The sequence below is a fragment of the Bifidobacterium sp. SO4 genome (assembly GCF_018555355.1).
GTDB classification, from domain to species: Bacteria; Actinomycetota; Actinomycetes; order Actinomycetales; family Bifidobacteriaceae; genus Bifidobacterium; species Bifidobacterium miconisargentati.
Map to the genome: position 1 here is coordinate 1 of NZ_JAFEJP010000017.1, position 57671 is coordinate 57671.

The following is a 57671-nucleotide window of genomic DNA, read 5'->3' on the forward strand; positions in this document are numbered from 1 at the left end:
GATTTGCGGCGGTCATGGCCCAGGTGAGACGCCCGGTCCCATTCCGAACCCGGAAGCTAAGGCCTGGCACGGCGATGGTACTGCACCCGACAGGGTGTGGGAGAGTAGCACACCGCCGCATTCACACTTACAGGAGCCCCGATACCCACACGGTACCGGGGCTCCTTCTGTCTCACCCGGTCCAGTCGGAAACACTCCCGGGGTCCTTCTTGTATATACAAGCAACAACACGACGACATCCGCCGGGACCACCCCCCGGTCCGCGGCCAGCTCGTCCCGCAATCACGGACGGACCCCGTTCGCGTTCCGCCGGCTCGACCGTCGTCTCGCACATCGCCTGCAAACGGCACCGCCGTTTGCTCCACGGCGATGTCCCGACAAGGGAAACCAAGAATAAGGGCCACGACAAACCCGGCCCAATAAACACTCTCTTTTCTTTCACTCTTCCCTATCACCCACAGCTACGTATCTTGAAGATCCAAGGCGACGGGCGACGGGTCACTCTACACTGGGCACTGCTATGCACTACTTCACCCCCAAACGTTGCGCCACGTCGAACAAAATCATGTATCACGACAAGGCACAGGCCCAGCGCGCCGCCGATCAGAGCCTGATCGAGCGCGGGGCGGAGCTGTGGGTGTATCGGTGTGAATACTGCAACTGCTGGCATCTGACCCATCGCGATCCCAGGATGAGCTATCGGCATGTGCCGCTCAACCAGGAACTTAAACCGCACAGTCGCAAAAAGGGCTACAAGCCGCGTCGTCGATAAGGAAAGTCCTGTTAACCAGGATTGACATGAATTCGATGGGCTATCCCTCAATCGGCTTCGCCGACAGCTCGTCCCGCAATCAAGGACGGATCCTGTCCGCAGCGTATTGGCTCGACTGCCGTCTCGCACATCGCCTACAAACGGCTCGGCTCTGTTAAACCAAGATCGACATGAATTCCACCGGACTACCCCTCAGTCGGCTCTGCCGACAGCTCCCCTGACAAGGGGAGCCAAGAATAAGGGGCATGCCAATCTTGGTTTAACAGAGCCAACGGCTCCGCCGTTTGTTCCACGGCGATTCCCGACAAGGGGAGCCGAGAATGAGAGCCAAGAATAAGACATCTCTCGGGAAAACCGAGGCCGCTACATCACCTTGGTGCTTTCGAGGTTGCGAATCACCCAGTCGTTGAAGCGAATCACGGGCTTGCGCAGCATCAAACCAAGCAGCAGAGACGGCACCAGGAACAGGGCCAGCTTGCCCATGGACACCCAGTATTCCATGCCGAAGGAGCCGGCCATCGCCGAATGCATCGCGTCCACCGCATACGGGAACAGCAGCCACTTGGATACCGCCTGGAAGAACGGCGGCAGCGTCTCCACCGGGAAGGTGCCGCCCGAGCCGGCCACCTGCATCACCAGCAGCACCACGGCAATGGCCTTACCGATGTCGCCGAACGACACGGTCAGCGTGTACACGATGTTCGAGAACACCAAGGCCGCCAGCCATCCGACCATCAAGAACTGCACCGGATGCTCGCACTGCACGCCGAGATAGAACATGTCTCCAAGGCACACCAGGGTGCCCTGCAGGAGCGCCAGGAAACCGAAGATCATGTATCGGCCGAAATACTCGTGATGCAGAGGAAGCCCGAACTGTCGGGCGTTGCCGGGGGATTCCGGGCGCGGCTTCTTGAGCACGTCCAGCGCCGCTCCTGGACCGGCCACACGTCCGGCGATTACGGCCTCGCGTAATCCCACCTCGGTGCCCAGCGGCAATTCGTTACCAAGCCCCAAAATCTTGGCCTTCTCATGGTCGGAAATGGAGACCTTGAGCATGGCCACCAGAATGATCGCACCCACCCAGATGGCCAGAATCGTGTAGAACGGTGCCATGGCCGAACCGTAGTTCGCAATTGGATACAGGGGAATGCGGCCGACCGCCACCGGCGCGGACAGCATCGAGGCGATGGTGTCCGGATCGGCCGAGATGACGCTGGACAGGTCCGTGCCGCCGCTTTTGGCCAACGACGAGAACTTGTCCGCCAAATCGTCGAGTTTCTTGGCGGAGCGATTCAGCGCGCCCGAAGCTTTGCCCAATGATGTGCGGATGCCGGTGATGCTGCCGGACAGACCGCCCGAAAGTCCCGAAACGCTGTCCACCGTGGACGTCAGACCGTCGATGACGGCGTTCGCCTGGCTCGCCACGTCGTCCATCGAGGAGGCGAGCTTGTCCAGCTGCGGCTTGAGCGTGCGCTCGTATGTATCGGAGGCCGCACTGATGGACTTGCGCGCCTCATCGATTTCGTTCTTGAGCTTCTGCCGGGTGGCGTTCGCGTCCGCAGTGTCGTCCGTGATTTTCTGCGCCGCTTCACCGAGCGCGTCGGCCGCGGATTGCAGCTTCTGCTGGGTCTGTGTGGCCTGTGCCGCGGCCTTGGCCAGGGCGTTCTTCACCGCCTGCAGGTGGCTCTGCTCCGCCAACGATTGCAAAGCCGCCGCGTAGTCGCCGAACTTGTCAGCCTGGGCCTGCACTTTCGACTGCATGCCGGTGAGCGTGTCCGCCACCTGTGAGGATTGCGAGTCGATGTCCTTGAAGGCCGCGTCGATCTGTTTGTCAATCGAGGTATACGCAGCGTCGGCCTGTTTCAGTGCCGCGCCCACGCCGGCCGTGGCGCCGGACAGCGCGTTGCTGAGGCTCGTGACGCCTGATTTCGCCTGTTTCATGGCCTTCTTCGCGTCCGCGGCGGCCGAACCGGTGGAGCCGAGCAGCTTGTCGGTCGAATCGATGATGCCGTCCGCGGCGCCCAACAGGCCGGAATAGGCGTCGATCTGCGATGCGGCCCCGGTGAGCTTCGAGGACATGGCCGTCAGATGATTGGTGGCATTGCTGACGTACTGTGCCATTTCGGGGCTCTGCGCGTACTTGGCTACATTCGAGGCGAGGTTCAGGGCCACGCTGGACAACGTTTTCACGAAGGTCTGGTCGATGGTGGTGGCCACGGTGCTGGCACCCTCGTCCGTGATATGCGGGGCGATCGGGTTGATTTTTTCGTTGAGATAGTATTCGAGCTTCGCGTGCTTGATCTTCGGGGTGAATAGCGTCATCATGTCCGCGCTGAAGCTCTTGGGGATCACCAGCGCGGCGTAGTATTCGCCGGAATACACGCCGTCGATGGCCTTGTCGCGGTCCACGAACTGCCAGTCGAGGTCATGGTTGGCCCTGAGGGTGTTCGTCACGGTCTCGCCCACGTTGATGGGCAGCGGGATGAGATCGGACTTGTACCCCTTGTCCATGTTCGCCACGGCCACCTTGAGGGCCTTCGTATTGCCGTACGGGTCCCAGCTGGCCGCGATGTTGTACCATGCGTACAGGGACGGCACGATGACCAGGCCCACCGCCACCACGACCGCGATCACGTTGCGCGTGGCCTGGCGCAGATCACGGACGAACAGCTTCCAGATGAGCTTCATCGCGCGCCTCCCTTGCCCGTGCCGCTTTCGCCGTCACTGCCGTCGTCATCATCGCCATTCGGCGGAATGGCCATAAACCGCCGTGTGGTCTCGCCGATGTCCGGATCGGCATCGTCTCCCGCATCATTCCCGAACCGGGCCGCATGCTCCGGCATATGCCCGGTGCCGGCCGCGTGCTTGCCGTCGGCGCCGCGGAACCGACGCCAGACATAGCCGTTGAGCATCACGTCGCGGAATTCGTCGGCGCTCATCGCGCTCACGCCCAGCTGCATCGCGTAGCTTTCGCGCATGTATTCGGTGACGATGAGATAGGCGTCGATGATGATGATCGACAGGATCCACGCGCTGAGCATCGCGATCTTCGCCTTCATGACGAACAGCAGGATCAGGAACACGAACGGCAGCACCGTCAGCAGGACCAGGCCGGAGACGATCATCATCGGATACCGTGCGAAGAACCGGTGCGCGCGGCGGGTGATGATGTCCCGCAGCTCCTTGCTGTCGGACACCGTGCGGAACACCGCGTTCAGGCTCACCTGCTCGTTGACCATGCTGTTGTGCTCGGTGATCATGAGGTCCGTGTCTCCCAGACGACGGTCGAACAGGGCGTTGAGGTTCATGGCGTACCGACGCACCATGAGCCCCACGAACAGCGCCACCGGCAGGTAGTAGCCCAGATGCAGCATATCCAGCCAGTAATGGTTCGCGTAGGTGCCGGCGATCGGCCCGCGCATGGCGTTGATGCCGTAGGTGAACGGCAGCCAGGGATGCAGGTCGCGGAAGAACTCCGGCATCATTTCGATGGGGTACAGGCCCGAGGCGCCAGGAATCTGCACGATGACCAGGATCACGGCCACGGCCTTGCCGATGTGCCGGAACGCCACGGCCAGCGCGTAGATGATGTTGATGTAGACGAACGAGCAGAACACGCCGGCCAGCACGAACAGCAGCGGATGCTCGAATTGGATGCCGAGCACCAGGTCTCCGATCGTGGCGATGATCGCCTGCAGGAACCCGACCGTGACCAGTAGCAGCCAACGGCCCAGGTACGCCTGGGTGGCGGTGACGTGCCGCAGGTTCTCGCGGTCCACCTCAAGTTTGTAGATGGCGATGAGCACGAAACCGCCCACCCACAGCGCAAGGTTCGTGTAGAACGGGGTGACGGCCGAACCGTAGTTGTCGGTCGGGTAGACCACCTTGGTGACCAGATTGACCGGCGTGCCCATGAACTTGCCGAATTCCTCGTCGTCCAGGTGCAGGGTGTCCATGATCTTGCGGTAGGCGGCGGAACTGTCGAGTGCGCCGATGTCGGTGCGGACGGTGCGCACGTCCTCGGCGAGCTGCGCCATCGACTGCTGTGTGCCGGAAATGGTGGTCCGGGTCTGGCCGATCGTATCGGAAAGCTGGTCGAACAGGCCGTCGGCCTGCTCGATGGTGCCGTTCAGGGAGACCAAGGTGCCGTCAAGGGTGCCGTTGAGCGCGGCGAAGCTGTTGAGGGAGGCGTTAAGGTTCGGCATGACGGTGCCGGTGAGCGACTGTCGGGCCTGGCTCAGCGCCGCAAGCCCGCCGGTGGCCGCGGTGCCCATCGCGCCGGAGAGATGGCCGGTGGCGTCCTTGCCGGAGTCGATGAACTGGGTGGCGTTCTTGTGGAAGTCGTCGATCTGCGCCTGCTGGCGGCCAATGACCCCGTCCAACGTGTCCAGCTGGTTCCAGATGCGCTGTCCCAGCGGGTCGGAGGTGTTTTCGTCGATGCCGGCCTGCCGCAGTGCGTCGCGTACGTTGTCGATGGCGGTCTGTGTGCGGTCCAGCGGCGCGTTCAGGGCGTTGGTGATGGAGTCCACGGAATCTTGCGCGCTGTTGAACGATCCGATGATCGTGCCCGCGGCGGTGTTCACGTCCACCGCAAGTCCGGAGAGTTTGGCCGAACTGGAGTCCAGCGCGCCCGTGAGCGTGGTGGAGAAGGCCTGTGAGCCGTTCTGCGCTTCGGTGAGCAGCGTGCCGGACTGTTGGGAGGCCTTGCGGGCGCTCGCGATTGCCCGTTTCAGGGTGCTGGTGGTGTTTTTGGCGTTGGCGATGGTGCCGTCCGCCTGGTCGAGCGTATCGGTGAGGTCGGTGAGCACGGTCTGGACGCTGCCAATGGTGTCCAGCACCGTGTCAAGATCGGCGATGGCGTCCTGCTGGGTGGATCCGGCGGCCTTGTTCAGTTCACCGCCCGCCTTGGATACGGCTTTGGCGACGGTATCGCCCACGGTGGTCACGAATGTGGAGTTGATCTGCTCGTCAATGGTGGAGGCGCCGGTGTCCGTGATCTTCGGGGCGATGGCGTTCTTCTTCTCGTTGACGTAATAGCGGATCTCGGGGCGTTCCGTGGTGCCGGTGACCGAATTCACCAGCGATTCGCTGAAGTCCTTCGGCAATACGATGGCCGCGTAGTACTCGCCGGTCTCCACGCCGTGCACGGCCTGGTCCTCGTTGTCCACGAACCGCCAGCCGAGCTGATGGTTCTTCTTCAGCTGGGCGACCACCTGCTTGCCGGCGTTGAGCCTGCCAACCAGATCGTTGGAGGTGCCCCGGTCCGCATTGGCCACCGCGACCTGGATGTTGCCGGTGGCCGAATACGGGTCCCAGTTGGCCAGGATGTTGAACCAGGCGTACAGCGAGGGGATCACGGCCACGCCGAGCGTGACCACCACCGCCACGGGATTGCGCAGGATGCGCAGGAAATCACGCCGGAAAATACGCCAGATCGTCCGCATGCAACCCCTCGTTTCGCCGCCGGTTCTTTGTGCCGGCCTTGCCGTGCCCACCGGTAAGCCACATGCAGTCTATCCCCACCGCCTCCGCGACGATCGGCGTACGGAGGCGGGATACCGGGAAAATGGTCAGGGCGTGTCCGAATTATGGCCTCGATGGGCGGACGATGTGGATGCGCCGGTTACTTGTCGAGCGTGAAGCCCTGGGTGGCCGCTTTGTCCAGCAGCGTCTTGTTGGAGACGTCCTGACGGCTGATTTTGGCGATCTGGTCGCTGAAGGCGTCCACTGGACGGTCGGCCTGACGCAGGTCGTAGTACTGGTGCACCTCGACGTCGAAGGCGGGCAGCGCGTCCAGCGTGCCGTCCGCGTCGGCCGGGTACGTGTTCTCGAAGAACTGCATCTCGCGCGGCATGCGGGGCTTCAGCGCGGGCTCCTGATCGGGCTTGCCGATGGCCAGGCCCAGCACCGGGTACGTGTATTCCGGCAGGTTGAGCAGGTCGATGAGTCCGTTGATGTTGTTGAGCGGGGAGCCCAGGATCACGCAGCCGAGGCCCAGCGAGAACGCGGCCGTCTCCATGGCGTGCAGGGCCAGCACGGCGTCGTTCTGTGCTTGGGTGAAGCGGTAGCTGGTCTTGAGGCCGAACTCGTCGGAGGACGGGTCGATGCCCTTGGACTGGGCGATGCGGGCGTTGCGGTGCTCGTCGATGATGAACATGTACAGCAGCGGCGCATCGGCGATGTACGCCTGGGTGCCGTACTCGGCGATCTTGGCCTTGAGAGCGGGGTCGGTGATGCGGATGGCGGACCAGTCGTTGAGGAACTGGCTGGAGGCGGCGCGCTGGGCCACGGTTTCCAGCGTGGCGATGGTGTCGGCGTCGATGGCCTCATCCTTGAACTTGCGGATGGAGCGGCGGTTGAGCAGGGTTTCGATAGTCGCATTGGTAACCATGCGGCCAATTCTTCCACGCGCGCTGGCCAGTCGGCAGGCCGGTTATCTGGCAGTGAAACCGGTGCGTGATGCGGCGTGATGATGGCGGTGAACGGACCGGGGTGCGCTGTGGACGGGCTTCGGACTCGGCCTAACGGCGGGCCTTGCGATGGCGACGGGCCACGATGGCCTTGGAGCCGCGGTCGGAAAGCTGGGAGACCATCGCGCCGAACGCGGCCGAGGCGGCGGCGAACGCCAGACTCATCAGCAGGCCCTGCGGGGCGTCCGCGGCCAGTCCCTTGCGCAGGTTGCGGCGGGACGTGCCCTTGTCCCACAAGGTCTGGAACGCCTTGCCGGCCACCAGGCCGACCAGCGAGGGGACGGCGGCCTTGAACGCCTTGTCCAGCAGGGAATCGGGGTCGGCCTCGCGGGCGGCGCGCAGGGCGTTCACCTTCTCGTCGATGCGGTGCAGGCTTTCGACGGCCTGATCGGCGCCGGACGAGAACTCACCTCCGTCATATCCGGATTCATACCCGGAGCGGCCGGACGGGAATGCCGCGCCGTTCTCGGTGAGGGAGTCGGGTCGCGCGATGGATCCCGCGGACAGGTCGGGGGCGGAACCATGGAAACCGGAGTGACGTGCGGTGTGCTTTGCGCTGCTCATGGCTCCCCAGTCTAGAGCAAAAGCGGGGCATCTGGCGAGGCATGCGGCGGACGCGCCCGAACAGGACTAGAGTGGAGGCATGAACGAACAGCATGTGGACGGCACCGTGGCCGTCAACCCCTCCCGCGGTGGTACCGGCTTCCTGGTGCTGCTGCGTCATGGACAGACCGTATGGAGCGAATCCGGACAGCATACCGGCCGCACGAACATCCCCCTGACCGCCGTGGGCGAACAGCAGGCACGCGACGCCGGTGTGCGCCTGCGCGAGGCGTTTCCCGGCGGATTCGAGGAAGGATGCGTGTTCTCCAGCCCGCTTCGCCGTGCACAGCAGACCGCGCGACTGGCCGGTTTCGCCGAACCGCAGACGCTTGACGGCATCGCCGAATGGGATTACGGCCGCGCCGAAGGCCGCACGCGCAAGCAGGTGAGCGAGGCCAGCGGCTTCGATTGGGATGTGTGGCGTGACGGGCCGCGCTCGCTGACGCCCGCGCTTGAAGGCGACTGGGTGGAGACCCTGCCCGACGGCGAGCAGGTGCCGGTGCATGCCGGTCCCGGTGAGACGCTTGAGGAGGCCGCCGCCCGCGCCCGCGGGGCCATCGACCATGTGATGCCATTGCTGAACGGCGGCCACAACGTACTGATGGTGGCGCACGCGCATATCCTGCGCATCCTCACCTCCCAGTGGCTGGATGTGGATCCGCATTTCGCGCGCATGCTGCGGCTCGACACCGCGCACTATTCGGTGCTGAGCGTGTACAAGGGGGACAACGTCATCGAACGCTGGAACGCCTGACGGCTTGACTGAATTGAGCTTGGCTCCGTTCAACCGGGATTGATGATGTGATTACACTCTCTCGGCTCCCCTTGTCAGGGGAGCTGTCGGCGAAGCCGACTGAGGGGTAGTTCGATTGATTTGACGGAACCGGATTTTGGGCCCGTTCGTCTGTGCGCGGACGGGCTTTTTCGTCGTTGCCGGGGTGACGATTACCGCGATTATGCAAACGATGGTTATGCGGGTGCCGAACGTGGGGAGTATGGGGTGGTTTTCTATATGTCGCAAGTACTGTTAGCGCTCTCAGTTTGCTAACGCTTGCATTATGGGCGCTATGCAGAATAATCGGAATTATCCGGTTAATTGACGGTTTGTGGATATCTGTCCGCATAAGTGACGCGCCGAAAAATGCCATCGTTTGCAAAATCTCGCAAACCGTTGCACAATAGGTCATGTCGATAGTCGTAAGGGAGCCGCTAACGGCACCCGGGCCGGACGGAATACCGGCATCGACGATGAAGAGAAAGGTTCGATGATGAATCGTACAGTGAAGTCTGCGGTCGCGATGGCGGCCATTGCCGCAATGTCGCTCGGCACCCTTGCCGCCTGCGGAAACTCCAGCTCCTCCGGCGACGACTCCAAGGGCAAGGTCTACTACCTGAACTTCAAGCCGGAGGCGGCCGACCAGTGGACCGCGCTGGCCAAGGAATACACCAAGGAGACCGGCGTGGAGGTCAAGGTCCAGACCGCCGCCTCCGGCACCTATGAGCCGACCCTGAAGTCCGAGATCGCCAAGACCGAGGCCCCGACCCTGTTCCAGGTCAACGGCCCGGTGGGCTACCAGAACTGGAAGCGCTACACCGCGGACATGTCCAACACGGACGTGTACAAGGAGCTCAACAACCAGGACGTGGCCCTGAAGGACGGCGACAAGGTCGTCGGCGTGCCGTACGTGATGGAGACCTACGGCATCATCTACAACAAGGACATCCTCAACAAGTACTTCGCCCTCGACGGCGCCAAGGCCAAGTCCATGGACGAGATCGACAACTTCGACACCCTGAAGGCCGTGGCCGACGACATGCAGGCCCGCAAGGACGAGCTCGGCATCAAGGGCGCGTTCACCTCCGCCGGCTTCGACTCCTCCTCCGACTGGCGCTTCAAGACCCACCTGGCCAACCTGCCGCTCTACTACGAGTTCAAGGACGATAACGTCACCGAGCAGCCGGCCAAGATCAAGGGCACCTACCTGCCGAACTACAAGAAGATCTTCGACCTGTACATCACCGACTCCACCACCGAGCCCACCCAGCTGAGCGCCAAGACCGGCGACGACGCCAACTCCGAGTTCGCGCTCGGCGAGGCCGCCTTCTACCAGAACGGCACCTGGGCCTGGACCGACCTGCAGAAGGCCGGCATGTCCGCCGATTCCGTGGGTATGATGCCGATCTACATCGGCGTCAAGGGCGAGGAGAAGCAGGGTCTCGCCACCGGTTCCGAGAACTACTGGTGCATCAACGACAAGGCCTCCGACGCCGACAAGAAGGCCACCGAGGAGTTCCTGAAGTGGGTCATCACCTCCGACGCCGGCAAGAAGGCCCTCTCCCAGGACATGGGCTTCACCACCCCGTTCAAGACCTTCGATGACGTCACTTCCGACAACCCGCTGACCCAGGCCGCCGTCGAGGACCAGAAGTCCGGCAAGACCGCCGTCTCCTGGAACTTCACCATGATGCCGTCCGAAGAGTGGAAGAACCAGCTCGGCCAGGCCCTGCTGGAGTACGCCCAGGGCACCGGCAAGTGGGACGCCGTCAAGACCGCCTTCGTGGACGGTTGGGCTTCCGAGTACGAAGCCTCCCACTGAGTCTGACGGGTCCGGCCGTCCTCCTTCCGGACGGGCCCCGATGATTCGACCGGGTTCCATACCCGGATAATTTAAAAGCCGCGGCGCCCCGCGCAGCCTCTTTCCTCCAGGGGCGCCGCACCTCCTTGTGTTTCTTCTTCTGTTCCCTCCTTTGACCAAACCAGTTGAGGCCGCCGTCCGGTAGTGTTCGGGCGGCGGCCTCAACTGGTTTTGCGCTGTTGCGCGGGAACTCAGTGCGCGCGGGAGGTGGAGGATCGCACCACGAGGTGGGCGGGGAAGGTCACGAACGGCTCATCCACCGGCTTCTCCTCGATGAGATCGAGCGTCATGCGCGCGGCGATATGCGCCATCTCCACCGGATCCTGACGAATCGTGGTCAGGCCGATGTCATTGGTGTAGAAGCTGTCGTCATAGCCGATGAGCGACACGTCGCCGGGTACGGAGAAGCCGTTGCGCTCCAGCTGGAACATGAGCGGCAGGGCGATGCCGTCCTCCTGGCAGGCGATGGCGGTGGGCATCTCGTCCAGGCTCATGAGCTGGTTGACCACGTCGCTGATCTGGTAGTGGCCGTCGCCATCCACCTTGCACACCACCACCTGAGGTTCGATGCCCTCCTTGCGGCAGGTCTCCATGAACACGTTGAATCGGCCGCGCACCGAGAAGCTCAGCGAGACGTCACGGTCGGTGCTGATGTAGGCGATGCTGCGGTGCCCGAGGTTCATCAGATGGCGGGCGGCGAGCGTGGAGCCCTGGCGGTCGTTGATGTTGACCGCGGCCGCAAAGCCGTGCTGCTCGGATTCCGCCGTGTTGATGCCGATGATCGGCACATCCACCGAGGTCAGCTGCGCGGTCTCCCTGCTGTCGATGTCGAAGGAGACCACGATCACCGCGTCCGCGTTGCGGCGCACCGGCAGCATCTCGAAGAACTCGCGACGCTCCTCGATGCTGGAGATCTGGAAGACGGAGATGTCGTACCCCTCGGCGTGCAACACTTCGTTGAGACCCTCGATCACCGAGGCGGTGAACCACAGGCGGATATGGCCGCTCATCAGCACCGCGATGCGCAGCGAACGGCCGGATTTCAGGGCCGCCGCCGAGCGGGACAGCGAGAAGTTGAGTTCGTCGGCGATGGCCAGCACGCGCTCGCGGGTCTTGGCGGAGACCAGATCCGGTCTGGTGAACGAACGGGAGACGGTGGAGATGGAGACGCCCGCCTTCTGGGCGACATCCTGAATGCTCGTGGTCATGAAAGCCCCCTGTGGCTGATTGAAGAAGCGCAGAATTTGCCTGATTGTCCCAGTGTACATGTCACGCGAGGGTTTGGCGAAGATGACAACGATTGTATTACAAACGTTTGCAGATGTTATGTTGTCCATTGAAAATGGCTATATTGCGCCGTTTTTATTATTGAAAGCTGACTGATTCCACTCGCAACGCTGTGGTTGGGAAACGCGATAAATGACAACGTTTGACATCTGTTGCAGCAGCACGTACCATGAACGTAGGTTCAGCGGAAAGGACTATGTGACGATCCTGACGGCTGGCTGGCATTGAGTTGAATTCCGCGTCGACGCACGACGTAGTGCCGCGGACTCAAGGAGGAGGAAAGTAGTCATGATCAACATGGCTGGTAAGGCGATACGCAGATGGTGGGCGCTGTTCGCGCTGCCGACGTTCGCCGCGTTCATCATCGGATTCCTGGTGCCGTTCATCATGGGCGTCTACCTGAGCTTCTGCGAGTTCACGACCGTGACCGACGGCGAATGGGTGGGTCTCAAGAACTACGGCAAGGCCCTGAAGGACAAGGAGTTCCTGCATGCGCTCGGGTTCTCCACGGCGTTCACCATCGTGACCACCATCGTGATCAACGTGGTGGCGTTCTTCATCGCCTACATGCTGACCAAGGCCATCAAGGGCTCCACGCTGTTCCGTTCGGTGTTCTTCATGCCGAACCTCATCGGCGGCATCATCCTGGGCTACATCTGGCTGCTGCTCCTCAACGGCGTGCTCGCCCACTGGGGCCGCGCCCTGACCTACAAAGCCACGTACGGCTTCTGGGGTTTGGTCATCTTGGTGTGCTGGCAGCAGATCGGCTACATGATGATCATCTACATCGCCGGCCTGCAGGCTCTGCCCACCGACGTGCTCGAGGCGGCCGCGGTCGACGGCGCCAACGGCACCCAGACGATGTTCCGCATCATCATCCCGCTCATGATGCCGTCCATCACCGTCTGCTCCTTCCTGACCGTGACCAACGGATTCAAGCTCTACGACCAGAACCTCGCATTGACCAACGGCGCGCCGAGCAACATGTCCGAAGGCCTGGCGCTGAACATCACCCGTACCTTCTACGGACGCATGGGCTGGGAGGGTGTCGGCCAGGCCAAGGCCGTGCTGTTCTTCATCCTGGTGGCCGTGATCGCCCTGATTCAGAACAAGCTCACCACGAGCAAGGAGGTGGCAGCCTGATGAACGAGAACAAGCCCGTCAAGCACGGCGCCCTGTGGACCGTACTCTTCTCCGTCGTTTCCCTGCTGTGGGTCTTCCCGATCGTCCTGGTGCTCATCAACTCCTTCAAGCAGAAGGCGTACATCTCCAAGAACGCCTTCTCGCTGCCGGCAGGCAAGGCGTTCGTGGGCCTGGAGAACTACGCGCGCGGCGTTGAGACCACGCAGTTCTTCGCGTCCTTCGGCTGGACGCTGCTCATCACCGTGGGCTCCGTGGTGCTGATCCTGGTGTGCACCTCGATGTGCGCCTGGTGGATCGTGCGCGTGAACAACTGGGCCGCCAAGCTGCTGTACACGCTGTTCCTGTTCAACATGATCGTGCCGTTCCAGATGGTGATGTTCACCCTCTCCAAGATCGCCGACATGCTGAAGCTCAACACCCCGTGGGGCCTGTGCATCGTGTACCTCGGCTTCGGCGCCGGCCTGGCCGTGTTCATCTTCACCGGCGTGATCAAGGGCATCCCGGCCGAACTGGAGGAGGCCGCCATGATCGACGGCGCCTCCGTGCCGCGCATCTTCTTCCAGATCGTGGTGCCGATCATGAAGCCGTCCATCGTGTCCGTGGCCATTCTCGAGGCCATGTGGATCTGGAACGACTACCTGTTGCCGTACCTCACGCTCGACCTGGGCAAGTACAAGACCATCTCCGTGGCCGTGCAGTACCTCAAGGGCGGCTACGGCTCCGTGGACATGGGCGCCATGATGGCCTGCCTGGTCCTCGCGATCATCCCCATCATCGTCTTCTACCTCGTCTGCCAGAAGTACATCGTGAGTGGTGTTATGGCGGGGGCTGTTAAGGGATGATGACTGGCGTCATCATCCCTTAGGGGAAAGTCCGGTGGACTTTCCCCAAGCCCCCGCCTGAGCGAGGCGATAGCCGAGCGAAGGTAATGATGGGTCTCGCCGAAAGGCGAGTCCGTAATTGCAGGCTGAGCCGTATAGCAGACAGTCCAGTGGACTGTCTGTAGGCGAAGGCGAGACGGCAGTCGAGCCAATGAAAAGCGGCTGAAAGCCGTCCGTAATTGCAGGGCCGGAGGCGGAGCCGTCAAAAACTGAGACCAACAAATCCGGCTCCCCTCGCTGAGGGGAGCTGTCGGCGATAGCCGACTGAGGGGAGTACCCTGAGCATCATCAGAGCTCCCCTCAGTCATCTACGATGACAGCTCCCCTCAGCGAGGGGAGCCGCTGTATGCCGTCGAAGGAGAACACAAGATGCACTGGCTGTCGCCCGACTCCAAATTCATGCGCGCCTGGGGCAATCTGGTGGACGGCGTGCTCGTTAACCTTCTGATGCTGGTCACCTCGTTGCCGATCATCACCGTCGGCGCAGCGCTCGCCGCCGGACAGGACGCCTGCCGCAAGTCCGAAAACGGCGAGGGCAAGGGCGTCGCTGCCAATTACTTCAGCTCCTTCAAGGCCAACTTCGTCAAGGCCACGCTGTTGTGGCTGCCGTTCCTCGCGGTACTGATCGGACTCATCTACTCGTGGGTGGTCCTGCAGATTACGCCGTTGCTCATTCCCAAATTCGCGGTGAGCATCCTGTGGCTCATCGGCTTCGAATGGGTGTTCGCGCTGCAGGCGCGCTTCGAGAACAGCGTGGGGCGCACTCTCGCCAACGCCTTCATCTTCGGCATCTCCCACATCGCCATGACCGTGGTGCTGGTGGCAGTGGACGCGGTGTTCGTCGCACTGTTGGTGGCTTGCTGGTTCCTGATGCCCGGTGGCCTGTTCCTGCTCATCATTTTGGGTTACGGCACCATGCTCATGCTCCATGTGCCTATCACCGAGCGCGTCTTCAAGCCCTATCTGCGGTAATCTTGCCCGCGAATGGCGTTGTTCTGGGCATATCCCCGCCAATTATTCTGGGCATACACGTATCACAAAACGAATTCTGGGCATATAGGTACCCCGAAACAGGCGTTTTGGCCTCGTAACTGGTACCTATATGCCCAGAATCAAATTCGGTGCGGCTTTATGGTCCTTATATGCCCAGAATCGAGATGTCGGGACGGTGTCGTTCCTCCGTTGCCGTTACTTTTTTCGCGGAAAACCGATGTTTCGTGAAAAAGTCACACTGAGTGCCGTTCAGCGTTACCTTTTCACGAAATAAGGCCATACCTCGTGAAAAAGGAACGCTTACTGCGAGTCAGTTGCCTTTTTCACGAAGTATGGCCTTATTGCGAAAGAAGTAACGCGCCGTAGTCCGCCCCGCCGCCATCGTCATCGGATGCCGAGCGGATCAGCAGGCGCAATGGCGGCGGAACAGCAACACGGAAACCGCTACTTGCGGCCCTGCGTTACCTGGTAGGCGACGAACAGGATGGCCAGCCAGATCACACCGGCGATCACGGCCACGCGGTAGCTGGCGGAGAAGCACATCAGCACAACCACCAAGGCCAGGAAGGCGAGCACCACCCACGGCGTCACCTTGGCGAACGGCAGCTTGAAGTGGATGGCGTCGAGCGCCTTTTGACCCGAAAGGCCGGCCAGCTCGGTGTCCTCCGGGGCACCGCCCGCGGCGACCACCTTGCGGAACTTCATTTCGGTGAACATGATCATCGTCCAGTTGATGATGCCGGCGATCGTGGCGATGGACATCAGGTAGTTGAACGCGAACTCGGGCCACACGAACACCACCACCACGGCGATGGCGGTGATCACGGCGGAGGTCAGCACGCCGGCCACCGGCACGCCCTTGGAGTTGAGCTTGCCGAGGTAGGCGGGGGCGTTGCCCTGCTTGGCAAGCGAGTACAGCATGCGGGAGTTGGCGTACAGGCCGGAGTTGTACACGCTCATCACGGCGGTCAGGCACACGAAGTTGAGGATGCCGGCGGCCGCGTGGATGCCCACGGAATCGAAGATCTGCACGAACGGGCTGGATTGGCCGTCGATGGTGTTCCACGGCACCACGGCCATGATCACGCCGAGGGCGCCGATGTAGAAGACGAGGATACGCCAGATGATGTCGTTGGTGGCGCGCGGGATGGTGGTCTTCGGGCTTTCGGTCTCGCCGGCGGTGATGCCGATGAGCTCGGTGCCGCCGAAGCTGAACATCACCACGACCAGGGCCATGAGCAGGCCGGTCCAGCCCTTATCGGTATGGGTCATGAGGCCGTTCGGGAAGAAGCCGTCGCCCACGGTGAACCAGTTGGCGAAGCTCGCCTTGATGCCGGAGGCGGTGGGCAGCGCGAACACGATGACCGCAAGGCCACCGATGATCATGGCGATCACGGCCACGATCTTGATGATGGCGAACCAGAACTCGAACTCGCCGAACTTGGAGACGCCCAGCAGGTTCGCGGCGGTGATGAGCACCAGGAACACGGCGGCGGAGACCCACGTCGGGATGGCCGGGAACCAGTAGTTCACGAAGCTGCCCACCACGGCCAGCTCCACCATGGAGACCAGGATGTAGTTGAACCAGTAGTTCCAGCCGGAGATGAAGCCGGCGCGCTTGGACCAGTAGCGGGTGGCGTAGTAGCTGAAGGCGCCGGCCTTCGGATCCTCCACGGACATTTCGGACAGTGCGCGCACGATCATGAAGATCGCGAGGCCACCGATCAGGTAGGCCAGCAGAATGGACGGGCCGGCCAGGGCGATGGATTCGCTGGAGCCGTAGAACAGGCCCGTGCCGATGGCGCCGCCGAGGGCGATCAGCTGGATGTGGCGGTTCTTCAGGGATTTGCGCAACGTGGCCGGCACCGGCACGTCGTCGGTTTCGCGCGGCTTCTTGGTCGCGTCAGTATTGCTCATGGATGAGTACTTCCTCTCGGGGTTCTTTCTCCGTTGCCGCACGTGCCGCCGCGCCCGCCGATGATGATGGCGGCCGTGGCCGTGCGCAATGTCCGCCATTGTAGGCCGATTTGTTACGAACAGGAGGTTTCGGAAGGCGGTTATGGACGGGTGTGCGGCGTTCCCGTGACGTTTCCATGGCGTTTTTGCGAGCGATTGCACTCAGGTTGGTGCGGTTTAATGGAAGAAGGACGTTGCCCGACGCCGGTTCCGGGCATGGAACGGTTGCGGTGTGGGGCATGGCCGTTGGCGGAAGCGGGGTGTGCGATGTCGTATATCGAGTTTGACAACGTGGTCAAGGAGTACCCGTCCGGCGGGGCGGCGATCCGCGCGCTGGACGGCGCGAGCTTCACCGCAGACCAAGGCGAACTGACCGTGATCCTTGGCCAGTCGGGCGCGGGCAAGACCACGGCCCTGAACATTCTGGGCGGCATGGACACCGCCACGTCCGGTCGCGTGGTGGTGGGCGGCCGGGACATCACCGGTCTCAACAAGCGCGAACTGGTGGCATACCGCCGTTCGGACATCGGCTTCGTGTTCCAGTTCTACAATCTGGTGCCCAACCTGACCGCGTTGGAGAACGTGGAGCTCGCCTCGCAGATCTGCCCGGACCATTTCGACCCGGCCGAGACGCTGCGCAAGGTGGGGCTGGGGGAGCGCATGGGCAATTTCCCGGCGCAGTTGAGCGGCGGCGAGCAGCAGCGCGTCTCCATCGCCCGCGCGATCGCCAAGAAACCGAAGCTGTTGCTGTGCGATGAGCCGACCGGTGCGCTCGACTACGAGACCGGCAAGGAGGTCCTGCAACTGCTGCAGGACATCTGCCATACCCAGGGCATGACGGTGATGATCATCACGCACAATTCCGCGCTCGCGCCGATGGCGCACAAGGTGATCCGATTCCGCTCCGGCAAGGTGGTGAGCGAGGAGACCAACCCCGCGCCCACGCCGATCGCGGACATCGAATGGTAAGGCGGTGAGTGCGATGGCACGCGGCAGGCATGCCCGGTGTACGGGCGCTTCCCGGTCCTCGACCGTAGCCACAGTGGGCGGTGCTGTGAAACAATCCGTGAAACGCGGCGTGGAACATCCTGTGAAACACCTTGGGGCCGGCATTTCCGGCGCGTTCGCCAAGGACATGCTGCGCATGTGGGCGCGCAACTGGAAACGGTTCGTCTCCATCGCCATCATCTCCATGCTGGGCGTGGCGGTGCTCACTGGCATCTACGCCGGCTGCCGGGACATGTTCCGCGCTGCCGACCGGTTCCTCGACAGCCAGCGCCTGTACGACATCCAGGTCATCTCCACGCTCGGCCTGACCGAGGACGACGTCGCCGCGCTCAAGGCCGTCCGCGGCGTCGAGCGCGTGCAGGCCGAACGTTCGGCCGCCGCGATCGTCACCGTGGATGGCAGCGGCGAATCGGTCACGCTCACCGAAATCGGCACGAACGGCATGAACCAGCCGTACCTGCAGGAGGGCAAGCTCCCGGTCAAGTCCGGCGAGGTGGCCGTCACCAGGAAATTCGTGCGGGACAGCGGGCTTAAGGTAGGGGACAAGCTCAGCGTGACGCTTGGGGCGAGTAAGTCGTCATCCGGATCGTCCGTGCCGGATACGTCGGGCACGACGGGCAATGCATCAGGTGATGCGTCGGCCAGTATGGTCGACGGAGGTACGTCGGCCGACGCTTCGTCCGATTCGGACATCCCGGGCGATTCGTCCGACAGTACGACTGATTCGTCCGGTTCCGATGCCTCTTCCGCCGATACGTCGAACGAGACCCCGACGTTCCCCACGGACCTCACCATCACCGGCATCGTGCTGGACCCGCTCGATCTGCAGAATCCGGAAGGCTACTCGACCGGCGCGTTCCGCAGCTCCGCCACCGCCGACTACACGTTCTTCCTGCCTTCGGACGGCGTCGCCGGCAGCGTCTATACGGCGATTTCGCTGGAAATCAGCGGTTCCGCGGCGCTCGACACCTTCTCCGACCAGTACGACGACGCCGTGCGCGAAGTGCGCGACCGCATCGAAAACGACGTCCAGACCAAGCGGCAGAAGGCCCGTCGCCAGCAGCTCATCGACGAGGCGAAGCAGAAGATCGCGGACGCCCGTGCCGAAGCCGACCAGCGGTTCGCCGACGCCCAAGCCACGCTGGACGACCAGCGCGGCCAATTCAACGCGCAGGTCGACCGGATCATCGCGGCCTCCGGCAGCGCCGGTGCGGAACTGGTCGCCCAAGCCGCACAGGACGGCACGGACCAGGCGGCCGCAACTGCACTGGACGCCCAACGCAACGCCGTCATTGCCCAAAGCGGCGAACTGACGCAAGCCAAACAGCAGCTGGACAACGCGCAGACGCAGCTCGACCAGCAGAAAGCGAACACCACCGCCGAACTGGACAAGCAGGAGTCCTCGGTCGAAACCACCATCCCGCAGGCACGCTGGTACGTGAACACGCGCTCGGCGGCCGGCACGTTCTCCTCGCTCAAATCCGACCTGAGCTCCATCGAATCCATCGGCCGCGCGTTCCCCGTGGTGTTCCTGCTCGTGGCCGTGCTCATGAGCCTGACTGCCATGACCCGCATGGTCGAGGAGGACCGCGGGCTCATCGGCACGTACATGGGACTGGGGTACGGCAGCGCACTCATCGCCTCCCGGTATGTGCTGTTCGCGTTGCTCGCCTGCCTGATCGGCGGCGGCCTGGGCGACCTCATCGGCTTCCTCGGGATTCCCGCGTTCCTGCTCATCGTGCTGGAAGGCATGTATGTGGTGCCCGGCACCACGCTGCTGTACGACTGGCTGTACGGTTCGGCCGGCGTGCTGCTGTTCGTGGTGGGCGTGGGCGCGGCCACCGTGGTGGCGTGCCGCGGCGAGATGCGGCGAATGCCCGCCGAGCTCATGCGTCCGAAATCGCCCAAGGCCGGCTCCCGCGTGCTGCTGGAACGCATCGGACCGCTGTGGCGTCGCATGAAGTTCCTCAACAAGGTCACCGCGCGCAACCTGTTCCGTTTCAAGGGCCGTCTGTTCATGACGGTCGGAGGCGTGGCCGGCTGCACCGCGCTCATTGTGTGCGGCTTGGCCATCAACGACACGGTGGACGCGCTGCCGGTCACGCAGTACCAGGACGTGTACCGGTATGACCTGATGGTCGTGACCGATCACGACGATCTGGACGCCGTGCGTTCTCGGCTGGTGTCCGACGGGAAGATCGCCGATTCGACCACGTCCTCAGCCGGTGCGATGACCCTCGCGCGCGTGGAAAGCGGCGAAATCACCACCGGAACCGACGAATCCGAAACCGTGCAGCTCATCACCGTGCCCGAAGCGACTGATTTGGCGGATATCGTCTCGCTCAGGTTGGTGACCGGCGGTGCGATGGAGCAGTATCGGGATGGTACGGCGATCGGACTGGACGATGCCGGAGCCGAATCATCCGCCGCCGGGAAGAGCGCGGATGGTTCGGCCAGCGCTACGAACACGAATGACGGGCCGGTCTTTTCCGGGGACGGCGTCATCGTCTCGCAATCCGCGGCCAATGCGCTGGGCGTCAAGGCCGGCGACGAGGTGACGCTCGAAAACGGCGACGCCGCGCGCGAAACCGCCCGTGTGTATGCCGTCAGCGAGTCCGTGATCGGTGCGGATGTGTATCTGACGGCCGGGTACTACCGGGAGGTGTTCGGCGGGGATGATGCGAGTGATGGCGGTTCCGCCGCGCATGACGACACCGCCACCGAAGCCGACGGCGTGGAGATGAACGCGATATTCGCGCGGTACACCGGCTCGGATGACGACCAGATCGCCTACGCGGACAAGCTCGCCAAGGAATCTGACGTGCTGAGCGTGGTGAGCACGGCGGATATGCAGCGGCGTTTCAGCTTCGATCTCATGGGCGCGGTGGTGGCGCTGATCGTCGCGCTCGCCGGAGCGTTGGCGTTGGTGGTGCTGTTCACGCTGGCCAACACGAACGTTTCCGAGCGCGTGCGCGAGATGGCCACGCTCAAGGTGCTCGGCTTCTTCGACCGCGAGGTGCACCGGTACGTGAATCGCGAGATGCTGATCCTGACGCTGATGGGCATCGCGGTGGGCCTGCCGCTCGGTCGTTGGATCGGCGGACTGCTCACGGCCGCGCTCAACATGCCGGGGCTGTACTTCGCCGTGACCGTACGGTGGACGAGCTACGCGATAGCGGCCGCCGTGACGCTGGCGTTCGCGCTGCTCGTCCAATTGTTCACCAACCCCGTGCTTGACCGCATCGACCCGGTGTCCTCACTGAAAAGCGTGGAGTGATGGAATCGGCTTTGCCGATGCTGTTTTCCCGCGGTCGTTGGCCGCTCCTCCACTACCCTTCAGTCGGCTACGCCGCCAGCTCCCCTGACAAGGGGAGCCGAGATCTATACGTGTGCAAACCTTGGCTCCCTCTGACGAGGGAGCTGTCGAACGAAGTGAGACTGAGGAAGAGAAGAGGAGCGGCCAATGGCCGCGAGAAACCAGCGTCGGCCAAAGGCCGATTCCGACCGCTCAATACCAGAAAAGTTCAATTTTGCCGAATGAAATTGAACTTTTTAGGCGAATTTCTGCAATATCACCACAATCGGGTTGAACTGGAGGCTGGTTCCGGTAAGAGGCGTGGTGATAAAGTTTGAACCTGAATTTGAACGATTGAGCGCGGCTGCGGGCCGGGCGATGAGGAAGAGAACGTACGGCATGGTCGAAACGAAAGCACCGGCTGGCGGCAGTGCCGGCTCAAACGAGCTGAAGTCCGTCGAAAGCCTGGATCAGGACAACGAGATGGCCCGTGGCCTGAACAACAGGCACGTCCAGTTCATCGCCATCGGCGGCACCATCGGCACCGGCCTGTTCCTCGGCTCCGGCAAGTCCATCGCGCTGACCGGCCCGAGCATCGTCTTCGTGTACATCGGCGTGGGCATCATCATGTTCCTGCTCATGCGCGCCATCGGCGAGCTCATGTACCGTGACCCGAGCCAGCACACGTTCATCAACTTCATCACCCGCTACCTCGGCAACGGCTGGGGCAAGTTCGCGGGCTGGTCGTACTGGATCGTGCTCGTGCTCATCGGCATGAGCGAGATCACGGCCGTCTCCACCTACTTCATCACGTTCTTCGACACGTTCGGCATGGACCTCTCGCATTGGAAATGGCTCATCGAGCTGTGCTTCCTCGCGGCGCTGGTGACCATCAACCTCATCGCCGTCAAGGCCTTCGGTGAGGCCGAATTCTGGTTCTCGATGATCAAGATCACGCTGATCTGCGCCATGATCGCCACCGCCGTGGTCATGGTGGTGATCGGCTACCACTACGACGCCGTGCAGATCACCGGCCAGGACGGCATCTCTCCCGCGGGCCACGCCGGACTCGACAACATCACCAACAACTTCCAGATCGCGCCGAACGGCTGGCTGAGCTTCCTCATGAGCTTCCAGATGGTCTTCTACGCCTACGAGATGATTGAGTTCGTGGGCGTGACCGTCTCCGAGACGCAGAACCCGCGCAAGGTGCTGCCGAAGGCCGTCAACGAGATCATCGTGCGCGTGCTCATCTTCTACGTGGGCGCGCTGCTGGCCATCATGGCCATCGTGCCGTGGACCACGTTCAAGCCGAACAAGGACGGCTCCTTCGCTTCCCCGTTCATCATGGTGTTCCAGTACGCCGGCCTGAACTGGGCGGCCGCGCTGGTGTTCTTCGTGGTGATCACCGCCGCGTCCTCCGCGCTGAACTCGCTGCTCTACTCCGCCGGCCGTCACCTCTACCAGCTGGCCAGCGAGTCGAACTCGCCCGCCTTCCGCAAGATCGGCGTGGTCTCCAAGCGCCAGGTGCCGGCGCGCGCGATCCTGGTGTCCGCCGCGCTGATCCTGCTGTCCCCGGTGGTCAACTCCATTCCGGGCATCTCCAGCGCCTTCGTGCTGTTCGCATCCGCCTCCAGCGCCGTCATCATCTTCATCTACACGCTCACGATGATCGCGCACCGCAAGTACCGCCGTTCCGCCGACTTCATCGCCGATGGATTCGTGATGCCGGCGTGGAAGGTGCTCAACACCCTGGCGATCGTGTTCTTCGTGTTCGTGTACTGCACGCTGTTCCTCGCGGACGATACGCGCGGTTCCGCCATCGCCGGCCTGATCTGGCTTGCGGTGTTCGGCGGCTACTGCCTGCTGCGCGACCGCTACACCAACCGCGACCTCAAGGAGGCGCTCGCCAAGGAGGAGCAGGCCCGTAAGTAGGCTCTCTGGCCCGCTGCTGATTGATGTAAAAATCCGGCTCCCCTCTCCGAGGGGAGCTGTCACCGTAGGTGACTGAGGGGAGCACTAGGGATTACGGCTCCTAATACTCCCCTCAGTCGCTTCGCGACAGCTCGTCCTGCAATTATGGACGAACTTCGTTCGCATCCTGTTGGCTCGACTGTCGTCTCGCACATTGCCTACAAACAGCTCTGCTGTTTGCTTCACGGCAATGTCCTCAGCGAGGGGAGCCAGATTTGTTATTGACGATTGATAAATAATTCAGCTATGCTGCGGGCGGCCGCCCGGAGTTGGCTGGAACGCACCGTGAACCAGCGCCGACGTGAAGTGCATGGTGCACATTCCTGCTTCTTGAGCTTCATGAGTGCACCCTGCGATGCTGCAGAGGCAAAGTCCCCGTTCCATTGTTTCCCCCTTCTTTGGGATGGCTGCCGTGCCATCACTGCTTGCAGTATAGGCACAAAGGTGCTACGGAAGTAAAGAAAATAGGGCGTTTCTGTGAGTCGTGTCACACCCCTTCGGCGTGTACCCCCGATTTTTACGGGGTGGCATCGGCTGCTTCGGGTGGATTCGGGCGCAAGATAAGGTTGCGGCGATACCCCCGGTTCTTCTGAGGCGTAATTGTTTACAGTGTGAGATATTATTGACGGCGTCTGCGCGGGGTACCGTGCGGCTGGAAGCGTAAAGGAGGCGTGCCGTGGGATATGAGGAAGAAGCGGTGGATGAGCTGTGGCGTGACGTATGGTGCCACCGATCTCAGATGCAGCGCGATCTCAATCATGGCGCCGGCGAAACGTTCGTAATTCGCGCACTGGCGCATCAGGGCACGATGTCGCCCTCGCAGCTGGCCGACGCCATGCATGTCACCACCGGTCGCATCTCCGCCGTGCTTTCGGCGTTGGAGAGGAAGGGCCAGATCGTGCGGTCCGTGGATCCTTCCGACCGTCGTGCCGTGCGTGTGGAGCTCACTGAGGCAGGGCGGGATCGCGGGCGCAAGGATATGCAGGAGATGCGCGACGCCGTCTGCTGGATCTTCTCGCAGATGGGGGAGCGGCGCACCCGCGAATTCGTCGATTTGGTGCGTGAATTCTCCATTTATATGACACTGTGCAAGCCAGGGGAGCCGCGGCCCACACCTGAGGAGGTGCGCAAGGCGTTCGAGGGTGATTCCCGGGATTCGTAAGGCCGCGTGGCTTCGCCGATTGGCGGTTCGTCGCATTCGGTTCCGCTCAGAGTGAATCTTTGAATGTCGTTGAGCTCTGCATAATATCTTACAGTGTAAGAAATAACTACTGAAAACAATCTTTGACCGGTAGGCCGCTCCGCCGGAGCAAGGCCAAAGGAAATCGTCCAACCTCAACAACCAACAACACAAGGGGACGCAATGCTTCGCATCATGAAATACCTCTCCAAAGCGGAGATAGGCCAGATGCTCATCGCCCTGGTGGCCATCGTGGGGCAGGTCTTCTTCGACCTGAAGCTGCCGGACTACATGTCCGACATCACCACGCTGGTCGAAACGCCGGGCAGCGCGATGGCGGACATCTGGATCGCCGGCGGCAAGATGCTGCTCATCTCGCTGGGCTCCGTGGCCTGCGCCGTCGTGACCGGCTACATCGCCGCGCGCGTGGGCTCGTCGTTCACCCAGCGCCTGCGCTCGCTGGAGTTCCGCCGGGTCGAATCGTTCGGTCCGGCCGAAATGAACCGGTTCTCCACCGCAAGCCTCATCACCCGCTCCACCAACGACATCACGCAGATCCAGATGTTCATCACCATCGGCCTGCAGCTCATCGTCAAATCGCCGATCATGGCCGTCTGGGCCGTGGCCAAGATCGCCGGCGAGGGCTTCGAATGGACGCTCGCCACCGGCATCGCCGTGGTGGTCCTGCTGGCGGCGATCGTGGTGATGATGGCCATGGTCATGCCCAAGTTCAAGGCCATGCAGACCCTCACGGACAACATCAACCTCGTGGCCCGTGAGAACCTCACCGGTCTCAAGGTGGTGCGCGCCTACAACGCCGAGGGCTACCAGGAGGCCAAGTTCACCAAGGCCAACACCGATCTGACCGAAACCCAGCTGTTCACCAACCGCGTCATGGCGTTCATGATGCCGCTGATGAACACCATCATGAACGGCCTGATGCTCGCCGTCTACTGGATCGGCGCCTACCTCATCGACGCCGCAGGCCTCACGGACAAGCTCACCGTATTCTCCAACATGGTGGTCTTCTCCAACTACTCCGTGCAGGTCATCATGAGCTTCCTGCTGATGAGCATGGTGTTCGTGCTCTGGCCTCGCGCCGACGTCTCCGCCCAGCGCGTGCTCGAAGTGCTCGACACCGAGCCGATGATCGAGAACGGCACCAAAACCGCCGCCGACGTGGCCAAGACCGGCCAGAAGGGCACCGTGGAGTTCCGCAACGTCAGCTTCGCCTACCCGGATTCGCGTGAGGCGATTCTGGAGGGCGTCAACTTCTCGGCCCGGGCGGGCCAGACCGTGGCGTTCATCGGCTCGACCGGCTCCGGCAAGTCGTCCCTCATCAACCTCGTGCCGCGCTTCTACGACGCCACGCAAGGCCAGGTGCTGGTCGACGGCGTGGACGTGCGCGACTACGACCTGAAGACCCTGCGCGACAAGATCGGCTACGTGCCGCAGACCTCAGTGCTGTTCAAGGGCACGGTGGCCTCCAACGTGAGCTACGGCGACAAGCCGGGCGAATCGGCGAACGTCGAGCTCGCCGACACCTCCACCGTCGCCGGCCGCAGGCGCGAAGCCGAACTGATCGCCGCCGGACAGGCCGCGGAAAACGCCGCGATGCCGGCCGATCAGATGGACCGCATCAAGACCGCGGCCGACGTGGCCCAGGCCAGCGAGTTCGTGAACCGCATGGACGGCGGATTCGAGGCCGCCATCGCACAGAGCGGCTCGAACGTGTCCGGCGGCCAGAAACAGCGCCTGTCCATCGCCCGCGCGGTCTACCGCCATCCGGAAATCCTGATCTTCGACGACTCGTTCTCCGCGCTCGACTTCAAGACCGACCGTGAGGTGCGCGAGGCGCTCGCCCGCGAGGCCAAGGACTCCACCAAACTCATCGTGGCCCAGCGCATCGGCACCATCATGAACGCCGACCTCATCGTCGTGCTGGACGACGGCAAGGTGGTAGGCCAGGGCACCCATAAGGAACTGCTGGACACCTGCGAGGTCTACCGCCAGATCGCCGAATCCCAGCTCAGCAAGACCGAACTGATGGCCTGAATCATCCCGACGAACAATAAATAAGGACTTACCAATGCCAAGAGGACCAATGGGGCACGGGCCGGGCGCGGGACGCACGGTCGAGAAGCCCGCCGATTTCGGCAAGACCATGGGCAAGCTCGTGGACTACTGCCGCAACTACATTCCCGTCATCATCGTCGCGCTCGTCCTGGGCGCGGCTGGCACCATCTGCCAGATCATCGGCCCGGACAAACTCAAGGACATGACCAACGAGATCGTCAAGGGACTGCCGGCCATCGTGAACGGCCGACCGGTGATGAACTCGGTCGACTTCACGGCGGTCGGGCGCATCGCCTGGATGCTGGTCGCGCTGTACGTGGGGTACGCGGTGCTCAGTTACGTGCAGAGCTGGATGATGGCGAACGTCACCCAGCGCACGGCCCAGCGCCTGCGCGAGTCGATTTCCGTCAAGATCAACAAGCTGCCGCTCAAGTACTTCGACAAGGTCAGCTACGGCGACGTGCTCTCCCGCATCACCAACGACGTGGACGCCATCGGCCAGACGCTGGGCCAGTCGCTCGGCTCGCTCATCACCTCGGTGACGCTGTTCGTGGGCGCGCTGGTCATGATGTTCTACAACAACGTCATCATGACGCTGTGCGCGATCGGCGCGAGCCTGCTGGGTTTGGTACTCATGATGGGCATCATGAAGGCCTCCCAGAAGTACTTCGTGCGCCAGCAGGCCGCGCTCGGCGATGTGAACGGCCATGTGGAGGAGATGTACGCCGGGCATCTAATCGTGAAGGCGTACAACGGCGAGGCCGATTCGATCCGCCGCTTCGAGAAGTACAACGCCGACCTGTACGAATCCGGCTGGAAATCGCAGTTCCTGTCCGGTCTGATGATGCCGCTCATGAACTTCGTGGGCAACCTCGGTTACGTGGTGGTGTGCGTGGTGGGTGCGGCGCTCGCCATGGACGGGCAGATCGAATTCGGCGTGATCGTGGCGTTCATGATGTACATCCGCCTGTTCACCCAGCCGCTTTCCCAGTTCGCGCAGTCCTTCCAGAACCTGCAGCGCTGCGCGGCCGCCGCGGAGCGTGTGTTCGGCTTCCTGGAGGAGCCGGAGATGGCCGAGGAGCCGACCAAGGCCGAGTTCGGGCTGGGAGGTGCCGGTTCGGAAGGTGCTGAACGGGGCGCCGCCGCGTCGATGCCGGCTGCCCAGCGTGCGCGACTGCTGGGGTACGACGCCCAGGGTCGTCCGCAGCCCGTCCGAGGTGATGTGGAATTCAGCCACGTCCGGTTCGGCTACGAGCCCGACAAGCCGGTCATCCACGACTTCTCCGCGTCCGTGAAGGCCGGGCAGAAGGTGGCGATCGTGGGGCCGACCGGTGCCGGCAAGACCACGATGGTGAACCTCCTGATGCGCTTCTACGAGATCTCCGGCGGTTCGATCTCCATCGACGGCGTGGACACCAAGTCCGTGCCGCGCTGGAACGTGCACGACCAGTTCTCGATGGTGCTGCAGGATACGTGGGTGTTCCGCGGCACCGTGCGCGAGAACATCGCGTACTCCAAGCCCGGCGTGACCGACGAGCAGATCGTCGCCGCCTGCCGCGCGGTGGGCCTCGACCATTACATCCAGTCGCTGCCCGACGGGTATGACACCGTGCTGGACGACAAGTCCACGCTGTCCGCGGGCCAGAAGCAGCTGCTCACCATCGCCCGCGCGATGGTGCAGGACGCGCCGATTCTCATTCTCGACGAGGCCACCTCCTCGGTGGATACCCGTACCGAGGAGCTCATTCAGAAGGCCATGGACGCGCTGACCGTGGGACGCACCTCGTTCGTGATCGCGCACCGCCTCTCCACCATTCGCGACGCCGACATGATTCTCGTCATGAACCACGGCGACGTGATCGAGCGCGGCACCCACGAGGAGCTGCTGGCGGCCGGCGGGTTTTACGCCGACCTCTACAACTCCCAATTCACGCTCACCAGCTGATGGCGCGTCTTCGTCGTTGCTGCCCGCTGCGACATACCTTCGTATGCCTTTGCGGGCGCGCCTAGAAGCCGCGCGCATCAGCTGGCTCGCTACGCTCACTGATTGACGGCGCGTTTTCTGCGTTGCTTCTCGGTCGACGTACCTGTTGCGCGTAGCGCAACCTTCGCGGCATAGCCGCTCACTTCGCCTACGGATAGTCCACTGGACTATCCGTTTGACGGCTCAGCGCCTTCCCTCGGTGCGCCTTGAAACCGTGCGCGTCAATCAGCTCGCTACGCTCATCAGCTGGATGGCGCGTCCATATTTCTTGGCTCCCCTCTCTGAGGGGAGCTGTCGCCGGAGGCGACTGAGGGGAGTCTCCGCAGTGTGCAGGCGTGACTCCCCTCAGTCAGCTTCGCTGACAGCTCCCCTCAAAGAGGGGAGCCGGTTGCGTTAATGCATGAAAAACCCACCCGGAAAGCCGGGGGATTGGGCGGCGGCGCGGTCGGCGTTGAGGATGGCGCACTGGAAATCGAAGTGACGGTGTAATTGTTCGGCTGGCGCGGTGAACAGGGCGGTCGCCAGGCCGTCTGCCGTGGCGGTCGGGAATTCGTGGTCGGGGTGCACCGCAACCCACGTGGCGGCCACGTCATCAACCGGCAGTCCGTCGATGGCGTTGAGCAGGTGATGCAGCTGGTGCCCGGCCGCCTCGCCCCAGTGGCGGCGGCTGGGCGCGCTGGCGCAGAACGCACCATTACTCATCGTTGCGGTGCCTACCGCACGACTTGGGTCCGCGGGATCCTCAAGCGCAATGGTGACGGTTGTTGCGGCCGGTTCATCGTGGGCCGAGGGCGTGCCCTCATCGTCGTGGGCCGTCGTACGGCCGTTCGATGCGCAGCCGACCGTGCGAATCAGCAGATCACCCCCCGCATCGATAACGTATGCATCGGTGTGTTCCCGCAGCATCCTCGCAATCAGATCGACCAGATAGCCCTTGCCGCACGCGCCGAAATCAAGCGCGACCGGACGGCGGATCACCAGCGTCGTGCCATGACGCTCCACGTCGGTTTTCCAGGTCGCCCGCCCATGAATCGCCCCTAAATGCCATGTGGCGGACTGGCCGTACGCGCTGACGCTCAGCGCGGCCGGATCGCCGGAAGCGTCGGGCGTGCCGAGTTTGTCGGAATCGCCATCTTTGCCGGGTCCAATGGCATCAGGCGAAACGGTGAACGAATAGTGTGAGTCGTACCCCAACCGAATCAGATCCTCGCCTACGCACGGGTCGATCGCGCCACTGGTGGCCTTGAACAGTCGATCGTACAAATCAAACAGCGGGCCGCACCAATCGGGGAACACGAACGTGCCGCCATGTTTGGCCCGGCGCATCCGCGATACCAGCGAATCCGGGCGGAAGCGGGAGAGTGCGGATTCGTACGTGTCGATGAGGATGCCGATGGCGTCGTACAGCAGGATACGGTCATCGGCGCCGCCGGCTCCGAAGAAAGCGCTGTTGCCGGGGATGGCCGGGTTGCTGACATTGGTATTGGCGCGGCTGCCAACGTTGGCGCCGCCGTCTCGCAGCACAGGCGGAACGCCAATCGTCGTGTTCTCGTCAAGCACGGACTGGACAATCAATCCCGTACCCAAGGCGTGCGGGAATACCATCGTATGCGGAAGCTGCTCATCGAGACCGGTCATGACGCCATCATAGATGCCGGTCCCGGTTGACGGACTCGCCCTGACGGTCCGCGGTCGGCGGTCGATCCTTTCCAGAGGCGGCCGGGGTGTGGGATGCCTGTGTCGATCTTAGCTCAATAGGGTTTTGCTGGACCGGATCAGGATTTTCCGTCTTGCTTACTTGCGGGAGAAAGCTGGAGGCTGAGTGTCCGAGGTGGGAAAATGGCGGAATGGCGTTGGTGCTCGCTGGGACAACGGTGATACACTGCTATTGACATGGTGTCAACAAGGAGGTTCGACAATGGCTGATTCCATCACGCAATCCGCGGCCGCAGGCGCGCGTTCGATCAAGGACCTGCCGATCGCCAAGGTGTGGGCCTTCGCCATCGGCCAGTTCGGCTGGGCGCTGCTTTCCGGCATCATCTCGAACTGGCTCGTCTACTTCTACCAACCCGACCAGGAGACCATCAGCCAAGGCCAGACCGTCTTCGTGCCGCAGGGCCTCGTAGTGCTCGGCATCGTGACCGTGGTGGGCGGCATCACCGCCTTCGCCCGCTTCTTCGACGCCTTCGTGGACCCGGCCGTGGCCTCGCTCTCCGACCGGTGCAACGCCAAGGCCGGCCGCCGCATGCCGTTCCTCAAGTTCGCCGCAGCGCCGCTCGCCATCGTCACCGTGCTCGTGTTCTGGAGCCCGATTAACGGCACGAGCTGGGTTAACGCCGCGTTCCTGTTCGTCACCGTGATCGGCTACTACATCGCTCTCACGTTCTACTGCACGCCGTACAACGCGCTCATCGCCGAGCTCGGCCACGACTCCAAGCAGCAGCTGACCATCTCCACCGCCATCTCGTTCACCTGGGTGTTCGGCACGGCGATCGCGTACGTGGCGCCCGTGATCTGGGGCGGACTGGTGCCCACATTGGGCCGCATCACCGCCATCCGCGTGACTTTCACCATCATGGCCGCCGTGGCGTTCGTGTGCATGCTGATCCCGCCGCTGGCCATCCGCGAGAAGGACTACGTCAACTCGCAGCCCACCTCCGAATCGACCATCGAATCCCTCAAGCAGACCTTCGGCGACGGCGAATTCCGCAAGTTCGTCTGCTCCGACGTGGTCTACTGGGTGGCCATCACCACCTTCCAGACCGGCCTGCCGTTCTTCGTGACCTCCCTGCTCAAGCTGCCGGAAACCACCACGACCATCTACTTCGTGCTCATGACCGGTGTGTCCGTGCTGTTCTACCTGCCCGTGAACCTACTCGCCAACCATGTGGGCAAGAAGCGCCTGCTGCTCGTGGCGTTCGTGATCTTCACCTGCGCGTTCGCGTTCGCCGGTGCGCTCGGCTCCGGTGCGCTCGCCTTCATGCCGGCGATGGCGCAGGGTCTGGTGCTTTCGGTAGTGGGCGCGATTCCGATGGCCGCGTTCGGCATCCTGCCGCAGGCCATCGTGGCGAACATCGCCGACGCCAGCTCGCGCGTGACCGGTCAGGATCGTCAGGGCATGTTCTACGCCGCCCGCACGTTCGCGATGAAGATGGGTCAGTCCGTGGCGATGCTGCTGTTCACCGGCGTCTCCACGATCGGCATGGCGTCCGGCGTGGGCTACCGTATCGCGGCGGTGTGCGCGGCCGTGCTGTGCGGCATCGGCGGCATCGTGTTCGCGTTCTACAACGAGAAGAAGGTGTTGCGCGTGCTGGAGAGGTGATGCTTGCTTTTCGGTGTGCTGCCGGCGATTCCGTGATTCCGGGCATGTGACCTGTGTGCCGCCGCCGGCCGCTCCGGCACACTCCGCCGCGTACCTTCAACGCGCCACCTCACAACACACTGACGGCCCGAATTGCGTTTGACCGCCCCTCGTACTATATTTATGCGAGTTGCTTTGCGGAGCAGAGCAACAATCCAAGGGGCTGTAGCTCAGTTGGTAGAGCGCTTCGTTCGCATCGAAGAGGTCGCGGTTTCGACTACCGTCAGCTCCACTTGGGTCGCTTGCATTCATTCCACCGCGAGCGGCCCATTTTCTTTTTCACCCGCAGGGCGTCAGGCCCATATTGGCTCACGATTCAGCAGTTCGACTAGGCACTCGGGCATTGGTTCATCCAGTGCGGCGGTGAAATCTGCCCAAGCCTGATCACTAAGTCCGATGTGTGATTCAGGGTCCCAGTCTGTGATGGTGGGCATATTCTTGTTTATTCCTACTGTTTTCATGATGGAAATTGTATGGCAGCTACGCGGATGGTGTGAAGTGATGGCTTGGGGGTGATCGCCGTTGCTCCGTGGCTTGGGGAATACTGGGGGTATGACGAATGCAGCCGATTTCACCGAACAGTCCAGCTTTGAAGACGACGGCGTCGTGAACGCCGAGGGAAACGCCGGCGACGTTGTGAACGCTGGCGGCTCCGAAGACCTCGAAGGTTTCGACGCCACGCAAGAGGTGAACGGCGACAGCACGGAGGAAACCGAAACCAGCGTCACCACGGCGGTCAGCGCCGCGACCGTGACCATCCCCGCCGGAACCGTGGTGCTTGCCGCCACCCCGATCGGCAACACCGGCGACGCCTCCGCCCGTCTGGTCGCGCTGCTCGAACGCGCGGACATCGTGGCCGCCGAGGACACGCGCCGCCTCTATGACCTCGCCCGCCGCCTCGGTGTGCATGTGAACGGCCGCGTCGTGGCCTACCACGACCACAACGAACGCGGCAAGGCGGACGGCCTGCTCGACCAGGTCGAGACCGGTGCCACCGTGCTCGTGGTCTCGGACGCCGGCATGCCCACCATCAACGACCCCGGCCTGGCCATCGTGCGCCGCGCCATCGAACGCGGCCTGCCCGTCACCTGCGCGCCCGGCCCCTCCGCCGTGCTCGACGCGCTCGCCCTTTCCGGTCTGCCCACCGACCGTTTCTGCTACGAAGGCTTCCTGCCGCGCAAACATGCCGAGCGCGTGCAATACCTGTGTACGCTGCTGGGGGAGCGCCGCACCATCGTGTTCTACGAGACGCCCCACCGCATCGCCGATTCCATGGACGACCTGCTCGATGCGTTCGGCCCGAATCGTCCGATGGCCCTGTGCCGTGAGCTCACCAAGGATTACGAGGAAATCCGTCGTGGGCCGATCGGTGAGATTCGCCAGGGCGTGATTGACAACCCGCCGCGCGGTGAGATGGTGCTGGTGATCGGCGGTGCCTCCGACGAGGAGGCCGAGGCCGCCGCGCCCAGCAGCCTGAGCATCGAGGACATGGCCGTGCTCGCCATCGACCGCGCACTGGAAGACGGCATCCGCATCAAGGACGCCATCGCTCAGGTGGTGCAGGAACATCCGCAGGCGGACGGTTCGCTGGCCAACCGCAAGCAGGTCTACGCTGCCGTCCTGGAAATCAAGGGCTGATCACTCCTCCTCCATTGATTCCAGCAGTATCTCCAGCGCTCGCCTGACACCCGGCCCTCCGGCCTGGGAGACGTATTCGAGCAGTCCGGCGTCGGCCTGCGGGTTGGCCACCAGCCAGCGACGCAGTTCGGGCACGTTGCGCGCGATGTGCCACAGCACATCCGGGTCGGTATCCGGCGAACAGGCCACGGCCGGCGTCAGAACGATCGGCGGCTCAGGCGGCGCGGTCATGTCGGGAATCGCATCGGCGGCCGATTCGTCGCCCGCGGTTTCTCCCGGCAGCCGCTGCCGTTGCCGCAACGACCCCAACCGTCCGGTTTTCGCGCGATGTCGCCCGATCATGCGCCCGGCTCCGGTTTCGAATCCGGTTCCCGACTCGGCCGTGCCCCAGTATCCGCGTCCGATGTCGCCGGCGGTTTCGCAGTGCCGGGCCGGGCATCGGGCCGGGAGGACCGAACCATCGAATCAACCGGCACGTCGTCCATCTCCCGCTGAATCGCCTCGAAGAACGCGCGCGCCCGGCCGGCGTATTTGTGATGGCGATGTTCCTTGATGATGCTCAGGCAGTCGTTCGCCCGGAACCGGTACGCGCTCATCAGCTGGCAGACCACGTCGTTGATAAGCGTGGGCGGGGCCGCGCCCTCCGGCATCATCGCCAGATCGCAGGCCGTGCGGGCCGGCGTGGTGATGGGCAGACGGCCCAGTTTGATGATCTGCTCGGGCAGCGTGAGCCGCCGGAAGACGCGGATGCGGCGGCCCGCGGACGTGGAACGGAAGTGCGAGGTGGAGATCACGTCGATGGTGGCGGGGAAGCGGTCGCCTCCCAGCCACACCCATGCGGCCGTGAACATGCAGGCCACGGTGCCGAACGGCGCGATGCTGGAGATGATGGTGGCCCGGCCGTACAGCGTGGTGGCGTGGTCGGACCAGTATCCGGCGGTTTCGTCGAGCTTGGTGACCGTGCCGAACGCAGCTAGACGATTGAGACTGAGCGGTCCGGGCAGGTCCTTGGTGAACAGGACCGGCGGAATCGTGGCCGTCTCCTGACGGGCCGGGATTCGCGAGGAGATGGACGCCCTGGTGGCGGAGGAGATGCTGCCGGCCGGCGGCTTGGCCGGCGCTCTGGGGTTTCGTGCTGTGTTGCTCATGCCCCGACCATAAACGGGACGACCGGTACCGCGCCACCGCCGACCGCGAAACGGTGGATAAGTGGATAACTTGCCTGTCTCAGTCAGGGAATGTGGATAAGTCGGTGGATAAGTGATGTCGGAGAGGAGGGGACGGTCTTTTCGGTACAGAAGACAGTGGCTTCTAGGCTGAAAAGGCCGCTGAAATGACGATTTGCGGTCGTTTGAGTACAGAAGTCGTGCGTTTCTGTACTGAAAGGACCGCTGGAAAGGAGATTTGCGGTCTTTGGGATACAGAAAGGCGGTACTTCTGGGCTGGAAAGACCGCTGAACGATCGGCTGTGCCGTGCTGATTTGGATGGTGGTCGCAAAATGGCCCGGCAGAGCCGTTTTACGACCGCTTCCATGGCTCGGCGTCGTTCTGCCCAAGGGCAGGCATAAACTTTGACCTTATGAGTCATGTTTTGGTGAATGTTGCTTGGCCGTACGCGAACGGCCCCCGTCATATCGGCCACGTCGCTGGATTCGGCGTGCCCTCCGATGTCTACGCGCGTTACGAGCGCATGAAGGGCAATGATGTCCTCATGGTCTCCGGCACGGACGAACACGGCACCCCGATTCTGGTGGAGGCCGAGAAGGAGGGCGTGACCGCCCAGGAGCTGGCCAACCGCTACAACCGCGTGATCGCCAAGGACCTGTGCGACCTCGGCCTGAGCTACAACCTGTTCACCCGCACCACCACCGGCAACCACGAGCACGTGGTGCAGGAGATGTTCAAGCAGTGCCTGGAGAACGGCTACATCTACAAGGGCACCCAGCAGGTGGCCATCTCCCCGTCCACCGGCCGTACCCTGCCCGACCGCTACATCGAAGGCACCTGCCCGATCTGTGGTGCCGAGGGTGCCCGCGGCGACCAGTGCGACGCCTGCGGCAACGAGCTGGACCCGGACGAGCTCATCAACCCCGTCTCCAAGATCAACGGCGAGACCCCGCGCTTCGAGCAGACCGAGCACTACTTCCTCGACCTGCCGGCGCTCGCCGAGGCCAACAAGGCGTGGCTGGAGACCCGCAAGGGCTGGCGCACCAACGTCATCAACTTCTCGCTCGGCCTGTTCAAGGAGGTCAAGCCGCGCGCCATCACCCGCGACATCGACTGGGGCATCCCGGTGCCGGTCAAGGGCTGGATTGACAACCCGAACAAGAAGCTGTACGTGTGGTTCGACGCCGTGATCGGCTACCTGTCCGCCTCCATCGAATGGGCCCGCCGCCAGGGCGACCCGGAGAAGTGGCGCGAATGGTGGAACGACCCGACCTGCCCGGCCTACTACTTCATGGGCAAGGACAACATCACCTTCCACTCCCAGATTTGGCCCTCCGAGATGCTGGCCTACAACGGCCAGGGCTCCAAGGGCGGCGAGACCGGTCCGATGGGCCCGCTCAACATGCCCGAGCAGGTGGTGGCCTCCGAGTTCATGACCATGGAAGGCAAGAAGTTCAGCTCCTCCCGCGGCATCGTGATCTACGTCAAGGACATCCTGTCCCGCTATCCGGTGGACGCCGTGCGCTACTACATCTCCGTTGCCGGCCCGGAATCCTCCGACTCCGACTTCACTTGGGCCGAGTTCGTGCGCCACAACAACGAGGAGCTGGCCTCCTCCTGGGGCAACCTCGTCAACCGCGTGGCCAACCTCATCAACAAGAACTTCGGCCAGATCCCGGCCCTGGACGAGGACTCCATGACCGACGAGGACCGTGGCCTGCTCGAGGAGACCGCCGCCGCGTTCGACATGGTCGGCTCCTCCATCGAGACCCACCACCAGAAGCACGCCCTCGCCGAGGCGATGCGTGTGGTCGGCGACATCAACAAGTACATCTCCGCCACCGAACCGTGGAAGATCAAGGACGACCCGGCCCGCCTCGGCACCGTGCTGCACGTGGCCGCCCAGGCCGTGTCCGACGCGAACCACCTGCTTGCGCCGTTCCTGCCGCATTCCGCGCAGAAGGTGTGGGAGGCGCTCGGCGGCACCGGCACCTTCTCGCCGCTGCCCGAGCTGCGTGAGGTCGAGGATCTCGACAAGCCCGGCTTCACCTACCCGATCATCACCGGCGACTACCAGCTGGGCGTGAACGTGCACCCGTGGAAGAGCGAGCCGATCGAGGTGGGAGCCGTGGTGCCGAAGCCCACGCCGATCTTCGCCAAGATCCCCACCGAGGCCGTGGCCGAGGAGCTGGCGCGATTCGACGAGGCGCTGGCCGCCCGTCGCGCCGCCGAGGCCGAGCGTCTGGCCGCCGAGAAGGCCAAGCTCGCCGCCGAAAAGGCCGAATAGGTCGGAAGCCCCCGTAGATCGGGACTCCTGATGCGGGTCCTAATCTCCCGGTTTCGTGAAAAAGGCACGCTGACATGCGCTCAGCGTGCCTTTTTCACGAAGTATGGGATTGTTGCGAAAGAAAGTCACGCTGACTGACACTCAGTGTGACTTTTTCACGCGGTCAGGCCTCATTTCGTGAAAAGTAACGCGCGGTTCTTGGAGGGCCGTGCGTTGGCCGGTCAACTGTGCGTCTATCGGGCAACGGCGCAGCCGATGTCGGGCAGCGTCACAAACCCGACACAGTTTGCCCAGAATATTTTCAGACAAGCGCATCGAATCGCTCAGTAAGGGGCGGTTAACTAATACATGTCAGCGGATGGAGTTCACCAACGAAATCCATTCCGATGGCGAGGTTTTAACCCCATAACTGAACCCTTCTTCTCTCTTCTCTCTCACCCGGCGGCTCCCTCCGCCGGGTTTCTTTTTGGCTCTGTTAAACCAAGATTGACATGAATTCCACTGGACTACCCCTCAGTCGGCTTCGCCGACAGCTCCCCTGACAAGGGGAGCCAAGAATAAGGGGCATGTCAATCTTGGCTTAACAGAGCCTTTCTTTTTGCGCGCCAAAGACGCCGAACCGGAGGAAACTGCATAACCGGGGAAGTCGGCCGTCCCTCAGCCGGCAAGGCGCCCCGTCCTCGCCATCACGACGAACCTACTTGACCGTGAAACCTTCCTGCTGGCCGTAGGTCTTCAAGGCGTCGCCCCATTGCACCAACGCCTTCTGCAGCGTGGTCTTGCCGTGGTAGACCTGGCCGATGGAATCGACCGCGATCGAGTTCGCGTACGCCATGTACGGCAGGTATTCGAAGTCCGTGGTCACGTCCTTGGATGCCTCGGCGATCACCTGATGCGTGGTCTGCCCGCCGAAGAACGGGTCCTTCTCATTCAGCCAATCGGAGTCGGAGAGCACCGAATTGAGCGGCGGCAGACCACCCTGCTCAAGGTTCACCTGCACGCCGTCGCCGTGCGCGAACCATTCCGCGAACTCGTAGGCCGCCTGCGCCTTGGCGTCGTCCGAGCCCTTGGGCAGTGCCAGAGCGCCGCCGCCGTTCTCACCGTTCGTATGTTCGCCGGTCGAGTACTGCGGCATCGTGGTCACGCGCCACGAGCCCTTGGTGCGCGTCAGGTTCTTCTGCATGGAGGAGACCATCCACGCGCCGGTCAGCATAGTGGCGATGGAGCCGTCGTCCAGCTTGCGCCACCAGTCGTCGGTCCAGCCGGTGGTGGAGGTGTCGATGAGCTTGCTGTCCAGCATCGACTGCCACATGCCGGTGAACTTCTTCACGTTCCTGCCGCTGAAATCGACGCCCACGGTGGTGCCGTCCACGCTGAACGGCTTGGCGCCAGCCTGCCAGAGCATGGAGCTGATGAAGCCGCCGTCGCCCGTGTCGTTGGTGATGTGCGCGCTGCCGGGCATGGCCGCGATCTTCTCGGCGGCCTCGCGGTACTCGTCCCATGTGGTCGGCGCCTCGTTCACTCCCGCCTTGGCGAGCACGTCCTGGTTGTAGAACATCACCATCGGGCCCGAGGAGATCGGCAGTCCGTACGGCTGGCCGTTCACGGTCACGTTGTTCTGCGCGGCCTTGGTGAAATCGCCGCGGATGCTCTTGAAGCCGTAATCGTTCACGCTGCGCAGCTGGTCGGAGATGGCGAACTGGTGTACGGCGTTGAAGTCGAGGTAGACGAGGTCCGGGATGCCGCGGCCTGCGTTGAGCGCGTTGGTCAGCTGCATGTATTCGTCCTCGTTGGCGCCGGCGTTGGTCACCTTCACCTTGATGTTCGGGTGGGTCTTCTCGAACGCGGTGACGAAGTCGCTGATGGTGGATTGCCAGGTCCACAGCGTGATTTCGGTGACGCCGCTGCCGTTCGCCGCACCGCCGCCGGATGTGCCGCCGCATCCGGCGGCCGTGCCGACCAGGCCGACGGCGACGGCCGCGGCCATAACCGTGCGAATCTTCAGCGCGCGAGACAGACGAGACATGTGCAGACACTCCGATGTTGAACTGGACAATAGGGCGGATCTCTGTCTGGAGAGTCTACCTTCGCTCCGCGCGCGAGGGCCATGAATGATGCCATATTCGCCGGAATTGGCAAAGAGCGGCAATACCGCGCCGAATCATTCGCGGAGACAACGGCAAGAAATGGCAAAAAACGGCAAACAACAGCAAAACTGGCATGGCAAAAAACGGCAAACGTGCGCATGGTCCTATCTTGTGAGTCGTGATCCGGGATGACCCGGCGGACCGAAGAAGGTTTCGGCCCGGTATGGCAAAGGTGTTGCAAGAAAGGGACTGCAATGAGGCTCAACCTCAATGGCGTGTGGGACTTCTACCCGAACGGTGGGGAAGAACGCTATGACATCGTCGTGCCGACTTGGTGGGATTCGCTGAGCCGCACCACCGGTTACCCGGTCGAGTGGGAGAAGGGCCTGCACCACGGCGTGTATGTCAAGACCGTGGACCTGCCGGAGAACATCACGGACGAGGATGTGTTCCTGCACGTGGGCGCGCTCGCCACGCTCGGCAAGGTGTTCGTCAACGGCCAGTCCGTCGGCCCGCTGACCACCAAGGGCTACCTCATGACCCTGCTGCCGTACGACCTCGACATCAACGACGCGGTCAAGCCCGGCGCCAACGAGATCCGCATCGAGGTGTGGTCCGTCAAGGCCCTGCCGGAGGATGCGCTGGCCACCGAGGGCGGCCCGGACCGTCTGCTCTTCCCGTTCGGCGTGGAGAACATCGTGGGCCGCGTGGGCATCGGCGAGGACGTGGAGATCGTCACCAAGCCGAAGCTGCGCATCGACGACCTGCAGATCATGCCCGACCTCAAGAAGAACGCCGACCCGTCCGACGACGAGCTCGCCGTGAACGTCACCATCGTGAACCACACCGGCCAGGACGCCGACCTGACGCTCACCGCCGCCGTCCACCCGGTCAAGGGCGACACCGAAACCGCCGCGCTCACCTTCGAGCCCGCCACCGTGCACGCCCCGGCCGGCAAGGAGACCGTGGTCAAGCTGGCCAAGGGCTGGCCGACCGCCCACTACTGGTCCCGCACCGACCCGTTCCTGTACACCGTGGACGCCGCCATCGCCCCGGCCTCCGCTCCGGCCGACGCCGCGCCGATCCACGAGCTGTCCGACCGCTTCGGCTTCCGCCAGTTCTGGCGCGAAGGCGACAAGTACATCATCAACGGCGTCAAGATCCGCCTGCGCGGCGACTCCCTGTGCCTGCTCAACCAGGGCGACCGCGACCTCATCAACGAGATCGGCGACGCCTACGGTGTGATCCTGGACGACAACCACGCCATGGACGAGATGGCCAAGGTCTGGCTGGACGCCTACCGCCACGCCAACTGCAACATCATCCGCAACCACATCCGCTCCGTGCCCTCGCACGTGCTCATGGACCACGCGGACGAGACCGGCATGCTCCTCGAGGAGGAGACCGCCTTCTGGAACCCGGGCTCCACCTCCAACGTCTCCCTCGACCCGCCGTACTACCTCAACTACTCCGACGAAGCCATCGGCTACTACACCGAGTGGGTCGAGCGTTGGGTGCGCGAGTACCGCAATCACCCGTCCATCGTGCTGTGGTCCACCACGAACGAGGCCTGGAACCCAAACGATGCCGAGATCCTCATCCCGCCGCTGGAAGCCGCCGCGAACCGTGAGGACCCGACCCGTCTGGTCATCAACGACGGCTTCAACAAGCCGATTACCAACGAGGACTCCCGCCACTACTTCGGCGGCTACCCCTCCGGCATGACCAGCGCCCCGGACATCTACGACCTCTACCAGATTGACGGCGACCTGCCGCTCGGCGCCGGCGAGGAGTTCTCCGTGTCCACCGCCGGCATCCCGCAGTACGCCGAGGACGGCACCATCAAGGACATCTACCACGGCCGCCTCAACGGCAACCCGGACACCATCTCCCGCGCCGACTTCGGCCGCGAGGTGGGCCGCGTGACCCGCGGCGTGCGCACCACGCGCATGGCCAACTGGAAGCCGTTCTGCCTGTCCATGTTTATCTACGACAACATCGAGAAGGTCATCGAGCTCGACCAGGAGCACACCAAGCATGGCCTGAACCCGAAGGCCCTGCTGCGCCCGCAGTTCGACCCGACCGCCGAGGGCGACGCCCGCTGGATCGAAGGCGACGGTTACCGCTACTTCGCCAACTCCTACTCGGACGTGGCCGCGTTCGACAAGGAATTCGACAAGGAACCGCGCCTCGGCCTGCCGCACCGCATCTACCAGCTCGGCACCGCCTCCCAGCGCACGCTGCTCGTCTACAACGACGAGGAGATCGACGGCACCGAACTCGAGGTCCGCTGGACCGTCTCCGCGCTCAACACGCAGGACGGCACCGTGCGCGAGGTCGAATCCGGCTCCAAGACCATCGAGGTGGAGCACGGCGAGTTCACCGAACTGCCCATCACCATCCACGTGCCCGGCGAGGTGGAGACCTACGAGTCCAAGCTCATCGAGACGCTGAGCGTGGTCAAGAACGGCAAGCTCAAGTTCACCGAAGACAACTTCCTTGGCTGGATCGGCCGCCCGGCGCCCGCCAAGATCGGCTCCAACAGGCCGGTCATCGACCTCGGCACCGTGGACTGGGTGTCCCGCAACGTCAAGCACTGCCTGCACCTCAAGCAGGAGGGCGGCGCCCTGAGCGAGAAGTGGACCGCCCGCGTGGTGGACGACGCCAACGGCTCCATCAGCTTCGAACGTCTCGCCGGCAACCTGCGCCACGAGCAGGAGCTGTTCTACACGGTGAACGTGGCCGGCCTCGAATCCGGCAAGGAATACACCGGTCAGATCGAATACACCGGCGAGAACGGCGACACCGTGACCATCACCGTGAAGTTCACGGCCGGCAAGATGCCGTGCGCATGCCAGGCCGCCAACAAGGCCCTGGGCGCCACCGTGCGCGTGAGCTCCTCTTCCGAGCGCAACGGCTGGACCTCCGCCTCCCTGGTGGACGGCGAGTTCAACGCCGACTACAACCACTTCGGCTGGTCCAGCGAGCCGAGTGCCGAGAACCACGACGAATGGGTTGTCCTCAAGCTCGCCCATCCGACCACCGTGTCCCAGGTGGTGCTCGCCCCGCGCGGTGAGAACCCCGGCGGCACCGTGGCCGAGGCCTTCCATGGCGAGGGCGAGGGAGTCGGCGGCGTGCAGGAGTTCGCGGCCGGCCACCGCGCCTTCGACCCGAACCAGGGCCAGGGCTTCCCGGTCGACTTCACCATCTCCGTCTCCGCCGACGGCAACGCCTGGACCAAGGTCGTGGACAAGCACGGCTACGCCCTGCCGGACAACGGCAAGGCCCGCGCCTTCGACTTCTCCCCGGTGGACGACGTCCGCTTCGTCAAGGTCGAGGCCTCCAAGCTTCGCTCCAACCCGAACGAGCACGACGAATACGCCCTGCAGCTCGTGGAGATCGCCGTCTACGCCGACCACCACATGCCGGCCATCCCGTCCGAACCCACGGACGTGACCGTCTCCGTGCAGGCCCACGACGTGCAGGTCGGCTGGGCGTTCGCCTCCGACGGACGCTCGCCGATCCTGGGCACCACGCTCACCCTGACCAACGCCGCCGGCGAGGTGATCCCCGCCGCGGTGAACGGCACCGACACCCACGCGCTCATCGCGGACGTGCCGGCCGGCGAGTGGACCGTGACCGTCCAGGGCCGCAACGAGATCGGCGAGGGCGAAAGCGCCACCTCCGCCGCCTTCAAGGTGGGCCGCGCCGACGCCAACGAAGTGGACGACCTGCTGCCTGTTCCGAAGGCCCCGGTGGCCGAGCTGCTCGTGGAGTCCGGCTCCGTGGCCGTCTCCTGGGACGACGTGGACACCCGCTCCGGCTTCGGCAAGGGCGGCACCAACATCCACCTGACCCCGGTCGACCCGGCCTCCGACCTGCCCAAGCGCACCGCCTGGGCGCCGATCGGCACCACCGCCTACACGTTCGCCAACGTGGCCCGCGGCACCTACCAGGTGACCATCGAAGCCACCACCGGCGAGGACAAGGTCTCCCCGGCGTCCGAGCCGAGCGAGCCGATCATCGTGGCCGCCGTGCCCGCCAAGCCCAACAAGCCCGGCGTCACCTCCTCCGGCGACACGATGAACGTGACCTGGCAGGCCCCGGCCGACGGCGGCACCCCGGTCACCTCCTACGTGCTCACCCTGCGCAACCTCACCGAGAACACCGTCAAGGTGGTCAAGGCCGAGGCCGGCGAGGAGGCCAAGAGCGTGTCGGGCCTCACGGCCGGCAACTACACGGCGTCCGTGATCGCGGTCAACGCGATCGGCATGTCCGCCGAGTCCAGCCCGTCCCTGCCCTGCCTCATCAAGTAGTCGATACAGGGAGCGCAGGCTCCCCTCAGCGAGGGGAGCCGAAAACCTTATCTTGGCTCCCCTCTCTGAGGGGAGCTGTCAGCGAAGCTGACTGAGGGGAGCCGAGAAGGATAAACAACAAGATTTGCCGCTGCCCCGGCAACGGCGAGCGGTGTGGTGCAGGAGAGGACCTGCGGCGCACCGTGAAACGCAAGGAAAGAACTAAGGAGTTCTCAAGCATGAGCACTGCAACAGCGCAGCCGGCGAAGAAGACGCCGCAGAAGCTGACCTGGCTGAACATCGTCGGCTATGGTTCCGGCGATCTGGCCAACAACATCGGCTGGCGAATGATGTCGATGTTCCTGGCCACCTACTACATCTACATGGGCATCGACCCGGTGACCACCGCCAACATCTTCCTGTTCGCCCGCTTCTTCCAGGCCGTCGTCTACCTGCTCGCCGGCAACTACGCCGACCGCGTCAAGCCGAACAAGAACGGCAAGTTCCGTCGTCTGGTCGTCGCCTTCGGCGTGCCGATGATGGTCGCCATCTGCCTGATGTACACCATTCCGGCCGACGCCGAGATGGGCATCAAGGTGGCATGGGCCATCGTCACCTACCTGCTGTACCAGCTGCTCGGCGCCCTCGGCGGCGTGCCCTACGGCGCCCTGCTCGGCGCCATGACCCAGGACCAGAACGAGCGTCAGCGCCTGTCCTCCGCCCGTATGGTCGGCGGCGCCCTGTTCGGCCTGATCGTCACCTTCACCCTGGCCCCGGCCATCAACAACGTCAAGGACCAGGCCGCCCTCGCCAAGCTGATGCTCCCGATCGTGTGCATCTTCTGCCTCGTCGGCGCACTGATCTACGTCTTCCTGTACAAGACCACCATCGAGCAGATCGATGTGCCCGAGCAGCCGAGGGTCTCCTTCGTCGACACCCTCAAGGCCATCTTCACGAACCCGGCCCTGCTCATCCTGTGCTTCGCCACCGGCTTCTACCTGATCGCCACCTGCGTGGGCTCCATCGGACCGATCATCGCCAAGGAAGTCCTCGCCAATGGCGCCGACGCCGGCACTCTGGCCCTCATCACCACCCTCGTGACCCTGATCAACGCCTCCATCGGCGTGATTGCCTCTCCGTTCGGCCCGGTCATCGCCCGTCACCTCGGCAAGAAGGGCGGCTGGTACCTCGGCTGCGCCCTCGGCATCCTCGGCGGCGTGATGTTCATCTTCGTCACCAACGTGTGGCTGTCCCTCGTCGGCCTGGCCCTCAACGCCATCGGCGCCCAGTTCTGCGGCAACTACGTCTGGGGCATGGAAGGCGACACCGTCGAGTACTACGAGTGGAAGACCGGCAAGCGCACCGATGGCGCCGCCATGGCTGGCCTGAGCTTCTTCCGCCAGATGTTCGGCGCCCTGACCTCCTGGCTCGGCCCGGCCATCCTCGCCTTCACCGGTTACAAGTCCGGCATGAACGTGGCCCAGGATCCGACCGTCGCCGAGAACCTGCGCCTCGCCGCCGGCCTCGTGCCGCTGATCGGCTTCGTGATCTCCGCCGCGATCATGTTCTTCTACCCGGTCACCGAGGAGAAGTTCAAGCAGATCAAGGCCGAGCTCGCCGAGCGTCGCTCTGCCGCCGAGGCTCAGCAAGCCTGACCTGTTGCCGGCTCCCCTCTCTGAGGGTCGAGCCGTGAAGCGGGAAGTCCGGTGGACTTCCCGTAGGTGAGGTAAGCGGCTGTGCCGCGAAGGCTCCCCTCGCTGAGGGGAGCCTCTTCTCTATCGCTATAGTATGGAATCCAAGCGCACGTAGGGGGAAAGAGGTGACGATGGCACAGCGCAAGGCTACGGATCGGGTGCGTCTGAGCGACGTGGCGGATGCGGCCGGCGTGGCCATCTCCACCGTCTCCCGCGTGTTCAGCAACCCCGGCCGCGTGAACTTCCAGACCGTGGAACATGTGCGCGCCGTGGCCGCCGAACTCGGCTACCGACCCAACCCGCGGCACCGGAACGTCAGTGCCGGCGGGCCCGAATCCGCTACCGTCGCCAGCATCGCCGCCAACGACGGCGATCCCTCGCAGCAGTCTGGATTCGGCACGATCGACGGCCCGTCGCCCCTCGGCCAGACCGCCGGCGAAACCGTCTCAGCCAATGATTCCACCGCGACCCAATCGTCCCGGACCCGCCAATCGCATGCCACCGTCACCCCGCAGGGCAACGGCAAACCTGCTGCCATGGGCGGCGGCATCGTCGCACTCGTGGTCAAGGACACGGCCGACGGCGTCTCCTCGCAGATCCTGAAGGGCGCGCAGATCACGGCCATGGAATCGGACAGTGCCGTCGGCATCATCGAAACCGGCCAATCCCAGCCGCGCACCCAGCAGATGCTCAACCATCTCAAAGGCAAGGTGAACGGCATCATCCTTGCCTCGGACGCGCCCGGCATCGACTTCATCCGCAACTACGCCAAGCAGGTGCCGCTCGTGGTGCTCAACCGGCCCGTGGACGGCGTGCCCAGCGTGGTGCCGGACCCGCGCATCGGCGTGGTGCGCGCGTTGAGTCTGCTGCGACGCTACCATCACACGGCCGTGACCTACGTGGCCGGACCGGGCGCCTCCTGGGCCAACCAGTCGCGCTGGTCCTGCCTGCACGACATCGGCCAGCGCATGGGCTTCCGCATGAACCAGATCGGCCCGGTGCATCCCACCGTGGAGGGCGGCTACCAGGCGGCCCTCGCGCTGGAAGGTTCCAGGCCCACCGCCGTGATCACGTACAACGATCTCATCGCTGCCGGCATCGTGCTGCGACTGACCGCCGACGGCGTGCGTGTGCCCGAGGACGTCTCCGTGATCGGCTTCGACAACACGCTCATCGCGCCGGTCGTCACCCCGCCCATCACCTCCATCCGCATCCCGCGCGCGCAGCTCGGCCAGACGGCGGTCCGCCTGCTGCTCGGCCGCGATTCGGGCGCGTTGCGCAACCCCGCGGACGCCCAGCTCATGGAGAAGCTGACGGAGCTCGGTGTGCGCAACGAGGACGAGCAGTCGGACACGGTCACGCTGGTGGACACCTCCATCATCGTGCGACGTTCGGTGGGGGAGCGGCGCACCGTCGTCGAATAGCGCCATTTTCACTGACAAAGGAGCATCATCATGGAACACATCGCATTGGTCGCCACTACGCTCGCGGCCGACTGGACGGGCGCCCTGCAATCGCTCGGCGGCGCCTTCGGCAAGGCGGTGGTGGTGATGGTCGTCGTCGCCATCGGCGGCTTCCTCATCGACACCGTGGCCAAGTTCATCGGCACGCGCATGAAGTGACCACGTGACCGTCGCCCCCGACCGTCGACCGCCCGCCGCAATCGTCGCGGCTGACACGGCCGGCGCGAGGACATCCCGGCTCACTACACTTGAGGTAACGGGACCGAGGCGTTATCAAGCCCGCACGCAGGGCCGGGAGGCAATCATGTCAGACGACACCAGTCGGGCGCTGCGCGAGGCGCTGACCGGCGACCAGCCGCGCAAGGTCACCCTGCGTCAGGCCATCGGCTTCGGCATCGGCGACTTCTACGGCGGCGGCCAGCTCACCATCATCGCCACCTACCTGTCCCTGTTCTGGACGCGGTTCTGCGGCATGTCCATCGCCACCGCGCAGACCGTGATCGGCCTGAGCGCGCTCATCAGCGCCGTGGCCGCGTTGCTGTTCGGCGTGCTGGACGACAACCTCTACCGTTACGACATCGGTCGCAGGTTCGGCCGCCGCCGTTTCCTGCTCATGCTCATCGGCCCGCTGATTCTGTTGGGCATCTTCCTGTGGGTTCCGGGCCTGCCGGTGGCCGGATATGCGGCCGCCTACGTGTTCTGGGTGGTGCTCGCGCAGGCCTTCCAGACCGCCTACAACCCGTTGCCCGGCGAGATGACGCCCGACTTCAACAGTCGTACCAAACTTTCCACCGTGCGACTGTTCATCTCCACCTGCGCGGGTACGGCCATCCCCGTGATCGGCAGCGCGGTGCTCGCCACGTTCGGTGAGACCACGCCCACCGGATACATGACGTTCACCATCACCACCACCGTGCTGTTCGCGCTCGCCGTGTTCGCCTGCTGGCGCAGCACGTGGGAGATGAGCCCGGAAGCCGCGGGATTCGGCGCCTACGTGCGCGGCGAGGTGCGCGAGGGCCATATCGGTGCGGCCGGCTGGCTCAGGCGTGCCGGCAAGGTGCTGCGCGAATACGCCAGCACCCTGCGGATCAAGGAATTCCGCAAGCACCTGTCCATCTACCTGCTCGTGCAGGTTTCGATGGACGTGTTCGGCCAGACCTTCGTGTTCTTCGTGATCTACAACTGGAACCACACCGCCGCCTTCGCGTCGCTCCTGCTCGGCTGCGCGGTGGTCTCCCTGCCGCTCATGCCGGTGTTCGGCTGGGCCATGACGAAAATCGGGCCGAAACGCCTGTACGCCATCAACTTCTTCGGCTGCCTGGTGGGCGTGGGGTGGCTGTTCGCCGCGTGGATGCTTGTCGGCGTGCTGTCGGGCGCTGCCTGGACCGTATTCGCGGTGGCCGGCGCGCTGTGGTTCTTCGCGTTCAAATCGTTGTGCGGCTACCTGCCGTGGGCCGTGTTCCCGTACATCGCGGACATCGACCAGATCGTCACCCGTCGCTACCGGTCGGCCACGTTCTCCGGCATCCAGGCGTCGTTCCGTCAGCTCGGGTCGGGCCTCGGCACCATCGCCGTGGGTGTGATCCTGGGGGCCGTGGGATTCGACGCCACGCTGCCCGCCCAGTCGTTCGGGGCCAAAATCGGCCTGGGTGCGGTGCTGCTCGGCTGGTTCGCCTTCGCGATGATCATCTGCTGGATGGTCTCTGCCCATCTGGTGATCAACAAGCGCACCGATTCCATCGTGCTGTCCGAAATCACGCGACTGCGCAACGGCGGGTCCAAGGCGAGCGTGGACCCTGAGGTGCGCCACGTCGTCGAACGCCTCACCGGCCTGCCCTACGACCAGTGCTGGCGGTGAGCGCCGCCCGCGGCACCCGGCGGCATACACTGGGAAGCCATGAGCAAGCACCATCGCGACCGTAGCTGGGCGCCGGCCCCCGAGCCGCTGCCCGAAGACGCCCACACCATCGACAACCACACCCACGTGGCCTCCGTGATCCCCTTCGCCCGGGCCATGGACCATGAGGCGCAGGCCAAAGGACAGCCCGCCGTGCCGGTGTACGACGTGGATCAGCTGCTCTCCCAGGCGCGAAGTGTCGGCATTGGGGGTATCATCGACTGCGGTTGCGAGTTGCCGCACCTGATGACCGCCGTGCAGATGGCCCTCGATCATCCAGGTAATGTGCACGCGGCGCTCGCAATTCATCCCAACGAGGCCGTGCTCCACGGGCACCGCGGCGTGCCCGGTCCGGACGGTCTGGACATCAAGTACAAGCCCTACCACGACGTGAGCTTCGAGGACGCGCTCGCCGAAGTGCATCGTCTCGCCACGCAATACCCCGACCAGGTGGTGGCCATCGGCGAAACCGGCATGGACCTGTTCCGCACCGGCGCGGGGGCCATGGAAATCCAGCGCGAGGCCTTCCGCGCGCATATCGCGCTCGCCAAGGAGCTGAACCTGCCCATGCAGATCCACGACCGCGACTCGCACAAGGAGGTCATCGAGACCCTGTTGGCTGACGGCGCCCCCGAACGCACGGTGTTCCACTCCTACTCCGGCGACCGCGAGATGGCCGAGATCGCGCGCGAACAGGGTTGGTACCTGAGCTTCTCCGGTACGGTGAGCTACAAGGGCAACGACGGCATCCGCGAATCCCTGCGCATCGTGGGCCTCGACCACGCGATGGTGGAGACGGACGCGCCCTATCTGACGCCCATGCCCTACCGCGGCCGCACCAACGCGCCCTACATGATTCCCTACACGCTGCGCGCCATGGCCGATACGCTCGACCTGCCCGTGGCCGAGGTGGCGCGCGGCACCCGCCGCACCACCCGCACGGTATACGGGATTTAGCTCTTATCTTGGCTCCCCTCTCTGAGGGGAGCTGGCGCCGTAGGCGACTGAGGGGAGCGTCGCTGTAAGTTGTGACGGTTTCGTTACGGCGCTACCATGACATTCGGCAACAAGCGTGACAGGATGTGTTGAGTTAGACAGAGGAAGTCGCGGGTGGGGGTTGGTCCCGCGCAAAGGACTGAACGTATGGCCGAGTCGAATAAACGAACCTCGCGCGCCCCGAAAGCCGCGACCAGGGCAATCAGCAAAGCCAAACAGGAGGAAGAGGCCCTGCTCAGGGCGGACACCTTCACCAACGCGCCCAAGGTCTCCCGCCGCACACTGACCCGCGAGGAGCGCGAGGCGCTCGCCAAACTCAGGGAAGCCGAGAACAAGGAGGCCGAAAAGCTCGCCTCCGCATCGTCCAAGGGCCGTCTCGGCCGATGGTGGGCCCGCCTGCAGTCCGGACCGGACAAGATCACGTGGGGCATGGCCATCGTGGCGCTCGGCGTGGTCTACGGCGACATCGGCACCTCCCCCCTGTACACCGCACAGACGTTCCTGTCCGGCCAGGGCGGCATCGGCAGCGTGGACCGCGCGGCGGTGCTCGGCATGCTCTCGCTGGTGTTCTGGTCCATCACGCTGATCACCACCGTCAAATACGTGCTCATCGCCATGCGCATCGACAACAACGGCGAAGGCGGCATCTTCGCGCTCTACTCGCTGATCCGCCGTCACGGCGCATGGCTCGCCATCCCCGCCATGCTCGGCGGCGCGGCGTTCCTGGCCGATTCGGTGCTCACCCCGGCCGTCTCCATCAGCTCCGCCGTCGAGGGCCTGCAGACATTGCCGCCTCTGGAACAGCTCTTCGACGACAATCCGAGCCTGACCCTGATGATCACCGTGGTCATCATCGTCGTCCTCTTCGCCGTGCAGTCGCGCGGCACCGAAAGCATCGGTCGCGTGTTCGGCTCCATCGTGCTCATCTGGTTCAGCTTCCTGGCCATCGTGGGCGTGGCGAACCTCTCCAACGACTGGTCCGTGTTCGAGGCCCTCAACCCCGTCTACGGCGTCCGGTTCCTGTTCAGCCCGCGCAACGCGGCCGGCATCGCGCTCATGGGCACCGTGTTCCTCTCCACCACCGGTGCCGAGGCGCTCTACTCGGACATGGGCCACGTGGGTCGCGGCAACATCTACTTCACCTGGCCGTTCATCAAGGTGGCGCTGGTCCTCAACTACTTCGGCCAGGGCGCATGGATGCTCGCCAACGACCGCAACCCCGACTACACCACCATGCGCACGCTCAACCCGTTCTTCCAGATGATGAGCCCGAACGTGCGCTACCTCGCCGTGATCCTTTCCGTCACGGCCGGCGTGATCGCCTCCCAGGCCCTCATCACCGGCGCGTTCACCATGGTTTCCGAGGCCACGCGCCTCAACTGGATGCCTCACTTGCAGGTGCGCTACCCGGCCCGCACGCGCGGCCAGCTCTACATCCCGGTGGTCAACGGCGTGCTGTGCGTCTCCACGCTGCTTGTGCTCGCCCTGTTCAAGGACTCCGAGCACATCTCCGCCGCGTACGGCCTGGCGCTCACCGTCACCATGATCACCACCACCGTGCTGCTCGGCGTCTACATCTGGCATTCCGGCCGGCGGTTCTGGGCCTTCGTGTTCGTCGTGCTGTTCCTGGCCATCCAGACTCTGTTCTTTGTGGCGTCCATGGCCAAGTTCCTGCACGGCGGCTGGTTCACCTGCCTGCTGACCTGCGCCATCCTGTTCGTCATGGTCACTTGGGACCAGGGCACCAAACTGGAACGCGCGCAACGCCGTCACATGCAGCCGCAGGACTTCCTACCCGCGCTCGACAAGCTGCACGGTGACTTCCGCATCCCGTACTTCGCGGACAACATCGTCTACCTGACCTCCGACTCCGAGACCAAACGACTCGACACGGACATCTTCTTCTCCATCTTCGCCGACCATCCCAAGCGCGCCCGCGCATGGTGGGCCGTGAGCGTGGAGACCACCGACGAGCCGTTCACACGCGAATACTCGGTGGAGCGCTTCGACACCAACTACATCTACCGCGTGCGCATCCGGCTGGGATTCAAGGTCTCGCAGTCCATCCCGGCCTACATCCACCAGATCATGCACGACCTGTCCAAGTCCGGCGAGCTGCCCAAGCAGAAGTCCATCTACCCGAAGGTCGACGCCGACCCGGACATCGGTACCATCCGGTACGTGCTCATCCACAAGGCCCTCATGCCCGAATCCAAGGTCTCGGCGTGGGGTGCGCTCTCGCTGCAGGCCAAGTACACCATCCGCCGCGTGGCCGGTTCGCCGGTCAAATGGTTCGGCCTGGCACCGTACAACCCGCTGGTGGAGGTGCAGCCGCTGTTCGTGTCCACGCGCCGTCCGCCGCGACTGCAGCGTATCGAGCCGCTCCCGCGCGCATACGCCGAATCCGTGCGCATCGACAAGGCCGATCCGGCCGCCGTGCCCGACCCGATGGACACCACGTCCGGTCTGGGCCGATTGGTCCATGCGCCGGAGGCCTCGGTTCCGTCGGGGCGTCCATCCGCTCGGACTTCCGGAAAGGGCGACAAGAACGCCGTCCGCCCGCCGCGTCCGACCAGGCGATAGGTATCCGGTGTCGTCTCGACGGCCAGGACGGCACCGGATACCTTCGACCCGGCAAAACCGCGGAATTCCAGTCATAAGGCCCGCGCTATAAGCGCCCTATAAAGAACACCTATAACGCCCGCCGCAAGTCCTTGAAGAACTCCAGTATCTTGAAATACCATGTGCAGATTACTGGGATACGCCACGGCCGGCTTCAACGTGAGCCTCAACGCCATTCTGGGCTCGGAGAACGCTGCGGACTTCCGCGAGCTGTCCGAGATCCACAATGACGGTTGGGGCGTCGCGCAGCTCTCCGACCCCGCCGAAGCCCCGTACATCCGCGACGGCGGCGCCCCCACCCCGGAAACCGGCACCAAGATCTACAAGTCCACCATCGCCGCCCGTTTCGACTCCACGTTCGAGGCGCTCGCCAACGAGCCCGCCCGCGGCGCCCTGTGGCACCTGCGCCTGGCCAGCTCCAACCTGCCGCTCATCATGGAGAACCAGCACCCGTTCTACGCCAATGGCCTGAGCTTCATCCACAACGGCGACATCTCGGATGCCAACGGCCGCAACATCGTGACCAACCGTTCCTACCCGGTCGACCACAGTATCCTGCTGTCCACCGGCGGCCGCTCCGATTCCGCCATCTTCTTCGCCGTGATCCTCGAGTACATCGGCTTCGGCTTCCCGCTCGACGAGGCCGTGGCCCAGGCCGTGCGCGAACTGCGCCAGGCCTACCCGAAGTCCAGCTACAACTGCATGATCCAGTCCGAGGACCAGCTCGTGGCCCTGCGCGCCTCCGGCCGTGAGGTCACCAGCCCGCGCATCGTGGAGATCTACGACGAGTACGGCCGCGGCGAGCAGGCCGCCGACTACCGTGTGATGCGCTACCGTGCCCTGCAGGACGAGAACGGCGACCCCGCAGGCGTGGTGGTCTCCTCCTCCGGTTACGACCAGGAGGATTGGGACGTGCTGGAGAACGACCAGATGATCGTGGCCTCCAACCGCAACGGCACCTTTCGCCTGCGTTCCATCTGACGATATTCTTGGCTCCCCTTGAAGGATATTGCCGTGAAGCAAACAGTCCAGTGGACTGTTTGTAGGCAATGTGCGAGACGGCAGTCGAGCCAGCAGAACGCGAACGAAGTTCGTCCGTAGTTGCTGGACGAGCTGGCGCCGGAGGCGACTGAGGGGTAGTCCTTGAGCAAGAATGTCGATTTCGGATAAATTACGACACTTTAGATCAGCCGCATCTGGTACTTCTCGGCCAGCGCCGGGATATCCGGCACGCCGTACTTGGCTACCAGTTCGAGCCAGCGTTCCTTGTTCTCATCGCCGTACCGTTCGGCGCGCTTCGTATAGGCGTCCACAGTCAGGAACTTCGGCGGCACCGACTTGCTGTGGAACTTGTCGGCGTACATCACCACCTCCTGTTCCAGATTCATCGGCACGTAGTCGTCCGGCGGCAGCGGCAGGTCCTGCCGGATCACGTCCTCGCGCGTGAGCCCCACGCCGGTGTGATTGCGGCAGAACTGCGCGATGGACTCGTCCACGCCTTCCTTGAGCAGGTACTTATAGCCCTTGAGGCCGTGCAGGATGTACTTCTTGCCGCTGAACTTCAGCGGTTCGCCGTCCGTGCCGTCGTGCTTGAAGACCTTGTAGGTGCCGATGTCGTGCAGTAGGCCGCCGATGAGCACCAGATGCTCGTCCAGCAGCCGCGGAGGCACATGACCGCCGGTCACGCCCGCGGTGGGCGGCACCAGATAGGCGGGCGCGCTGGGGGAGGAGGTCGCGGCGGCACCGGACTGGCCTGCATCGCGCGCAGCCGCGTCATCGCCAGCGGCAGTCGTGGCGGTAGCGGCCGTCGTAACCGCGCGGTCACCCCATTCCGGCGCGTCCTTCGGCAACGTGCAGCGGCGCGTGAACAGCGCGTTCTGCCGGCGCACGATCTGGCAGGCGATGGTGGCCACGATCACGCAGTGCGTATGCACCAGCTCGTAGGCCTCCTCGGACGGCGCGATCTTCCTGTGCAGCTCGTCGATCTGCTGGACCGTTGGAATATATCCGCTCATGACTGTCCGCCTTCGTAATCGTGTCGCTGGTTTCAATGTCTCCACCCGCTAGGTTAGCGCGGGAAATCATCCCCCGTAATGCAAAGGCTCTGTTAAATGAAAATTGACGTGAATCCGATGGGACTACCCCTCAGACGGCTTCGCCGCCAGCTCGTCCAGCAACTACGGACGAACTGCGTTCGCGTCCTGCTGGCTCGACTGCCGTCTCGCACATTGCCTACAAACAGTCCACTGGACTGTTTGCTTCACGGCAATATCCTTCAAGGGGAGTCGAGAATGGGGCCATACCAATCTTGATTTAACAGAGCCAATGCAAATGGCCGGGAGATTCGATTCACTATCGATTCTCCCGGCCATCTCAAAACCGCAAATCGTTTCGCCTGCGCGAAGCGTCAGATCTCGAACAGCGTGTCCGCCGCTTCGGCGATCTCACGGGACGCGGTGAGCACGATTACGCAGCGCTTCGGATCGCCGCTGTGGGCCAGCTTGGCCAGCGCGGCGAACACGGTCACCGTATCGTCCTCGTTCAGCCCGTGGGTCGGCTCGTCGAGGATGAGTACCTCGGCCTCGGTGCTGATGGCGCGCGCGATGGCCACCAGTCGCTGCTGCACCTCGGGCAGCTTGCCGACCGCCACGCCGCTCGTCGCCTCCGTGAAGCCCACCTTGGCCAGCAGCTCGCGGGCGATCACCGGCTTGGGCTTGAGGAAGTTGCGGTTCGAGGCGTTCATCGCGTACAGCACGTTCTTCTCGGCGTCCAGATACGGCTGCAGGGCGTGACGTTGCGGCACGATGCCCAGGCGATGGCCGCGCAGCTCGATCGGCTCCAGTTCGGCGATGTTCGCGCTCTTGTTCATCACCGCGCCCGCGCCCGGATGGATCAGGCCGGTCATCACGCCCATGAGCGTGCGGCGCTTCACATCCGCGGTCAGGCCGGAATCGGGGTCGTCCTGGATGAGCAGCGCATAGGAATGGCCGGCGTAGCAGGAGAATCCCACGTTATCCAGCACCACCTTGCCCTTGGGGCCGTGCATGGTCACCTTGTTGAGCGCGTACGTGGGGTAGGTCTTGAGCAGCACGTCGTCCGCGCCGCCGCCCACCAGTACGCGGTCGATGCGCGAGGCCAGCGTCATGGTCGGCTCGGACTTGGCGCCGGCCTCCTCGTGGCCCGCCAGCGGGTTCTTCTCATCCGACTTGGCCAGGGCCAGCGTCTCGTTGACCTTCTGCGCATTGCGCGCGGTGACCTCGGCGGAGGCGTTGGCGGGAGCCAGGGCGTCCGCTTCGGCCTCGCTCGGCTCGTCGTCATCCGCGGACGGTCGCGGCGGGAGCGCCGGGCTCGGCACCGGTTTGGCGTCTGCCTTGGCGGTTGCGGCGGTGTTCGTACCCGTCTCGACGGCTGTGGTTTCGTCCGCCTTGTTCTCGGCCGATGCGTCGGCGTTCTTCGCGCCGGTATCGGCGGCCTTCTTCAGTCCGGCCGCCTCCTTGACACGGGTCGGGTCGGCGCCGGTGGCGGAGGCGATGAGCGCTGCGGTCACGTCGTCCTTGTCGATGACGGCGTCGCCGGAGTCGTCCGATTCGTCCGCGGCGTCGGCGACGGATGCGCTCGCCGACTGTTCCGCGGCGGCCAGGCTGTCGTAAATGCTGCCGGCCGTGCCCTCGGAAGCGGCGTCGATGTCGGTATCGTCGTCATCCTCGTCGAACACCACGCTGAACTGCACGGAATCGGCAGGGGAGGCCTCGGCGTCCGCGTTGTCGGCCGTCTCCTCGGCGGCGTCCTCGGCGGTCTCGGCAGGCTCAGTAGTTTCGGCGGCTTCGGTGGCCTCCGCGGACTCCGTAGCCTCGGCCACATCTGCCGCGTTGGCCACGTTCTCGGCCGTCTCCGCGGTCGCGTCCGCAGCCTGCTCGTTCTTCTCGATGTCCTTGTCGCTCATGCCTTCGCCTCCGCATCATTGCCGGACTCGCCGGTCGTCGTGGTAGTGGTCGCAACAGCCGCAGTCGCACCGGTGGCGCCGGACTCGGCCTCGATCGCTTCGGTCTCGCGGACCGTACCCCAATCGCCGTCGGCCGCGAACAGCTTGTCCGAGCCGTAGAAGGCGAGTCGCAGGGCGGCCAGGATCGCCAGCACCAGAATCGCGCCGAGACCATACCAGACCATCTTCCATACCAAATCGGACGTCACGGCCGTGGCGTGGCCGGAAGCCAGTGCCGCGCCGATGGGCTTGGCGGCGAACGTGCCACCCACCAGACCGATCGCGTAGAACGGCAGCGTCACGATGAACACCTCCAGCATGAACTGCCAGCCCAGACGGCCGCGGGTCACGCCGGAGACCAGCGCCATGCCGATCTCGTCGTCACGCTTCGGAGCCCACACGCCGAGCAGCACGAGGGCGAGCAGTAGCACGCCACCCACCGAAAGCAGCAGAATCACGCCGGTGTGGGCGCGGGAGGCCAGCGTCTCCAGCGGGGCCAGCGACTTGGTGTACGCCTCCAGCGAGGGGGAGGAGATGGTGTAGCCCTTGGCCGGCAGCTTGGACTTCTTGAGCGTGGCGACCACGGACTTGTACGTGGAGGCGTCGGACAGGTTGAACACGATGTCGAGGTCCGGCACCTGCCAGCCCTTGGCGGAGGAGTCGGAGGACTGCGGATCCAGCTCGGCCGAGGCGAAGGTCTGGTAGTTCGTGTAGATGGCGTTCTCGCGGTTGCGGGCGGTCACCACCGGGTTGTCGGCGTCGGCCTCGGAGGTGTACTCGTAGATGCCGCGCACCTTGAGCTCCACCGTCTTGGACTTATCCGAGGCGGCGGCCACCTTGAACTTGTCGCCCACCTTGAGGTTGTTGGCCTTGGCGAACGCGGAGGAGACCAACGCGCCCGTGGTGTCCGGGTTGGAGGACTGGTTGTTGAAGCTCAGGCCCTTGCCGTCCACGATGGTGTACGTGCCCAGGTTGTTGGCCTTGGCGGCGTCGCGGGTCCAGAACGCGCGCCACAGGAGCTGGCCGCCGGTCTTGTCGTCGGAGGCGCCGTTCAGCGAGTCGCCGTCCAGGGCCTTCAGATCGCCGGAGACGCGGGCCGGCACGGTTTCCGTCACCGTGAAGTCGAGCGTGTTGGTGGCCGTCTGGATGGCTGTGGCGTACTCGGTGTAGGCGGTCCACGTCATGTACTGCTTGGTGGTGGACGAGTCGGTGGCCGAGACCTTCTTCCATGCCGCCGCGCTCGGACGGATGGCCATCGTGGCCTTCTGCGAATCGTACGTGGTGGTGTGCGCGGTGGTGTTTTCCTGAACGATGGCGAGTCCGGCAACCGTGCCGAACGTTACCGCCAGAGTGATGAACGCGGTGAGAGCCGTGCGCCCCTTTGAGCGCGTCAGGGCCCGCCAGGCGTTGCCGAGGACGAACATGCGTTACTTCTCCCGTTCTCCTAAGCCGAACAAATCAATACGGCTCTTACTATTGCTGCGCATCGTGACCGTTTTCTTGCGCATTACTGTTATACCCCTCAACGAACCCTGAGAACATGCTGAACGCGATGTGGTGGTCGTGCGCGGATTCGCGCGAGTTTCCGCGGGATTTTTCCCGTCTGTTTCCCGTGCTGGGTACACTGGCAAGTTAGACAACTCTGTTGTGGTCTGTTTGCGGCTAGGTCGGTGCGGCCTTTTCTCGGCGCCCCTTGTCAGGGGAGCTGGCTCGCGGAGCGAGACTGAGGGGTAGCCCTTATGAGATTCACGCCGATTCCGGTCACAGCACCACGAGACTATGCTCCGTTTGACTAGAGGCAGGTGAGTATGCGTTCCAGTTCAGGACGTCACGGGCGTCGCGCCAGCAGCTTCCGCGCAGACGACAGCCAGATGGACGGCCTGTCCGGAACGTCGGGTGCCGGTTCGGATGACGACGTCGCCGG

At 63.8% G+C, this 57671-nt stretch carries 34 protein-coding genes, 1 tRNA gene, 1 rRNA gene and 2 pseudogenes; 25 read left to right on the forward strand and 13 right to left on the reverse strand.

Features of this window, described 5'->3' with window-relative positions; genetic code table 11:
• The first annotated feature begins 4 nt into the window (after positions 1 to 4).
• Together rrf and JS536_RS10155 are read left to right on the forward strand one after the other, a co-directional pair.
• Positions 5 to 121, forward strand: a 5S ribosomal RNA gene (gene rrf / locus JS536_RS10150).
• 399 nt (positions 122 to 520) lie between these two features.
• A complete protein-coding gene (locus JS536_RS10155) occupies positions 521 to 772 on the forward strand; it encodes a hypothetical protein (protein ID WP_214356824.1) in 252 nt (83 codons plus the stop codon).
• Positions 773 to 1135: 363 nt separating this feature from the next.
• Here JS536_RS10155 and JS536_RS10160 read toward each other — a convergent pair whose 3' ends face one another.
• The 4 genes from JS536_RS10160 to JS536_RS11895 form a co-directional block, all read right to left on the reverse strand.
• Positions 1136 to 3460, reverse strand: coding sequence for a YhgE/Pip domain-containing protein (locus JS536_RS10160; RefSeq protein WP_214356825.1), 2325 nt, complete (start codon positions 3458 to 3460; stop codon positions 1136 to 1138).
• Positions 3457 to 6216: a YhgE/Pip domain-containing protein gene (locus tag JS536_RS10165; protein WP_214356826.1), complete on the reverse strand. Its 2760-nt coding sequence runs from the start codon at positions 6214 to 6216 to the stop codon at positions 3457 to 3459. The genes JS536_RS10160 and JS536_RS10165 overlap by 4 nt, the downstream gene beginning before the upstream one ends.
• A gap of 179 nt (positions 6217 to 6395) precedes the next feature.
• A complete protein-coding gene (locus JS536_RS10170) occupies positions 6396 to 7163 on the reverse strand; it encodes a nitroreductase family protein (protein WP_214305423.1) in 768 nt (255 codons plus the stop codon).
• A gap of 130 nt (positions 7164 to 7293) precedes the next feature.
• On the reverse strand, positions 7294 to 7614 hold the full coding sequence (locus tag JS536_RS11895) for a DUF4235 domain-containing protein (RefSeq protein ID WP_236029586.1): 321 nt from the start codon (positions 7612 to 7614) through the stop codon (positions 7294 to 7296).
• 271 nt (positions 7615 to 7885) lie between these two features.
• On the opposite strand from JS536_RS11895, the gene JS536_RS10180 reads away from it, so the two are divergent.
• Together JS536_RS10180 and JS536_RS10185 are read left to right on the forward strand one after the other, a co-directional pair.
• Entirely contained in the window at positions 7886 to 8599 is a 714-nt protein-coding gene (locus JS536_RS10180) for a histidine phosphatase family protein (RefSeq protein ID WP_214305421.1), read from the forward strand.
• A gap of 511 nt (positions 8600 to 9110) precedes the next feature.
• Entirely contained in the window at positions 9111 to 10442 is a 1332-nt protein-coding gene (locus JS536_RS10185; protein WP_214356827.1) for an ABC transporter substrate-binding protein, read from the forward strand.
• 230 nt (positions 10443 to 10672) lie between these two features.
• Here the strand turns inward: JS536_RS10185 and JS536_RS10190 are convergent, their stop codons facing one another.
• Positions 10673 to 11689: a LacI family DNA-binding transcriptional regulator gene (locus tag JS536_RS10190; protein ID WP_214356828.1), complete on the reverse strand. Its 1017-nt coding sequence runs from the start codon at positions 11687 to 11689 to the stop codon at positions 10673 to 10675.
• A gap of 367 nt (positions 11690 to 12056) precedes the next feature.
• Here JS536_RS10190 and JS536_RS10195 point away from each other — a divergent pair, with 367 nt between their 5' ends.
• The 3 genes from JS536_RS10195 (at position 12057) to JS536_RS10205 (ending at position 14764) form a co-directional block, all read left to right on the forward strand.
• Complete coding sequence (locus tag JS536_RS10195; RefSeq protein ID WP_214305418.1) at positions 12057 to 12911, forward strand: sugar ABC transporter permease; 855 nt, start codon at positions 12057 to 12059, stop codon at positions 12909 to 12911.
• Positions 12911 to 13753, forward strand: a complete 843-nt coding sequence (locus JS536_RS10200) for a carbohydrate ABC transporter permease (RefSeq protein WP_214305417.1) — start codon at positions 12911 to 12913, stop codon at positions 13751 to 13753. The genes JS536_RS10195 and JS536_RS10200 overlap by 1 nt, the downstream gene beginning before the upstream one ends.
• Before the next feature lie 408 nt (positions 13754 to 14161).
• Positions 14162 to 14764, forward strand: a complete 603-nt coding sequence (locus JS536_RS10205) for a YesL family protein (RefSeq protein WP_214356829.1) — start codon at positions 14162 to 14164, stop codon at positions 14762 to 14764.
• A gap of 465 nt (positions 14765 to 15229) precedes the next feature.
• Here JS536_RS10205 and JS536_RS10210 read toward each other — a convergent pair whose 3' ends face one another.
• The gene (locus tag JS536_RS10210; RefSeq protein WP_214305415.1) at positions 15230 to 16702 is read right to left on the reverse strand and encodes an amino acid permease; all 1473 of its coding nucleotides are present in this window, start codon (positions 16700 to 16702) and stop codon (positions 15230 to 15232) included.
• 306 nt (positions 16703 to 17008) lie between these two features.
• Here JS536_RS10210 and JS536_RS10215 point away from each other — a divergent pair, with 306 nt between their 5' ends.
• The 6 genes from JS536_RS10215 to JS536_RS10240 all read left to right on the forward strand — a co-directional run bounded on the left by JS536_RS10215 (position 17009) and on the right by JS536_RS10240 (position 28219).
• Entirely contained in the window at positions 17009 to 17710 is a 702-nt protein-coding gene (locus tag JS536_RS10215) for an ABC transporter ATP-binding protein (protein WP_214356830.1), read from the forward strand.
• A 166-nt stretch (positions 17711 to 17876) separates the two neighbouring features.
• Positions 17877 to 21026: an FtsX-like permease family protein gene (locus tag JS536_RS10220; RefSeq protein WP_221339836.1), complete on the forward strand. Its 3150-nt coding sequence runs from the start codon at positions 17877 to 17879 to the stop codon at positions 21024 to 21026.
• Positions 21027 to 21443: 417 nt separating this feature from the next.
• Positions 21444 to 22979 carry an amino acid permease gene (locus tag JS536_RS10225; protein ID WP_109057013.1) on the forward strand — a complete coding sequence of 512 codons (1536 nt, stop codon included), beginning with the start codon at positions 21444 to 21446 and terminating at the stop codon, positions 22977 to 22979.
• Between the two features lie 715 nt (positions 22980 to 23694).
• A complete protein-coding gene (locus tag JS536_RS10230) occupies positions 23695 to 24180 on the forward strand; it encodes a MarR family transcriptional regulator (RefSeq protein WP_214356832.1) in 486 nt (161 codons plus the stop codon).
• A gap of 201 nt (positions 24181 to 24381) precedes the next feature.
• On the forward strand, positions 24382 to 26253 hold the full coding sequence (locus tag JS536_RS10235) for an ABC transporter ATP-binding protein (RefSeq protein WP_214356833.1): 1872 nt from the start codon (positions 24382 to 24384) through the stop codon (positions 26251 to 26253).
• 34 nt (positions 26254 to 26287) lie between these two features.
• Complete coding sequence (locus JS536_RS10240; protein WP_214356834.1) at positions 26288 to 28219, forward strand: ABC transporter ATP-binding protein; 1932 nt, start codon at positions 26288 to 26290, stop codon at positions 28217 to 28219.
• Positions 28220 to 28651: 432 nt separating this feature from the next.
• On the opposite strand, the gene JS536_RS10245 is transcribed toward JS536_RS10240, so the two are convergent.
• Positions 28652 to 29896 (reverse strand): FAD:protein FMN transferase, encoded by a 1245-nt coding sequence (locus JS536_RS10245; protein WP_240544359.1) that lies wholly within the window; start codon positions 29894 to 29896, stop codon positions 28652 to 28654.
• 280 nt (positions 29897 to 30176) lie between these two features.
• On the opposite strand from JS536_RS10245, the gene JS536_RS10250 reads away from it, so the two are divergent.
• The 3 genes from JS536_RS10250 (at position 30177) to rsmI (ending at position 33257) form a co-directional block, all read left to right on the forward strand.
• Positions 30177 to 31580, forward strand: a complete 1404-nt coding sequence (locus JS536_RS10250) for an MFS transporter (RefSeq protein WP_217625152.1) — start codon at positions 30177 to 30179, stop codon at positions 31578 to 31580.
• A 198-nt stretch (positions 31581 to 31778) separates the two neighbouring features.
• Positions 31779 to 31851 (forward strand) — tRNA-Ala (locus tag JS536_RS10255).
• 302 nt (positions 31852 to 32153) lie between these two features.
• Positions 32154 to 33257, forward strand: a complete 1104-nt coding sequence (rsmI, locus tag JS536_RS10260; protein ID WP_214356835.1) for a 16S rRNA (cytidine(1402)-2'-O)-methyltransferase — start codon at positions 32154 to 32156, stop codon at positions 33255 to 33257.
• Here the strand turns inward: rsmI and JS536_RS10265 are convergent, their stop codons facing one another.
• Together JS536_RS10265 and JS536_RS10270 are read right to left on the reverse strand one after the other, a co-directional pair.
• A complete protein-coding gene (locus tag JS536_RS10265; RefSeq protein WP_240544360.1) occupies positions 33258 to 33599 on the reverse strand; it encodes a hypothetical protein in 342 nt (113 codons plus the stop codon).
• A 134-nt stretch (positions 33600 to 33733) separates the two neighbouring features.
• Positions 33734 to 34405, reverse strand: a pseudogene (locus JS536_RS10270) (hypothetical protein); the annotation flags it as partial.
• Positions 34406 to 34836: 431 nt separating this feature from the next.
• Between JS536_RS10270 and metG the strand changes: the two are divergent.
• A complete protein-coding gene (metG, locus tag JS536_RS10275) occupies positions 34837 to 36711 on the forward strand; it encodes a methionine--tRNA ligase (protein WP_214356836.1) in 1875 nt (624 codons plus the stop codon).
• Positions 36712 to 37408: 697 nt separating this feature from the next.
• Here the strand turns inward: metG and JS536_RS10280 are convergent.
• Entirely contained in the window at positions 37409 to 38737 is a 1329-nt protein-coding gene (locus tag JS536_RS10280; RefSeq protein ID WP_214356837.1) for an extracellular solute-binding protein, read from the reverse strand.
• Between the two features lie 315 nt (positions 38738 to 39052).
• On the opposite strand from JS536_RS10280, the gene JS536_RS10285 reads away from it, so the two are divergent.
• From JS536_RS10285 to JS536_RS10320, 8 genes are all read left to right on the forward strand, one after another.
• On the forward strand, positions 39053 to 43114 hold the full coding sequence (locus JS536_RS10285) for a fibronectin type III domain-containing protein (RefSeq protein WP_214356838.1): 4062 nt from the start codon (positions 39053 to 39055) through the stop codon (positions 43112 to 43114).
• Positions 43115 to 43332: 218 nt separating this feature from the next.
• Complete coding sequence (locus tag JS536_RS10290; protein WP_214356839.1) at positions 43333 to 44748, forward strand: glycoside-pentoside-hexuronide (GPH):cation symporter; 1416 nt, start codon at positions 43333 to 43335, stop codon at positions 44746 to 44748.
• A gap of 170 nt (positions 44749 to 44918) precedes the next feature.
• Complete coding sequence (locus JS536_RS10295; protein ID WP_214356840.1) at positions 44919 to 46211, forward strand: LacI family DNA-binding transcriptional regulator; 1293 nt, start codon at positions 44919 to 44921, stop codon at positions 46209 to 46211.
• 30 nt (positions 46212 to 46241) lie between these two features.
• Complete coding sequence (locus tag JS536_RS10300; RefSeq protein WP_214356841.1) at positions 46242 to 46409, forward strand: hypothetical protein; 168 nt, start codon at positions 46242 to 46244, stop codon at positions 46407 to 46409.
• A 145-nt stretch (positions 46410 to 46554) separates the two neighbouring features.
• Positions 46555 to 48108, forward strand: coding sequence for an MFS transporter (locus JS536_RS10305; protein ID WP_214356842.1), 1554 nt, complete (start codon positions 46555 to 46557; stop codon positions 48106 to 48108).
• A gap of 39 nt (positions 48109 to 48147) precedes the next feature.
• Entirely contained in the window at positions 48148 to 49104 is a 957-nt protein-coding gene (locus tag JS536_RS10310; RefSeq protein WP_214356843.1) for a TatD family hydrolase, read from the forward strand.
• Positions 49105 to 49290: 186 nt separating this feature from the next.
• Positions 49291 to 51726 carry a KUP/HAK/KT family potassium transporter gene (locus JS536_RS10315; RefSeq protein ID WP_214356844.1) on the forward strand — a complete coding sequence of 812 codons (2436 nt, stop codon included), beginning with the start codon at positions 49291 to 49293 and terminating at the stop codon, positions 51724 to 51726.
• A 159-nt stretch (positions 51727 to 51885) separates the two neighbouring features.
• A complete protein-coding gene (locus JS536_RS10320) occupies positions 51886 to 52746 on the forward strand; it encodes a class II glutamine amidotransferase (protein WP_214305349.1) in 861 nt (286 codons plus the stop codon).
• 200 nt (positions 52747 to 52946) lie between these two features.
• Here JS536_RS10320 and JS536_RS10325 read toward each other — a convergent pair whose 3' ends face one another.
• The 3 genes and pseudogenes from JS536_RS10325 to JS536_RS10335 form a co-directional block, all read right to left on the reverse strand.
• Positions 52947 to 53780 carry an HD domain-containing protein gene (locus JS536_RS10325; protein ID WP_214356845.1) on the reverse strand — a complete coding sequence of 278 codons (834 nt, stop codon included), beginning with the start codon at positions 53778 to 53780 and terminating at the stop codon, positions 52947 to 52949.
• A 392-nt stretch (positions 53781 to 54172) separates the two neighbouring features.
• Positions 54173 to 55090 (reverse strand): annotated as a pseudogene (locus JS536_RS10330) (ATP-binding cassette domain-containing protein); the annotation flags it as partial.
• A gap of 614 nt (positions 55091 to 55704) precedes the next feature.
• Positions 55705 to 57171 carry an ABC transporter permease gene (locus tag JS536_RS10335; RefSeq protein WP_214356846.1) on the reverse strand — a complete coding sequence of 489 codons (1467 nt, stop codon included), beginning with the start codon at positions 57169 to 57171 and terminating at the stop codon, positions 55705 to 55707.
• Positions 57172 to 57671: the final 500 nt, after the last annotated feature.

Bases quoted from the DNA above. Each gene is read 5' to 3' on its own strand.
- JS536_RS10155 (WP_214356824.1), top strand. From the start codon at position 521: ATGCACTACTTCACCCCCAAACGTTGCGCCACGTCGAACAAAATCATG.
- JS536_RS10160 (WP_214356825.1), bottom strand. From the start codon at position 3,460: ATGAAGCTCATCTGGAAGCTGTTCGTCCGTGATCTGCGCCAGGCCACG.
- JS536_RS10165 (WP_214356826.1), bottom strand. From the start codon at position 6,216: ATGCGGACGATCTGGCGTATTTTCCGGCGTGATTTCCTGCGCATCCTG.
- JS536_RS10170 (WP_214305423.1), bottom strand. From the start codon at position 7,163: ATGGTTACCAATGCGACTATCGAAACCCTGCTCAACCGCCGCTCCATC.
- JS536_RS10180 (WP_214305421.1), top strand. From the start codon at position 7,886: ATGAACGAACAGCATGTGGACGGCACCGTGGCCGTCAACCCCTCCCGC.
- JS536_RS10185 (WP_214356827.1), top strand. From the start codon at position 9,111: ATGATGAATCGTACAGTGAAGTCTGCGGTCGCGATGGCGGCCATTGCC.
- JS536_RS10190 (WP_214356828.1), bottom strand. From the start codon at position 11,689: ATGACCACGAGCATTCAGGATGTCGCCCAGAAGGCGGGCGTCTCCATC.
- JS536_RS10195 (WP_214305418.1), top strand. From the start codon at position 12,057: ATGATCAACATGGCTGGTAAGGCGATACGCAGATGGTGGGCGCTGTTC.
- JS536_RS10200 (WP_214305417.1), top strand. From the start codon at position 12,911: ATGAACGAGAACAAGCCCGTCAAGCACGGCGCCCTGTGGACCGTACTC.
- JS536_RS10205 (WP_214356829.1), top strand. From the start codon at position 14,162: ATGCACTGGCTGTCGCCCGACTCCAAATTCATGCGCGCCTGGGGCAAT.
- JS536_RS10210 (WP_214305415.1), bottom strand. From the start codon at position 16,702: ATGAGCAATACTGACGCGACCAAGAAGCCGCGCGAAACCGACGACGTG.
- JS536_RS10215 (WP_214356830.1), top strand. From the start codon at position 17,009: ATGTCGTATATCGAGTTTGACAACGTGGTCAAGGAGTACCCGTCCGGC.
- JS536_RS10220 (WP_221339836.1), top strand. From the start codon at position 17,877: ATGCTGCGCATGTGGGCGCGCAACTGGAAACGGTTCGTCTCCATCGCC.
- JS536_RS10225 (WP_109057013.1), top strand. From the start codon at position 21,444: ATGGTCGAAACGAAAGCACCGGCTGGCGGCAGTGCCGGCTCAAACGAG.
- JS536_RS10235 (WP_214356833.1), top strand. From the start codon at position 24,382: ATGCTTCGCATCATGAAATACCTCTCCAAAGCGGAGATAGGCCAGATG.
- JS536_RS10240 (WP_214356834.1), top strand. From the start codon at position 26,288: ATGCCAAGAGGACCAATGGGGCACGGGCCGGGCGCGGGACGCACGGTC.
- JS536_RS10245 (WP_240544359.1), bottom strand. From the start codon at position 29,896: ATGACCGGTCTCGATGAGCAGCTTCCGCATACGATGGTATTCCCGCAC.
- JS536_RS10250 (WP_217625152.1), top strand. From the start codon at position 30,177: ATGGCTGATTCCATCACGCAATCCGCGGCCGCAGGCGCGCGTTCGATC.
- JS536_RS10265 (WP_240544360.1), bottom strand. From the start codon at position 33,599: ATGATCGGGCGACATCGCGCGAAAACCGGACGGTTGGGGTCGTTGCGG.
- metG (WP_214356836.1), top strand. From the start codon at position 34,837: ATGAGTCATGTTTTGGTGAATGTTGCTTGGCCGTACGCGAACGGCCCC.
- JS536_RS10280 (WP_214356837.1), bottom strand. From the start codon at position 38,737: ATGTCTCGTCTGTCTCGCGCGCTGAAGATTCGCACGGTTATGGCCGCG.
- JS536_RS10285 (WP_214356838.1), top strand. From the start codon at position 39,053: ATGAGGCTCAACCTCAATGGCGTGTGGGACTTCTACCCGAACGGTGGG.
- JS536_RS10290 (WP_214356839.1), top strand. From the start codon at position 43,333: ATGAGCACTGCAACAGCGCAGCCGGCGAAGAAGACGCCGCAGAAGCTG.
- JS536_RS10295 (WP_214356840.1), top strand. From the start codon at position 44,919: ATGGCACAGCGCAAGGCTACGGATCGGGTGCGTCTGAGCGACGTGGCG.
- JS536_RS10300 (WP_214356841.1), top strand. From the start codon at position 46,242: ATGGAACACATCGCATTGGTCGCCACTACGCTCGCGGCCGACTGGACG.
- JS536_RS10305 (WP_214356842.1), top strand. From the start codon at position 46,555: ATGTCAGACGACACCAGTCGGGCGCTGCGCGAGGCGCTGACCGGCGAC.
- JS536_RS10310 (WP_214356843.1), top strand. From the start codon at position 48,148: ATGAGCAAGCACCATCGCGACCGTAGCTGGGCGCCGGCCCCCGAGCCG.
- JS536_RS10315 (WP_214356844.1), top strand. From the start codon at position 49,291: ATGGCCGAGTCGAATAAACGAACCTCGCGCGCCCCGAAAGCCGCGACC.
- JS536_RS10320 (WP_214305349.1), top strand. From the start codon at position 51,886: ATGTGCAGATTACTGGGATACGCCACGGCCGGCTTCAACGTGAGCCTC.
- JS536_RS10325 (WP_214356845.1), bottom strand. From the start codon at position 53,780: ATGAGCGGATATATTCCAACGGTCCAGCAGATCGACGAGCTGCACAGG.
- JS536_RS10335 (WP_214356846.1), bottom strand. From the start codon at position 57,171: ATGTTCGTCCTCGGCAACGCCTGGCGGGCCCTGACGCGCTCAAAGGGG.